45 protein-coding genes and 1 tRNA gene (2 of these 46 running past the window's edge) are annotated in these 57,671 nt (G+C 43.3%); 40 read left to right on the top strand and 6 right to left on the bottom strand.

Going from position 1 to position 57,671, the window contains the following annotated elements; all coding sequences use genetic code 11:
* The 3 genes from G590_RS18330 to G590_RS0104140 all read left to right on the top strand — a co-directional run.
* Positions 1 to 1,351, top strand: the 3' portion of a protein-coding gene (locus G590_RS18330; RefSeq protein ID WP_051142114.1) for a TIM-barrel domain-containing protein. 686 nt of this gene lie to the left of the window's left edge; only the last 1,351 of its 2,037 coding nucleotides appear in the window; its start codon lies beyond the left edge, outside the window; its stop codon occupies positions 1,349 to 1,351.
* A 14-nt stretch (positions 1,352 to 1,365) separates the two neighbouring features.
* The gene (locus G590_RS0104135) at positions 1,366 to 1,923 is read left to right on the top strand and encodes a M48 family metallopeptidase (RefSeq protein ID WP_022764408.1); all 558 of its coding nucleotides are present in this window, start codon (positions 1,366 to 1,368) and stop codon (positions 1,921 to 1,923) included.
* A 119-nt stretch (positions 1,924 to 2,042) separates the two neighbouring features.
* The gene (locus tag G590_RS0104140; RefSeq protein ID WP_022764409.1) at positions 2,043 to 4,829 is read left to right on the top strand and encodes a SpaA isopeptide-forming pilin-related protein; all 2,787 of its coding nucleotides are present in this window, start codon (positions 2,043 to 2,045) and stop codon (positions 4,827 to 4,829) included.
* Between the two features lie 56 nt (positions 4,830 to 4,885).
* On the opposite strand, the gene G590_RS0104145 is transcribed toward G590_RS0104140, so the two are convergent.
* The gene (locus G590_RS0104145; protein ID WP_022764410.1) at positions 4,886 to 5,923 is read right to left on the bottom strand and encodes a glycoside hydrolase family 5 protein; all 1,038 of its coding nucleotides are present in this window, start codon (positions 5,921 to 5,923) and stop codon (positions 4,886 to 4,888) included.
* Between the two features lie 119 nt (positions 5,924 to 6,042).
* Positions 6,043 to 6,906: an AraC family transcriptional regulator gene (locus G590_RS20415; RefSeq protein WP_022764411.1), complete on the bottom strand. Its 864-nt coding sequence runs from the start codon at positions 6,904 to 6,906 to the stop codon at positions 6,043 to 6,045.
* Positions 6,907 to 7,065: 159 nt separating this feature from the next.
* Here G590_RS20415 and G590_RS18340 point away from each other — a divergent pair, with 159 nt between their 5' ends.
* Positions 7,066 to 8,451 carry an MATE family efflux transporter gene (locus G590_RS18340; protein ID WP_242829757.1) on the top strand — a complete coding sequence of 462 codons (1,386 nt, stop codon included), beginning with the start codon at positions 7,066 to 7,068 and terminating at the stop codon, positions 8,449 to 8,451.
* Here the strand turns inward: G590_RS18340 and G590_RS0104160 are convergent.
* Complete coding sequence (locus G590_RS0104160) at positions 8,375 to 9,268, bottom strand: AraC family transcriptional regulator (protein WP_026493915.1); 894 nt, start codon at positions 9,266 to 9,268, stop codon at positions 8,375 to 8,377. The two genes, G590_RS18340 and G590_RS0104160, sit on opposite strands and share 77 nt — an antisense overlap.
* A 138-nt stretch (positions 9,269 to 9,406) precedes the next feature.
* Between G590_RS0104160 and uxuA the strand changes: the two genes are divergently transcribed.
* The 29 genes from uxuA (at position 9,407) to G590_RS0104310 (ending at position 48,901) form a co-directional block, all read left to right on the top strand.
* Positions 9,407 to 10,483, top strand: a complete 1,077-nt coding sequence (uxuA, locus tag G590_RS0104165) for a mannonate dehydratase (RefSeq protein ID WP_022764414.1) — start codon at positions 9,407 to 9,409, stop codon at positions 10,481 to 10,483.
* Positions 10,484 to 10,488: 5 nt separating this feature from the next.
* Positions 10,489 to 12,102, top strand: coding sequence for a mannitol dehydrogenase family protein (locus tag G590_RS0104170; RefSeq protein WP_026493916.1), 1,614 nt, complete (start codon positions 10,489 to 10,491; stop codon positions 12,100 to 12,102).
* 75 nt (positions 12,103 to 12,177) lie between these two features.
* The gene (locus G590_RS0104175; protein WP_022764416.1) at positions 12,178 to 12,798 is read left to right on the top strand and encodes a zinc-ribbon domain-containing protein; all 621 of its coding nucleotides are present in this window, start codon (positions 12,178 to 12,180) and stop codon (positions 12,796 to 12,798) included.
* A gap of 641 nt (positions 12,799 to 13,439) precedes the next feature.
* A complete protein-coding gene (locus G590_RS18350; RefSeq protein WP_242829758.1) occupies positions 13,440 to 14,072 on the top strand; it encodes a hypothetical protein in 633 nt (210 codons plus the stop codon).
* Positions 14,073 to 14,280: 208 nt separating this feature from the next.
* Entirely contained in the window at positions 14,281 to 15,654 is a 1,374-nt protein-coding gene (locus G590_RS18355) for an exopolysaccharide biosynthesis polyprenyl glycosylphosphotransferase (RefSeq protein ID WP_022764418.1), read from the top strand.
* Positions 15,655 to 15,787: 133 nt separating this feature from the next.
* Positions 15,788 to 16,885 (top strand): non-hydrolyzing UDP-N-acetylglucosamine 2-epimerase, encoded by a 1,098-nt coding sequence (gene wecB, locus G590_RS0104190; RefSeq protein ID WP_026493917.1) that lies wholly within the window; start codon positions 15,788 to 15,790, stop codon positions 16,883 to 16,885.
* A gap of 15 nt (positions 16,886 to 16,900) precedes the next feature.
* Positions 16,901 to 18,091 carry a glycosyltransferase family 4 protein gene (locus G590_RS0104195; RefSeq protein ID WP_022764420.1) on the top strand — a complete coding sequence of 397 codons (1,191 nt, stop codon included), beginning with the start codon at positions 16,901 to 16,903 and terminating at the stop codon, positions 18,089 to 18,091.
* On the top strand, positions 18,088 to 19,683 hold the full coding sequence (locus G590_RS0104200) for an alginate lyase family protein (RefSeq protein ID WP_022764421.1): 1,596 nt from the start codon (positions 18,088 to 18,090) through the stop codon (positions 19,681 to 19,683). Before G590_RS0104195 ends, G590_RS0104200 begins: the two co-directional genes overlap by 4 nt.
* Before the next feature lie 14 nt (positions 19,684 to 19,697).
* A complete protein-coding gene (locus G590_RS0104205; protein WP_026493918.1) occupies positions 19,698 to 20,918 on the top strand; it encodes a nucleotide sugar dehydrogenase in 1,221 nt (406 codons plus the stop codon).
* A gap of 44 nt (positions 20,919 to 20,962) precedes the next feature.
* Positions 20,963 to 21,961, top strand: a complete 999-nt coding sequence (locus tag G590_RS0104215; RefSeq protein ID WP_081640984.1) for a glycosyltransferase family 4 protein — start codon at positions 20,963 to 20,965, stop codon at positions 21,959 to 21,961.
* Between the two features lie 16 nt (positions 21,962 to 21,977).
* The gene (locus G590_RS0104220) at positions 21,978 to 23,015 is read left to right on the top strand and encodes a hypothetical protein (protein WP_155828723.1); all 1,038 of its coding nucleotides are present in this window, start codon (positions 21,978 to 21,980) and stop codon (positions 23,013 to 23,015) included.
* A gap of 104 nt (positions 23,016 to 23,119) precedes the next feature.
* Positions 23,120 to 24,502: a hypothetical protein gene (locus tag G590_RS0104225; protein WP_155828724.1), complete on the top strand. Its 1,383-nt coding sequence runs from the start codon at positions 23,120 to 23,122 to the stop codon at positions 24,500 to 24,502.
* 1 nt (position 24,503) lies between these two features.
* Positions 24,504 to 25,622: a hypothetical protein gene (locus G590_RS0104230; protein ID WP_022764427.1), complete on the top strand. Its 1,119-nt coding sequence runs from the start codon at positions 24,504 to 24,506 to the stop codon at positions 25,620 to 25,622.
* A 3-nt stretch (positions 25,623 to 25,625) separates the two neighbouring features.
* Entirely contained in the window at positions 25,626 to 27,008 is a 1,383-nt protein-coding gene (gene wzx, locus G590_RS0104235; protein WP_022764428.1) for an O-unit flippase-like protein, read from the top strand.
* The gene (ybaK, locus tag G590_RS0104240) at positions 27,005 to 27,493 is read left to right on the top strand and encodes a Cys-tRNA(Pro) deacylase (RefSeq protein WP_022764429.1); all 489 of its coding nucleotides are present in this window, start codon (positions 27,005 to 27,007) and stop codon (positions 27,491 to 27,493) included. The genes wzx and ybaK overlap by 4 nt, the downstream gene beginning before the upstream one ends.
* An 82-nt stretch (positions 27,494 to 27,575) precedes the next feature.
* Positions 27,576 to 28,322 carry a nucleoside/nucleotide kinase family protein gene (locus G590_RS0104245; RefSeq protein ID WP_022764430.1) on the top strand — a complete coding sequence of 249 codons (747 nt, stop codon included), beginning with the start codon at positions 27,576 to 27,578 and terminating at the stop codon, positions 28,320 to 28,322.
* Positions 28,323 to 28,919: 597 nt separating this feature from the next.
* Positions 28,920 to 29,342 (top strand): HIT family protein, encoded by a 423-nt coding sequence (locus tag G590_RS0104250; protein WP_022764431.1) that lies wholly within the window; start codon positions 28,920 to 28,922, stop codon positions 29,340 to 29,342.
* A gap of 6 nt (positions 29,343 to 29,348) precedes the next feature.
* A complete protein-coding gene (locus tag G590_RS0104255; protein WP_022764432.1) occupies positions 29,349 to 30,092 on the top strand; it encodes a hypothetical protein in 744 nt (247 codons plus the stop codon).
* 17 nt (positions 30,093 to 30,109) lie between these two features.
* A complete protein-coding gene (sfsA, locus tag G590_RS0104260; protein WP_022764433.1) occupies positions 30,110 to 30,760 on the top strand; it encodes a DNA/RNA nuclease SfsA in 651 nt (216 codons plus the stop codon).
* 20 nt (positions 30,761 to 30,780) lie between these two features.
* Positions 30,781 to 31,818, top strand: coding sequence for an aldo/keto reductase (locus tag G590_RS0104265; RefSeq protein ID WP_022764434.1), 1,038 nt, complete (start codon positions 30,781 to 30,783; stop codon positions 31,816 to 31,818).
* Between the two features lie 22 nt (positions 31,819 to 31,840).
* Positions 31,841 to 32,695: an SMP-30/gluconolactonase/LRE family protein gene (locus G590_RS18360; protein ID WP_022764435.1), complete on the top strand. Its 855-nt coding sequence runs from the start codon at positions 31,841 to 31,843 to the stop codon at positions 32,693 to 32,695.
* Positions 32,696 to 32,733: 38 nt separating this feature from the next.
* Entirely contained in the window at positions 32,734 to 34,050 is a 1,317-nt protein-coding gene (gene hflX / locus G590_RS0104275) for a GTPase HflX (RefSeq protein ID WP_022764436.1), read from the top strand.
* A 431-nt stretch (positions 34,051 to 34,481) separates the two neighbouring features.
* Complete coding sequence (locus tag G590_RS0104280) at positions 34,482 to 35,501, top strand: DUF6709 family protein (protein WP_022764437.1); 1,020 nt, start codon at positions 34,482 to 34,484, stop codon at positions 35,499 to 35,501.
* A complete protein-coding gene (locus G590_RS0104285; protein ID WP_022764438.1) occupies positions 35,491 to 36,435 on the top strand; it encodes a TIGR01212 family radical SAM protein in 945 nt (314 codons plus the stop codon). Before G590_RS0104280 ends, G590_RS0104285 begins: the two co-directional genes overlap by 11 nt.
* A gap of 28 nt (positions 36,436 to 36,463) precedes the next feature.
* A complete protein-coding gene (locus G590_RS0104290) occupies positions 36,464 to 37,354 on the top strand; it encodes an alpha/beta hydrolase (protein ID WP_022764439.1) in 891 nt (296 codons plus the stop codon).
* Positions 37,355 to 37,582: 228 nt separating this feature from the next.
* A complete protein-coding gene (locus tag G590_RS18365; protein ID WP_022764440.1) occupies positions 37,583 to 45,361 on the top strand; it encodes a CehA/McbA family metallohydrolase in 7,779 nt (2,592 codons plus the stop codon).
* The gene (locus G590_RS0104300) at positions 45,348 to 46,502 is read left to right on the top strand and encodes a YibE/F family protein (RefSeq protein WP_022764441.1); all 1,155 of its coding nucleotides are present in this window, start codon (positions 45,348 to 45,350) and stop codon (positions 46,500 to 46,502) included. Before G590_RS18365 ends, G590_RS0104300 begins: the two co-directional genes overlap by 14 nt.
* A 63-nt stretch (positions 46,503 to 46,565) precedes the next feature.
* Positions 46,566 to 47,465 carry a DMT family transporter gene (locus tag G590_RS0104305; protein ID WP_242829759.1) on the top strand — a complete coding sequence of 300 codons (900 nt, stop codon included), beginning with the start codon at positions 46,566 to 46,568 and terminating at the stop codon, positions 47,463 to 47,465.
* The gene (locus G590_RS0104310; protein WP_022764443.1) at positions 47,462 to 48,901 is read left to right on the top strand and encodes an MATE family efflux transporter; all 1,440 of its coding nucleotides are present in this window, start codon (positions 47,462 to 47,464) and stop codon (positions 48,899 to 48,901) included. Before G590_RS0104305 ends, G590_RS0104310 begins: the two co-directional genes overlap by 4 nt.
* On the opposite strand, the gene G590_RS0104315 is transcribed toward G590_RS0104310, so the two are convergent.
* Positions 48,898 to 49,320 (bottom strand): hypothetical protein, encoded by a 423-nt coding sequence (locus G590_RS0104315; RefSeq protein WP_022764444.1) that lies wholly within the window; start codon positions 49,318 to 49,320, stop codon positions 48,898 to 48,900. The genes G590_RS0104310 and G590_RS0104315 overlap by 4 nt on opposite strands.
* Positions 49,321 to 49,428: 108 nt before the next feature.
* Here G590_RS0104315 and G590_RS0104320 point away from each other — a divergent pair, with 108 nt between their 5' ends.
* From G590_RS0104320 to G590_RS0104340, 5 genes are read left to right on the top strand one after another with little or no spacing between them, the layout of a single operon-like run.
* Positions 49,429 to 50,295, top strand: a complete 867-nt coding sequence (locus G590_RS0104320; RefSeq protein WP_022764445.1) for a ComEC/Rec2 family competence protein — start codon at positions 49,429 to 49,431, stop codon at positions 50,293 to 50,295.
* A gap of 49 nt (positions 50,296 to 50,344) precedes the next feature.
* Positions 50,345 to 51,673 carry a replication-associated recombination protein A gene (locus tag G590_RS0104325; RefSeq protein WP_022764446.1) on the top strand — a complete coding sequence of 443 codons (1,329 nt, stop codon included), beginning with the start codon at positions 50,345 to 50,347 and terminating at the stop codon, positions 51,671 to 51,673.
* A gap of 29 nt (positions 51,674 to 51,702) precedes the next feature.
* Positions 51,703 to 53,514 carry a DUF5722 domain-containing protein gene (locus G590_RS0104330; RefSeq protein ID WP_022764447.1) on the top strand — a complete coding sequence of 604 codons (1,812 nt, stop codon included), beginning with the start codon at positions 51,703 to 51,705 and terminating at the stop codon, positions 53,512 to 53,514.
* Between the two features lie 26 nt (positions 53,515 to 53,540).
* Positions 53,541 to 54,695: an NAD(P)-dependent malic enzyme gene (locus G590_RS0104335; RefSeq protein WP_022764448.1), complete on the top strand. Its 1,155-nt coding sequence runs from the start codon at positions 53,541 to 53,543 to the stop codon at positions 54,693 to 54,695.
* A 13-nt stretch (positions 54,696 to 54,708) separates the two neighbouring features.
* The gene (locus G590_RS0104340) at positions 54,709 to 55,230 is read left to right on the top strand and encodes a DUF4364 family protein (RefSeq protein WP_022764449.1); all 522 of its coding nucleotides are present in this window, start codon (positions 54,709 to 54,711) and stop codon (positions 55,228 to 55,230) included.
* A gap of 49 nt (positions 55,231 to 55,279) precedes the next feature.
* Here the strand turns inward: G590_RS0104340 and G590_RS0104345 are convergent.
* Together G590_RS0104345 and G590_RS0104350 are read right to left on the bottom strand one after the other, a co-directional pair.
* Positions 55,280 to 55,352 (bottom strand) — tRNA-Thr (locus G590_RS0104345).
* A 69-nt stretch (positions 55,353 to 55,421) separates the two neighbouring features.
* A complete protein-coding gene (locus G590_RS0104350) occupies positions 55,422 to 56,363 on the bottom strand; it encodes an SH3 domain-containing protein (RefSeq protein ID WP_022764450.1) in 942 nt (313 codons plus the stop codon).
* Positions 56,364 to 56,517: 154 nt separating this feature from the next.
* Between G590_RS0104350 and nagB the strand changes: the two genes are divergently transcribed.
* Both nagB and G590_RS0104360 read left to right on the top strand, forming a co-directional pair.
* Entirely contained in the window at positions 56,518 to 57,321 is an 804-nt protein-coding gene (gene nagB / locus G590_RS0104355; RefSeq protein ID WP_022764451.1) for a glucosamine-6-phosphate deaminase, read from the top strand.
* A gap of 2 nt (positions 57,322 to 57,323) precedes the next feature.
* On the top strand, positions 57,324 to 57,671 hold the 5' portion of the coding sequence (locus G590_RS0104360; RefSeq protein ID WP_022764452.1) for an acyltransferase. 315 nt of this gene lie beyond the right edge of the window; only the first 348 of its 663 coding nucleotides appear in the window; the start codon lies at positions 57,324 to 57,326; its stop codon lies off the right edge, out of view.

Raw genomic sequence — 57,671 nt, forward strand, 5'->3', positions numbered from 1 at the left:
CGTCTACTATGTCTTTTACGGAAGCGTTCCTGAGATACTAAGGAGTTTTGTCCGATTGTGCGGAGGCACATTCCTTCCTCCGAAGTGGACGCTTAAATATTGCGGAAGTACAATGGCGTACACAGATGCCGATAATGCGGGCGAGCAGCTTGAGGGGTTCCTCGCGCTCTGCGAAAAATACGGTATTTCCCCCGGTGGATTTTATTTATCCAGCGGCTATACCCAGATTGGCGACAAGCGATATGTCTTTCACTGGAACACGGATAAGATCCCGTCGCCGGAGGGACTTAGCAGGAAGTTCAGAGAAAAGGGAGTAGAGTTTCTGCCCAACATTAAACCGTGCTTTTTAGATGACCACCCAATGTATGAGATGATCGCTGAGAATGGATGGTTTTTGAAAAACGGTGACGGCTCTCCGGCAAAGTTCCCTTTCTGGGGCGGAATGGGAAGTTATCTGGACTTTACCAATGAGAATGCGGCGAAGTTCTGGACGGAGTGTGTTAAAAAAGAACTGGCAGATAAGGGCTATTACAGCACTTGGAATGACAATAACGAGTACGATGTTCCTGATGAAGACGTATATGCCGATGGTTTTGGCAGGCCCATCAGAGCCAAGCTGATAAAGCCTTTGTTTTCATACCTGATGACCAGGGCAAGCCTTGAAGCTGTAACTGATATAGCGAACAAGACCGCTGTATCAAGATGCGGAATTGTGGGAACTTCAAGGATTGCATCCACCTGGACCGGGGATAACAGAACCAGCTTCGAGGATTTTAGGTTTAACCATAAGATGGCCATGACCATGAGCCTTTCCGGTATCTATAACTTTGGCCAGGACATAGGCGGATTTGCCGGCCCCAAGCCGTCTAAGGAGCTGTTCCTCAGATGGATACAGTACGGAATCTTCACACCAAGGTTTGTGCTCCACTCCTGGAACACAGACGGAACCTCAAACATGCCTTGGCTGTATGAAGACGAAGTGGAGACTGTAAAGCGCCTCTTTGACCTGAGGGAAGCCCTCATACCATATCTTTACAGGCAGATGGAGATATCTGTGGCTGAGTGCACTCCAATCATATATCCTGTCTTTTTGGAACAACTCGATTACGATCCGGAGAGCGATGTCTTTTTCTTTGGAAGAGACGTACTTGCATGCCCTGTTTTTGATGAGGGAGCTTCATCAGTCACAGTGACACTGCCGGGAGGTGAGTGGTGTCTGGTAAAAGACATCTCGGACAAGGGTGTAGTGCTTTCAGAATATGAAGGAGGTAATACCGTTGAGGTATCTTGTACCATCAGGGATATTCCCGTGTTCTTTGTAAGAAAGGGAGCACAGGTTTTTGATAAGTGATATAATACGTGGATATGACAAAAGAAATAGAACTTATAAGAAGTAAAAGAAAAACCATATGCATAGAGATAACACCGGATGCAAGGGTTGTAGTCCGGGCTCCCAAATATGCTCCACTGAGCGAAATTAACCGCCTTATCGGGGAAAAGGCGGACTGGATTGATAAGCATCTGCGCAAGATGCAGGAGAAGCAAAAAGATAGGGCAGAAGCGCCACAACCTGAGCTGACCAAGCAGGAGATCAAACTCCTTACAACAAAGGCAAAGCGCGTCATCCCTCAGAGAGTAAGATATTACGCAAAGCTTATGGGAGTAGAGTATGGAAGGGTGACCATCAGGATGCAAAAGAGCCGCTGGGGAAGCTGCTCTGCACAGGGAAATTTAAACTTTAACTGCCTCCTGATGCGTACCCCTGAAGAGATCATTGATTACGTAGTTGTGCACGAACTCTGCCATTTAAAAGAGATGAACCACTCTCCACGGTTTTGGGCTGAGGTTGAAAAGATCCTTCCCGATTACAAAGAGAGAAGAAAATGGCTTAGGGATAATGGAAACTCTATAACTTCCGGTTGATGTCCATGAAGTGAAAAGAGTGTGTATTTTCTGTGTATTCATGCGTGTTTGGTTGAAAACAAGCCTCCGATTTGTATATAATTACTGGCGTTGAAAAGTTTTGTCGGAGGGTAAACTGCATGAAATCTATGTTTAAGAGTATGGCTCTTTCATTGGCCATGCTTATCTTTTGTTTGTCTTTTTGGGGCAAATCTCAAGTCATCTACGCGGCAGAAGACAATGCCATAGTTGTTCCGGATCTTTCAAATTCGGATTTTGGTGAGGTTACGGAGATAGTCGCGCCTGATTCGATTCCTGATATCAATTCATTTTTTGAAATAGGATTTGGTTTTCACATATTTGATGCAAAGTCTTTTCCTGAGGGAGAGTTTACGTACAGGTTCCCTGACAGCCTTGATTTTTCTAAGGTTGCGGGAAGCCAGATCCCTGTATTGAGGGAAGAAGAACAGATCGGTTATGCCGTGATAGACGGTGAAAACGTCATTACCTTTAAGCTGAATCCTGAGGATTTTTTGGAGGATCCAAACGGAGTAGACGGTAACATCGCAATCACATGTAAGCTCGGCGATGATATTGCTGATGATGCAACTGAGGCGGAGATCCGTTTTAGTGATACACAGACTTTTAGAATCGTGATAGAGGAACCACAGGAAAGTGAAGAGGAACCTGTGCCTGAGCCCGAGCAGCCCATCACTCCTGAAGTAGAACCTGTGGAGGCAGATCCACCTTCATTTTCTGCAGAGCTGTCAAAAGAGTCTGTCGGTGGTGGGAACGGAGCTGTGAGAGATCCTGAAACAGGCCTTGTTAACTGGAAGATAACACTTACTGTTACAGGAGAGGGCAGCGGATATGAGCTTGTGTTAAAAGACACTATTGCGGCCTCAAATGCCGGAGGCGATGGTCTGGCCTGGCTTGGAGGCAAACAAATCGCAGCTGAGATTGTAAACGGTTCAGTTCAGGTATATTCACCGGATGGCGAAGTCTTTGGCGATGTGGCTACAACATATAGTAAGAATTCATTTACTTCAAAGCTTACAAACCTCTCAAATGGTGTATATACACTTGAGTATTCGACTAAAGATTACTATGGCTCACGTGATAATCATATATATCCTGAAGGAAGCACAATCTCTTTTAACAACACTATAAAAAGCGGGACTAAGGGAATAGACGCATCCGCTACATCAAGCTACAAGATCACAACTGAAGGGCTCCCGATGAATAAGGTGGCTTCAGCAGGCAGATATGATCCTGAGCTTAGGCTGTATGTGATCCCATGGACCATATATTTAAACAGAAATGCATATAACCAATCCATATCATCTCTTGCATCGGGTTCAGAAGTAACTGTAGCAGATACCCTTCCGGGAAACCTTCGCTACAGGGAAGGCTCTGCAGTGATAGGTGAGTCCGGCGGAGGACGCTTGTCTCAGGATCCTTTGGTAGACGGCAATACACTGACCTGGAACTTTACGTGGAATACAAACGGGTATTATGCGATTGGATATGAGACCTACATTGAGCCCGAATACTATGACAGTCTTATAAGCAATTCGAGCAGTGGTATTCTTTCTTTAAACTTTTATAATCAGGCAAGTGCAACAGTCGGAGGTTCAACAGGAAAAGCCGGCAAAACAAGCAGCGATAAAGCAAGAATCCTAGAAAAATCAGCGGCTTACAATGAAAGAACACAGCGTGTTGATTACACCATTGTTGTCAATGATAAGGCTATGATGCTTAATGACGGCAATGATCTGACTCTTACGGATGAAGTGACAAACGGAGCTTTTGTCACAGGGTCACTTAGTATAAAAGATTCAAAGACCGGAGAGGTTATTGAGCTTGGCGAAGATAAGATCATTTTCAGTGATCAGAGAACAAAGCTTACAGCAATTGTTCCCGATGGAAGAGCTCTTACAGTTAAATACTCTGTTGCTCCCGACACCCGGACAGGCACAGATATAGGAAGCGGAAAGGTTTCTGTTGAAGTTAAGAACAGTGCAAGTCTGATCGGCAAGACAAGAACAAGCGCAAGTACAGGTGGCAAATACAAGATGAATAAGGTATCTGCCAATGTATCAAGTAAGAGCGGAAGTATTACAATTACCAAGACGGATAAGGACAATTCCGAGAATAAGCTGCCGGGAGCTGAGATTGCTCTTTACAGAGTTGATACAGAAACAAACGAGGCTTCTTTAGTTGATAAAAAGACAACATCAGATCCTTTGGGCTTTGTAAAGTTCAGCAAGGACGGTAATTATAAGTCACTGATCTTTGATACGCTGTACTACTATCAGGAGGTTAAGGCTCCTGAGGGATTTGCAACAGACAGCGCAAAGCACTATTTCATCTTTGCCTCCAACAGGTATGAGAGTATAAAAGACAAGGTTACAGCTATTGTGGCCGGAGGAGAACTCAAAGTCATCGATGTAAGGAGTGAAGGCTCGGAATTTGAGACAGAGCTTCAGAACGAGAAGGTTGTTGTAAGGGTTGAGGAACCAACAGAGGAACCTCAGGAAGTCCCTCAAGAACCGGCAAAAGACCCTGAAGAAGGACCGAAAAAGAATCCTGAAAACCAGCCTGAAGTAGAGCCTGTAAAGGATCCAACTCCAAGCGACAACACACCTGGAGATACACCGGCTAATAACACACCGGATAACAGTCCCTCAGATAGCAGCAGTAGCAGTGTGAGCGTTGTAGCTCCTGCAAGGAATGTCATTACAATTTCACCAAGTGATCTTCCGGAAGTCCTGGGAGCATCCCTGGACGACCTTCCCGAGGTTCTTGGCGCAAGACGGTCAGAAACAGGTGATGACAGCAGCGCAGGCGCAGCAATTGCTATGATTGTCATAAGCCTCATGATAATCTGCCTTGCGATGAAAAACGACAATAAAACAACACGATAATAAAAATAGACTGATGCAATGTGCATCAGTCTATTTTTTACTCATATAAATTCATATCAAAGATTCTTGATCATCTCATCTCTTACACTGTCGTAGTGAGGTCCGACAATACCGAAGTCTTTCTCCTTGTATACCCAGAGGGCTCTTCCGATGCCGTATTTCTCGAAGGCATCATGGATGTCCTTGATCCAGTTGATGGTAGAAGGATTGGCAGGTGCCTGATCGATTACACCGTACTCTCCGCAGTAGAGAGGAGCGTTGTTTTTGGTTGCTGCCTCTACAGCAGGCTCGAAGAGCTCTGCGAAATACTCTGCGCCCATTTCCTTAACCTTCATCTGAAGGATAGCACCGGCCCAGTCAGGATCAAGGCTCTTGCTCTTCTCTGAATACTCGGCTGTTGTTGCAGGATATTCAACCGTGATGTCTTTTGGCATATTGTCCATCCACCAGGCTCTCTGATGTGTGAAGATCATGGGCTCATAGCAGTGGAAGTTGTAAACTACGTGATCATCCTTGGGAGGGTTGAGGAAAGGTACGCTTCTTACGTTGTTGTAGCAAACACCGCCGACTACAACGTATGTATCGGGCGCATTCTTTCTGATGGTATCGATGGCCTTGTCTGCGATGGCGTTCCACTCATCCTTGATATCAGGTGAGATAACTTCATTCAGAAGCTCAAATGCAACATCCTTCTGGCCTGCATATCTCTTGGAGATGCGATCCCACATCTGATAGAATCTCTCCTGGAGAGAAGCATCGTGGAAGAAGATTTCCTTGTCTCCGTTAACCTCAAGCGGATCAAATGTATATCCGTATGTGTTGTGCATATCAATGAGGATATTGAGACCGAACTCTCTGCACCACTTGATGCAGTTATCTACATATGTATAGCCATCCTCAAGCATTGATCCGTCTTCACCTTCAATGACAATGTAGTCGATTGGGAGACGAACGTGATCGCAGCCCCAGCTTGCGATCTTCTCGATATCCTCTCTGAGAATGAAAGTATCATAGTGTTCTTTTGTTTTCTCATCTGCCTGAGAGAGCCATCCTCCCAGGTTTACTCCCTTCTGGTAGCCTTCAAATTTTCTCATAGACGTTTTCCCCTTATCTATATTGTGTAAATTTACATTACAATTCAGTAACAAATTTAACCACATCAATCGTAGCACGAAAACGTTTAAGTTGCACGTGAATTTTTGTGAAATTTTTATTAGTTTTTGTTCTGTTTCCTAAACTGCAGAGGAGTCATGCCAAACTCTTTTTTAAAACTTGCTGTCATGTTGCCGGGGTAGGAAAATCCGCACTCCAGAGAGATATCCATGACGGACATATCGGTGGACAGCAGCAGATTCTGGACATGCTTAAGTCTTGTGATACACAGATACTCCGAAAAGGGCTTTCCAAGCTGGGCGGAAAAGAGCTTTGAAAAGTAAGTGACGGAATATCCCGAGATGGCAGCTACATCCTCAATCTTAATGGGCTTTTTATAGTTCTTTTCCACAAAGTAGACAGCCTCCATGATGGGTTCGGAAAGAGCCTTGTTGTGGAGTACAGTCTTTTCCCGGGCGCTCTGCCCTTTGTCGTTTATGAGAAGCAGAAGGGCGTAAAAGAGGTGTTTCACCTTAAGCTCTGCAACCCTTATGTCTTCAGGCTTTTCGTATTCATTAAGGCTGTCATAGGCATCAAGCAGAGTCTTTGCCAGAGAAAAGAGCTCTTTCTCGTCCTCGGGAGAATATTCCTTGGGGAACTGGGCATAGAGATTATCAAGGAACTGAGCCCCCAGCTCCTCCGTCAGCTCTTTTACATAATCCGGAGCAAACTTTATCAGGTAGTTCTCGTAGTAGTCAGCAGATCCCGGAATGGTGCGATGATAAGCGAATGGAGGCATACCGTTTATAAAACCTGCATGCAGCATGAATGTTTTGGTAGGCGTTATGACCTTTCTGTCACCATGTATGATGAACCCAAGAGAATAGTGGTCTGAAGCCACCTCCATAGATGGCATTTCAAAGCTTGATTCAAGCATTCTGTATATGATAGTGAACTGTTTGCCCTGTGGCAGGGGAAGTGCCATTTCCTGAACCTCCGTAGGTTTTCTTTACTCTTTTGTCTGATTAATCATAGCATCAAAATGACATAATTTCATTATTTTCACCTCCATAATGAAATAAATCCATAAGAAAATTATTGGATCATGAATGAAAATAGAGACATGAAAACGAAAAAGATTGATATGACAAAAGGAAGTATCATGCGAAATGTGATCCTCTTTGCGATACCTATCGTTCTGGGAAACATTCTGCAGCAGTTATATACGACGGTTGATACGCTTATAGTTGGACGTTTCTGCGGAGACAAAGCGCTGGCGGCAGTGGGCACAAGTGCCCAGCCGGTAGAGGTTTTGCTGTGCATATTTCTTGGGATCGGGACAGGAGCTTCGATTCTTGTGTCTCAGAGGATCGGTGCAGGTGACGGGAAGCGGGTAAAAGACATTGCGGCCGCCTCAACATCATTTGTGTATATGAGTGGGATTCCGATAGCAATACTGGGCTTTGTGCTGGCACCTTTTATACTTAAATTCATGGGAGTTCCCGCAGACGTGGAAGATGCAGCCCTTATGTACACAAGAGTTGTGTTCCTCGGGGCTCTTGGAAATATCGGTTATAACATGAATGCGGGAATTCTGCGAGGTCTCGGTGACAGCGTGGCATCACTATGGTTTCTGGTGGTTTCCTGTGTGACCAATATAATTCTTGATCTGACTTTGGTGGCCGGATTTTCTATGGATGTACAGGGAGCGGCTATGGCCACAAGTATATCCATGTTTGTTTCCTGGATTGTAAGTGTCTTTTACATAAAAAAGAAATTTCCTGAGCTTTCATTTAGTTTCCTCCCAAGGGCTCTGAACCTTCAGGAGATGAAGCAGATACTTGCAATAGGTGTTCCCATCGGTCTCAACAATTCGCTGTTTTCCTTCGGGCATATGGCGATGCAGACCCTTGTGAATGCGCAGGGCTATAAGTTCATGGCCGGAGCGTCGGTGGCGGGACGCATTACAGGTATAACGAATGTGGCCATTACTGCTGTATCGGCAGCAGCTTCCACGTTCTCCGGGCAGAACTTTGGCGCTGAAAACTATGACAGACTAAGGGATGGATACATAAAAATACCGGCAATCAACGGAATTGCAACTCTGGCGCTGGGCCTTGCGTTCATTTCCTTCAGAATGCCGATACTTAAGTTCTTTACACAGGATGAGACAGTGCTTATGTATGCCGGAAGGTATGTGGTGGCTGTGCTTCTGTCTCAGTGGTGTTATGCGGTTTTTAACTGCATTTCAAATATTGTCAACGGAGTCGGATATGTCAAATACACAACTCTGATAAACCTGATGATGCTATGGGCAGTCAGGATCCCATGTGCGTACATCATAAGCAGGTTCTTTGACGGGACCTATGTCATGCTGTGTTTCCCGATATCCTTTGCCTTTGGGATGATCTGCATGATAGGTTATTATGTCTTTTCCCCTGACTGGAAGAGAATTATTTCAAAAGCCGATTGGAATAAAGGTTTTGATACTCCTTTGGAGACATGCCGTACTCCTTACGGAAGGCCTTGAAAAAGCTCGAATAATCTCTGAAACCGAAGCGCTCGTAGGCTGATGTAATGCTCTCACCGCCGGTGATGGCATTTCTGCATTCTGCCAGGCGCTTTTTTATTATGTATTGATGCAGCGAGACTCCAAGAGTGTCCTTGAACAGGTGAGAAATATAGTACTTGCTGACATAGAACTCGCCTGCGATGTCATCAAGGGACAGGGACTCTTCCAGATTGCTCTCAACATAGCAGAGGATGTTCTGGAAAAGAGAGAGCTCCTCGCTTCCGGTTTCCTTGTGATCTTCATCATAGATAATACGGTTGATGGTCAATATCAGATCACAGAGACACAGATGTCGTGCAGCATCTGACCCGTAGCGATCGCTGGAGATTTCCTCAAGGAGCCTTAGAAACCTTGATTCTACCAGGTGAAACTCCGCAGGGGGAAGGTGATAGATGTACTTGTGGAAGGCCTCGGCTTTCTGGATAAGATACATGTAGTCAACGGACTCATCCATGAGGCTCTGACAGCACTGTTTGCTGATCCAGAATACAAACCTTCTGTAATTTTGAGAAGGATCGTTCATCAGAGCATGATGCATGATCCCCGGAGGTACAAGCATGAGATCTCCCGGAGCCATCTTGTGGCGTTCTACTTTGTCTTTTCCTGTAAAGATCTCCATGGTGATATCGCCTTCGATGAAGAGGTAGCACTCATAGTAGTTGTGGGCATGGGGACTCAAGGTCTGAAAATCCCTGTCGGAATAGTAAAAGACCTCGAAGTCGGAAGATACCATATACTGTCTTGAATTAAACGATGATCTGAGTTTGTTTTTCATGCCTATGATTGTACAACAACTTTTGCAAAGTTGGCAACAAGTAATTCTATTCAAAGTTTTGGCTGGGAAGTTTATGCTAGGACCATAGAAACAAACACAAAGATTCAAGTTGATTCATAGAAAAGGAGATTACAGATTATGGAAATGACACTTCGCTGGTACGGCAAGGAATTTGATACCGTTAAACTCTGGCAGATCAGACAGATTCCCGGAGTTAAGGGTGTTATCACAACTCTTTACAACAAACAGGCCGGTGAGCTTTGGACACAGGACGAGATTAAGGCTCTTAAGGCTGATGTTGCTGCTGAGGATATGAAGATTTCAGGTATCGAGTCAGTTAACGTATCAGATGCCATCAAAGCTGCCACAAAGGACAGAGATGAGCATATCGATAACTATATTAAAACTCTTGAGAACCTCGGTAAGGAAGACATCCACATGGTATGCTACAACTTCATGCCTGTCTTCGACTGGACAAGAACCGAACTTGCAAGGAAAAGAGCTGACGGCTCAACTGTACTTGCTTACACACAGGAAGCAGTAGATGCCATCAATCCTGAGAAGATGTTTGAGTCAATTTCAGGAGAGATGAACGGCACTGTAATGCCCGGCTGGGAGCCTGAGAGAATGGCTCATGTAAAAGAGCTCTTTGAGCTTTACAGCGGAATCGATGAGGACAAGCTCTTTGAGAACATCGTTTACTTCCTCAAAGCAATCATGCCTGTCTGCAACAAGTACGATATCAAGATGGCCATCCATCCCGATGATCCCGCATGGTCAGTATTCGGACTTCCCAGGATCATCAACAATGAGAAGAACATCTTAAAGCTCATGAAGGCAGTAGATGACGTACACAACGGTGTTACCTTCTGTTCAGGTTCTTACGGAACAAGCCTTGAGAACGATCTTCCTCACATGATCAGAGCTCTTGAGGGCAGAATTCATTTCGCACACGTAAGAAACCTCAAGTTCATCTCACCTACAAACTTCGAGGAGGCAGCTCACCTTTCATCAGACGGAACCTTTGATATGTATGAGATCGTCAAGGCTCTCTACGAGACAGGCTTCGACGGACCTATCCGTCCTGACCACGGAAGAATGATCTGGGGCGAGGTTGCAATGCCCGGTTACGGTCTCTACGACAGAGCCCTCGGCGCAACCTACATCAACGGACTCTGGGAAGCAGTAGAGAAATCACATGAGAGAGGGGTTTGAGAATTATGATTCTGAATAATGATTCTTTAAAAGATAGTGAGTGGAAAGAAAAAGGATATTTTGTTCCATCATACGACAGAGAAAAAATGATAGAGAAGACTGTTGCTGAGCCTAAGTGGGTACACTTTGGTGCAGGCAATATCTTCAGGGCTTTTCAGGCTAATCTTTCACAGAGGATGCTTGAGCAGGGCTTTGATGATACAGGACTTACCGTAGTTGAGGGATTTGATTATGAGATCATCGAGAAGATGTACAGACCTCATGATAATCTTTCTATCCTGGTTACTCTTAAGGCTGACGGAAATGTAGAGAAGTCAGTGATTGCAAGTATTGCTGAGTCATGCATTCTTGATTCTGCAAGAGCAGATGAGTTTGGAAGACTTAAGGAGATATTTACAGCTGATTCTCTTCAGATGGCTACATTTACTATTACAGAGAAGGGCTACAGCCTTGTAAATGCTGCCGGAGAGACACTTCCTGCGGTAAAAGAAGATTTTGAGAACGGTCCTGAGGCTCCAAAGAGCTATATCGGTAAGGTTGCAGCTCTTTTGTATGCAAGATACAAGGCAGGAGAGAAGAAGATTGCCATGGTGAGCACAGACAACTGCTCGCATAACGGAGACAAGCTCTATGCAGCCGTTAGCTCTTTTGCCAAGGAATGGGTACTTGCAGGAAAGGCAGATCCCGGATTCGAGTCCTATATTGACGATGAGGACAAGGTAAGCTTCCCCTGGTCAATGATCGACAAGATTACACCAAGACCCGATGACTCAGTTAACGAGATCCTCAAGAAAGATGGAGTAGAGGATCTTGAGCCTGTTGTAACTTCAATGAAGACATGGGTTGCTCCATTCGTTAATGCTGAGGAGAGCGAGTATCTTGTTATCGAGGACAAGTTCCCTAACGGAAGACCTGCTCTTGAGAAGGTTGGAGTTATCTTTACCGAGAAAGAGACTGTTGATAAGGTTGAGAGAATGAAGGTTTGCACATGTCTTAATCCTCTTCACACAGCCCTTGCTATCTACGGATGCGTTCTTGGATTTACCAAGATTTCAGATGAGATGAAGGATGAGAACCTCCTTAAGCTTGTTAAGGAGATCGGATATACAGAGGGACTCCCTGTTGTTACAGATCCCGGCGTTATCAGCCCCAAGGAGTTCATTGATACTGTTGTTAATGTCAGAATTCCAAACGTATTCATGCCTGATACACCACAGCGTATTGCCTGCGATACTTCACAGAAGCTCCCTATCAGATTCGGTGAGACAATCAAGGCTTATGCAGTTTCAGATACACTTGATGTCAAGAATCTTAAGCTTATACCTCTTGTTCATGCCGGATGGCTCCGCTATCTCATGGGCGTAAATGATGAGGGCGTTTCTTTTGAGCCAAGTCCTGATCCAATGCTCGAGAAGGCACAGGCTTATGTGAAAGATATAAAGCTTGGAGAGACCGACAGAAATAAGGTGAAGGCTGCTGTTCTTCCGCTTCTTAACGATGCTACCATCTTTGGAGTTGACCTTGAGAAGGTTGGACTTTCAGATATGATAATTGATTACTTCATGGAGCTTATTTCAGGCACCGGCGCAGTTAGAAAGACCCTTCAGAAATACTGCTGAAATGCTTGAATTTACTGACCTATCAATGTAAAATAGGGAAAGTATGAAAATTTAAGTTAATTGGAGGGAAAAAAGATGAAGATTTGTGCTAATTGCGGAACTCAGGTTCCTGATGATGCAGTATTTTGCAATAATTGCGGTAGTGCACTGACAGAGAGCGCACCTGCTCCTACAGCAGGCCCGGAGGCTAGCCAGCAGGCTCCTACACCTGTACCTGCTCCTGCTCCTGCACCCGGTGTACAGCCACAGCAGGGATTCCAGCCACAGCCAGGCTTCCAGCCTCAGCAGGGATTCCAGCCACAGCCCGGTATGCAGCCACAGCCCGGATTCCAGCAGTACCAGAAGTTTGATCCAAGTGATCACACAGCAGACTTTGATGCCAAGGATATCGCTGACAACAAGCTTTTTGCAGCACTTCCTTACTTCTTCTCTTGCCTTGCAGGTATTCTTGCAGGACTGTATGTGAGAGATTCAGAGTTCATCAAGTTCCATACCAAGGTTAACATTCAGTACGATATTATTTCTGTTATTATACTGCTGTTCTTTGCTATTCCGATTGTCGGATGGATTGTTGGAGCTGTTCTGCTGCTCATCGTTCTTGTTTGCAGGGTAATTTCCATTATCTATGTATTACAGGGTAAGGCCAAGGATGCACCTATTATCGGATCAATTGGATTCCTTAAGTTCGGTAAGTAATTTGTGTTATTGCTGAAATCTTAATATAGATTTACGGTGAGAATATGAGACTGCGAAGTGTTATGCTTCGCAGTCTTTTTTCTTGTGATGAGCAAACGATAAAACGCGGATAAATATGTGCATTAACACGGAATTCTTATGACTTTCTTAAGATTTGCGGTAGATATTCTTAAGATTAAAGTAAACCTATTTACAAGGCTTTTTTTAGATGATAATGTGGCTGAGGTGATTGATTAACGAAGAAAAATATTTCTGCTCCGCTCGGAGCAATCACTTTAGGATTTTGCGGCTTGGTTTCCTGGCAAGATCCGTGGCATACAGCGTGTCGAATTCGCTGTCTCTTTGCCGGGTGATATCTTTCAGACAACAAACATGTAGGAGCTGTCTTTGGGTGCGTTTGCTGCGCTTTCTGCAGTGTTCTTTTGCCTTGTCCCTTTCTGCGCTTTTTGCGGTTCCGAGGATGTGACGGAGCCGGTTGATTACAGAGTGGGACGGGTGTCTTTGGCCTCTGCATGTTTGTTGAATCTTCTTGAATCTTCATAATTATTCCCTAAATATCAGAGATATAAGGGCAAGTATCAAGGAACTGTTTGTGCTATAATACCACCATGAACGTAAATTCTTCACTCGATTTTTTAAATATGATAAAGACATCGTCTGCATCTCCGAGGACCAAGACGGTTCAGGCATCGCCTGCGCCTGTCGAACCTGATATGTCAAAAGACATGATTGCTGTCATCGATACAGAGACCAATTGGCATGATGAAGTAATGTCCCTGGGGGTGGCGCTTGCTGACGCTGAGACATACACTCTTTTAGGCAAAAGATATTACATCTTTGATCCGGAGTGCCGCGTGGGCGGGATGTTTTCCTATGTCATGCACAAGACTGACGCCAAGGCGATTACCTGCTCAAGAGATGAGGCAATGGCAGATGTGGGGCAGTTTCTGATGGATAAAGGCATCAGTAAGATCTTTGCCTATAATGCCAAATTTGACCTTGGTCATCTTCCGGAACTGCGCGGCTTTGAGTGGTTTGATATTATGAGGATCGCAGCATACCGTCAGTATAACCGGTTTATCCCGGAAACAGCTCTTTGCTGCAAGACGGGACGCCTTAAGAGCAATTACGGTGTTGAGCCGATCATGCATATGCTTATGGGAGATACAGGCTATCGCGAGACTCACAACGCAGTTAATGATGCCTGCGATGAGCTTAAGATTGTTGAACTTCTGGCTCTGCCACTTGAAACATACGAGTGCGCGAGACTTTAGTGAGAAATATTTCTAAAACTCTCTTTAGTTTCATAAATTGCTTACCGATATATCATATGAGGTGTACTTTGTTCAATGGTAGAGTTTTTATTAAATAGCACAAAATCTGCCGATAAACTGTGACAAAGTACTACATATAGCTTATAATTAAAGCAATTGATATTGAATGCGTGAAACCAGCTTCTGTCGAAATGATGAGGGGTCAGTCTTGAAGAGCAAAAGGGTTACACATACAGCCAAAGCCCTGGTAATGCTCTGGAACATCGGATTGTTTGCATTCATATGGTGTGCATACTACAATCGCAATGCTTTCCAGACCTACTACGTGCTGGGCGGTATCATTTCAATAATTATATATATCTTTATCTATAATGGATTATGCAACCTGTATAATGCTTTCAGGATTGCGTCCTCTTCTATTGCAGAGATGGTCATTTCACAGGCTATCTCCTTCAGTATTGCAGATCTGATTCTGTACGTTGAGGGAAACCTTATCAGGAACAGATATACCAGTTTTATTCCCGGACTAATAATTGTAATTCTTCAGACACTGGGTACGGCGCTTATCATAACTATATCCAAGCAAGTATTCATGTCATGCGTGCAGCCGCAAAAGACTCTTTTGCTGATAGGAAGGTGGGTTTCAAAGGATGAAGCTGACAGGTTCAAGGAAAGAATCCTCAGGAAATACAGCCATCTGTTTGATTTCAGATATGTGGAATATGAGACCATAACGCAGGCAGCCTTTGAAGAGAAGCTTTCGGAGTGCTGTGCAGTGATCATGTATGGCCTGTCGGTTGAGTATAGAAAAGCTTATATGCAGCAGTGTATAGATGAGCATAAGATCTTTTACTTCACACCGAGAATTGAGGATATCATCATTCAGGGCTGCTCTACAAGGCATCTTCTTGACACTCCTCTCATGAAGTACGATTACGTTTATGAGGATAAGAAGAAGCTGAACTCAAAGAGAGTCTTCGATATAGTATTCGGTATTGTTTTTGCAATATTCTTTGCTCCCGCAATGCTGATAATCGCCCTTGCTATCAAGATTGAGGATGGCGGACCGGTCTTTTTCAGGCAAAAGAGATGTACCAAGGATGGAGAGGTCTTCGACATCATCAAGTTCAGAAGCATGGTTGTGGATGCAGAGAAGAAGGGCATTCAGCCCACCATCAACAGAGATCCCAGGATTACAAAGGTCGGCAACATCATCCGCAGATACAGACTGGATGAGCTTCCTCAGGTATTCAACATTCTTGCCGGCGATATGACCTTTGTGGGTCCGAGACCCGAGAGAGTAGAGCACGTGGAGCTCTATACCAAGGAACTTCCGGAATTCAGATACAGAATGAAGGTAAAGGCCGGACTTACCGGCTATGCGCAGATCTTCGGCAAGTACAATACAACTGCGTTTGACAAGCTAAGGCTGGATCTTCTTTATATCGAGAACCAGTCCCTCGGCCTTGATATTCGAATCATTCTCCTTACCCTGAAAGTTATGTTCCGGGGCGAGAGCACGGAAGGCTTTGAAAAAGAAATGGTAAGACTGATGAACAAGAGAAGCGAAAAGGTAGGATAAACACATAATAAAAGAAATGTTTTTTTGATAAAGAGACTTCAAAAGAAGTCTCTTTTTTTGTGCTTTTTAGAAAATCTAAATACAAGATATGGTATAATCAAGTTAGTATACATTAATGTACGAGGTATAGTATATGACTTCAACAATGGTGTGTTTTGGCACACGACCGGAAGCAATAAAAATGTGTCCGGTTATACGAGAACTTAAAAAGCGGAATATAAAAACCACGATATGTGTGACAGGTCAGCATAGACAAATGCTTGACCAGGTACTTGATGCATTAGGAATCATACCGGACTATGACTTGGCAATCATGAAACCGGGACAGGATCTTTTTGATGTGACTATTTCAGCGCTGGAGGGGATAAAGAGCGTATTAAAAGAAGTTAATCCTGATATAGTTTTGGTACATGGGGATACGAGCACGACATTTGCTGTTTCTTTGGCGTGTTATTACCTTAAGATCCCTGTAGGACATGTTGAAGCAGGCCTACGTACCTATGACGTTTATGCACCGTTTCCGGAAGAGTTTAACAGACAGGCTACCGGAATAATTGCACAGTATCATTTCGCTCCGACTGAGATGGCAAAGAAAAACCTGATATCTGAGGGAAAGCCTCAGGAAAATATATTTGTTACAGGTAATACAGCAATTGATGCGCTAAAAATAACGGTAAAGGACGATTTTGAGAGTGAATATTTGAATTGGGCAAAAGGATGCAGACTGGTGCTTATAACTGCTCACAGAAGAGAAAACTTAGGTGAGCCTATGCATGCTATGTTCAGGGCAATTAAAAGAGTACTGAATGAGCATGAAGATGTTAAAGCAATCTATCCTGTTCACCTAAACCCTGCTGTTAGAAAAATTGTGGACGAGGAGTTGAAGGGGGTTGACAGGATGCGAATAATCGAGCCGCTGGATGTCCTTGAGTTTCATAATCTTATGGCTAAAGCATACATGGTTCTTACTGATTCCGGAGGGATTCAAGAGGAAGCACCAAGTCTTGGTAAACCGGTACTTGTTATGAGAAATGTTACGGAAAGACCAGAAGGCATAGAGGCCGGAACGCTTATGCTTGTTGGAACCGAAGAGAGTTCTATCTATGAGTCATTTTCATGCTTGCTAAGTGATGGCGATAAATATAATCAGATGGCTAATGCCAGGAATCCGTATGGAGATGGTCGTGCGGCTGAGAGAATAGTAGATGTTTTGGAAAAGTTGGTGAAATAAGGAAAAACACAACTGATGGTTGAAGGCAAAAGTTTAAAATTGTTGATACAGATGGGGGATTCATATCCTGATGAAAGTCCTTGTTCAAAACGCATGCGGACTTTTTACGATGTGTTTACGGAAAACGGTGACGAAGTTGTAGTCCTTGCTCCGTATAATAATGATGCAATTATAGACTATCCTGGAGCTGTGTATTGCAGAACAATTCCGCTTAGAAAGAAAAACTCCCTGTACAGATTTTTGAATTCATATTTATTTGGAATAACCTCTTTCCTTAAAGCGATGACTATAAAGAATGTTGATGTGGTTTTGACAACTGCACCTCCTCCGTTGATCAACAAGTGGGGAAAAAGAATTGCAAAATTTCATAAGGCAAAACTGGTCTATGACGTGAGAGATATATGGCCGGATGTAGCATGGGAAATGGGGGCTTTGGACAGGAAAAGTATTTATAGTCGGATATTTGAAGGAATCAGGGATAAAATGCTAGAGTGTTCGGACCTGATAATTGCAGTAAGTCCCGGAAAGGTAGAAAAACTAAAAAAGTATGCGCCTGATAAAACGATACTGGAAATAACAAATGGTCTGGACGAGGAATTTTTAAAAAACGATGAAGACAGGGAATTGGTAGATAAATACAAGCTTGACGATGTATTTACTGTCTGTTATATGGGAAACCTGGGCTTGGCGCAGGGACTGAAACAACTTTTGCGATTGGCATTTAAGGCGCAGGAAAACGATATGAATGTTCAATTCCTTTTATTTGGATCAGGAGCAGAGGAAAAGATACTTAAGGACTATGTAAAAGAAAAAGGTCTTAATAATGTTACGTTTCCCGGAAGAATACCGAATAAGCATATGTTTACAGTATTGAAACATTCCAAGATCAGTTTTGTCTCGCTGGTAAACGAGAATCTTAAGGATTCTGTTCCAACTAAAATGTATGAAGCAATAGGAGTAGGATGCCCCGTTCTTTTGGCTGCCAGTGGGGATTCGGCTGAGATATTGAAAAAAAGTGGATTAGGTATAGCTGTTGAACCTAATGACGATAGAGCGATATGGGAAGCTTTTAGTTACATGCATGACAATATCAATTTGTATGAGGCCAAAAAACAATATGCGATGGAATATATCCTTAGTAATTACTCAAGACAAAAGGCTGCAGGAGTGTTAGAAACCGAATTACATAGGATGATTTACGAATGAGAATACTTCGATTCATAAGCACAATTGGATTTTTAAAACCAATACAGATTATTTATCAGCTCAGATACAGAGTGTTAGGGTATAAAAGGATTGATAAAACAGATTGTTCTTGGATACTATCCAACAGAACAATCCTGTTAAGTGACTTGGATGAGAATCCGGATTATCTCAGACGGTTTAAGCCAGAAATGATTCTGGAGAATAGAATAGAACTGCTTAACAGGGAGGTGAGATGGAAACCGGGAGTATGGAATTATGAATCTGAATCTCATTTGTGGAACTTTACTCTGCATTACTTTGAGTTTGGAATCTCTTTGGCTTATATGTTTAGAGAAACCAAAGATGAATTGTATATAAAAAAGTTACTGGAGCTATACGGTGATTGGCATAACACTGCTCTGAAAGACAGTAAAGATATCTGGCATCCGTACACAGTATCTCTTAGATTAAGAAACGTTCTCATAATATATTGCATGCTGGATTCGGAATGGAGGGAACGTTGGTCATCACTGGTTCTGGAAGATATTTGTCTGCAATATAGATTTTTAAAAAAGAATCAGGAGAAAAACCTTTTAGGAAATCATTATCTTGAAAATCTGATTACATTGTACATTTGCAGCATTTTTCTGGAGGATAAAGACAGAGAACAGTACAAAAACAGGCTCTTTTCAGAGATTAAAGAGCAGATATTGCCTGATGGAATGCATTTTGAACGAAGCTTTATGTATCATAATTTGATATTGGAAGGGCTTCTTCGATGCTATGTTATTTCAGATGAGGCTGCTAAGTGTGAACTAAGTGACGTTATCAGGCGCATGACTGATTGCATAGTTGGATTCGAGACAGAAAAGAGAATACCACATTTTAATGATGCAGCTTCAAATGTGGCTAAGAGCAGAGATCAGTTGATCAATGCTGTAAAAGATACTATTTCATATACTGCGACACAAATTGAACACCTGAGTCACAGTGGGTATCATCGATTTGAATCGGATGGATTTGTTTTGCTATTTGATGCAGGCGAGATAGCTCCTAAGTATATTTCGGGCCATAGCCACTGTGACACGCTTAGCTTCGAATTGTTTTTGGGAGATACCCCTATACTTGTCAATTCCGGAACGTATGGATATCAGACAGAACATAGAGCATATTTTAGAAGCACCAGGGCTCATAATACTATTATGGCTGATGGTGTGGAACAGTCTGATGTATGGAGCGAACATCGCACAGCGCGACGGGCAACTGTAGAAAAAGTCTCGCTGACGGATAATGCTATCAGAGCTGAAATTCGTGATTTTAAAGGGAATTATCTTTCAAGAAAAATAGAGATGGGGACAACAATACTGGTAACGGATCATTCAAAGAGTGAATTTACCAGCTTTTGGCATATTCATCCGGAAGTTGAAGTGACTATGCTGAATGATTCTGCAATACTGATGCACAAAAGTAATGCTGAAATCATTCTGGAGGCTTGCGGAGGTCAATTCAAAGAAGTAAGCAAAAGCTGTTACTACTCAGAGGAAATAGGCAAGATATGCTCTAACAGGGTGTTCAAAAGCAGTGCTGAGAGAATAGAGATTAGGAGAAGATGAGAGAGGAAGGCACAATGATAAATGTAATTGGCTTGGGATATATTGGATTACCAACTGCATTGATGCTAGCATCGCATGGTGTTGAAGTTGTTGGAACTGACTACAACAAGAAGTTGGTTGAGACGTTAAATGCAGGCAAAACAACCTTTCAAGAGGAAGGGTTAGATGACTTGTTTGCGGAAGCGGTCAAATCCGGAATTAGGTTTACAACAGAATACCAGTCCACTGATACATACATTATTTCTGTTCCTACGCCTTATGATAAATTCAGTAAAAAGGTTGATACGGAATTTGTGATATCTGCCGTAAAGTCAGTACTGGAGAAGTGTCTTCCCGGATCGATCATAGTCATAGAGTCTACAATATCTCCCGGAACAATGGACAAATATATCAAAACTACCGTAGAAGAAGCTGGTTTGAAGGTGGGAGATGATGTTCATCTTGTCCATGCGCCTGAACGAATTATGTCAGGACACATGTTGAATGAGCTTTTACACAATAATAGGACAATAGGAGCATACAGCAATGTGATCGGAGAGAAGATAAAAGAGCTCTATATGAACTTCTGTGATGGTGAGATTGTTGTAACGGATATAAAAACTGCTGAGATGACGAAGGTTGTCGAGAATACATACAGAGCAGTGAATATAGCGTTTGCTAACGAGTTGGCAAAGATTTGCAGACATGATGGTATGGATGTATATGAGATTATCAGGATATGTAATATGCATCCCAGAGTAAATATCCTTCAACCTGGTCCCGGTGTTGGAGGACATTGCATATCGGTGGATCCCTGGTTTTTGGTAGGAGACTATCCTTCACTTGCAAAAGTAATAGATGAGTCTATGAGAACCAATGATGGGATGCCTGATTTTGTCCTGAACCGAATTTATGAAATCATGAAAGAAAAAGGTATGACAGATGTTTCAAGGGTGGGATTATATGGCCTTACGTACAAAGAGAATGTTGATGACATAAGGGAGAGTCCGACTCTTCAATTACTCGAAAGTCAACAAAGGCACCTTGCTACAGGACTTAAAGTATATGATCCATACATAAAAGATAATGTGGTGGAGAATCAATTACACAGCCTGGATGAGTTTTTGGATTCAATTGATATGATTGTTATCATGGTAAAACATGATGAGATTAAAGAAAACGCTAAAAAGCTAGCGGATAAAACAGTGTTGGATTGTCACAATTTTTTACAGATTCCTGGTGCTTATCATATTTAGATTAAGAATAGCAGGCTACACCTGTTGTACACGGACAGAAAACTATGACAAAGAGTTACTATATTGGGAGCTTTCCGCCACCATACGGCGGAGTTTCTATAAAGAATGCATTATTGTATGAAGCAATATCAAAAAGTGTTTCTTTAGAAAAAATCGTCTCTGAAAAAAGGATGATTTTGTATGTAAAGACATTGGGGAAGCTGTTTAGACGTGACTCAAAATATGTTATAGGTGTTTCTTCCAGATCCGGAAAATCAGGGTTGATCAGTACTTTGTTATACAGATTCAATAGGAACTCTATGAATCAGTCAATCTATTTTATGATGGGTGGAACTGAGGCTGATGAGATATCTTTTTCAAAGAAAAAATTAAAAGTCTACGAGAATTATAAGAGGGTTTATGTTGAAACTGATTCTATGAAAAGGAAACTTGTAAATGCAGGAATGACCAATGTTGAGGTGTATCCGAATTGTAGAAAAAAGGCTTCCTTCATCAATGATATTAAGAAGAGCGATGATAGACTCAAATGTGTTTTTTTATCAAGTATTCAAAAGGAAAAGGGTATTGAGATAGTTATTGATACGGCCAAGGAATTAAGTGAGGTTGAATTCTACATTTATGGAAATGTTAAAGATGATTATAGGGATGAGTTTTTTGAATGCATAAAGGGGAGTGCAAACACTCATTATATGGGGGCGTTTTCTTGGGATTCGGACATGTTGTATACGCTTTTGTCTCGATATGACATATTTCTTTTCCCGACATTGTGGTCCACAGAAGGGGTTCCCGGTGTGTTGGTAGAAGCCAAGATTTCCGGATTGGTTCCTATTGTTTCGGATATGAGTTATAACAGTGAGATTATAGAAGATGGTGTTGATGGAATAGTATTAGAGAGCAATGACTGTGGAGGAATGAAAAAAGCAATAGAACATCTGGTTGTAGACAGAGATAAATTGCAACGCATGAAGTTAAGCAGTAGAGATTCGGCTGACGCGTACTATATTGAAAACCATATTGACAGGATAATTGAAGTATTGAGATAGAAAACGTGGTATTGATATGACAGAGTTTATTGGCAACTCACAATTGTGTATGGACTTATTGGCTCCAATAACAAACGTTGAAGTGACAAAGTCATATTTTGACATTGTAGTTGAAGCGGCTAAAGGAATTGGCATTGAGTGCCAAAAAGTCAATAGAATAAAGATTAAAAGAGAGAATGGGAAAAGAATTGTTTTTGTAGCAACCATATTTGAGGCGATCAAAGCAAGGCTTGCCGGATATAATAAGGTTGTTTTGTGGGTGCAAGGGATAGCACCGGAAGAGTCGCTGGTCAGAAGATCCTCTTATCTTAGATGGCTTATACTTTCTTGCATAGAATATATTGCAGTTTTATGTTCAGACGCAGTTTTCTTTGTTTCAGAAGAGATGAAAAGGCATTATCAGCATAAGTATAATCTTAAGCCTCTCTGTTTTATCATGCCGTGTTTTAATGAAAGGATTGATAAGGCGTCATTTGATGCGCATGACTATGGTGATAACACATTTGTTTATTCCGGTGGAATATCTGATTGGCATTGTTTTACTCAGATTGTGAATATCTATGGAAATATTGAAAAGAAATATGGTGAAAACGTTAAACTCTGCGTTCTAACCAAGCAGACAGATGAAGCCGGCAAAATACTAGAAGAATGTGGAATAAAGAATTATAGCGTGAAGTATGTGAAAAAAGAAGAAATATGTCATGAAATGACAAGAGCTAAATTTGGATTCTGTATCAGGGATGATAGCAAGGTCAATAATGTTGCAACGCCAACAAAACTGTCCTCTTATGTATGCAATGGAGTTATTCCTATCTATTCGTCTGCTATTGTTGATTTTTATAGACAGAGCAAAGAAAGCAGATATTGCCTGTGTTATGATGACGCCTTGTTTTGGGACAAGCTTGATGGGTTAATAAAAGAAGACATAAGTCCGGAGAGTATATTTATTGAGTACAGTAAGGTGTTTGGGAATTATTATTCGTCGGATTATTACATAAATGGGATACAGAAATTCTTTGAGAATCTGACGAAGAATATGAGGGAGAATAATTGATAATACGATATGACAGGTATGTGACAAAAAGTATCCTGATAGTATTCCTGGTATGTGTGAATTCATTATTTATCAATAATCCTACGGCTTCAGGGATTATTGCTATGATTGAGATGATAACACTTTTTTTTGCTGCTCTCTTTTGCGATATAGATGTATTGTTTAAAATGCTGCTTGTATTTATGTCATGTGGCATTGAGAATCAATACTATGCTACAGGAGGCAGAACGTCTGAGTTCTTTAGTTTTTATAAGCTTCCAATCGGAGGGATTTATCCGTTCTTTGTAATTGTTATGATAGCATTGATTCGCTGCTATTTTAAGTATGGTATTGTTTTGCCTATAAAATCCTCACAGAATAACAGATTCTTCTTTTATACACTTAGTGTAGTCATGGCTGTTTTGGCGTTCCCTATGACGATCCTTACGATCTTTTTAAATGATAACGGTATACTATATTTGAGCGAAATGTGGAAATACAATGCCAGAGATGCATACCAGATGATTGTTATAATGGCACTTATGGTGCTTTTTTTTCATAGTTATTACAACAATAGGGAAATAGTTGGCGAAATCAAAGAACTTTTGCTGATGCTACTTTCATGTATGTGTTTAGCAGCAGTGATCCTTATTCTTATGAAAAATTATTATATAAACTGGGGAGCAGAGAAAGTTCTTTCTTGCCCGTTATTATTCTTTTTTTCGCCAGGACTTGTCTTGTTTGTGTATGAAAAAAGGGGTCTGTATTATCTGTTGGCCGGATGTCTGAGCTTGATCATTCAAATGAAATATACAGTAGGAATAGCGGGAACATGGTGGTTGTATGTAATTGGTGTTTTTGTGGTATTTCTTAAAATTATCCTTGAGACAAAATCTGATTACAGGAAATGGTTACTTAGTGTTGCATTACTTGTACTAGCAATGATAGGGCTTTGGTTTTTCATTGGAAGTGGGTATATCACAAGCGTTAATGGCCAGATATCATATAAGCTGAATACGATTATTAAGTATGCGACCGGAATCGGAAGTATTCACAGAAGTGTTTCAAGTACTAGTGCATCGATTAGTGCAAGAATAGAAGAGATTGTTAATGTGTTTTTAGAGTTTGCACACAAGCCGTATTTTGTACTCATGGGGAAAGGCTATGGGGGGACAGTAAGGAAATATTGGGGACTGTCCAATTGGAACAGATCGACTACTTCGACATTTCCACTGGTAATGATAACAAATAGAGTATATTCAGCTTTTCATATAGCTGTTGCTGAAGTGATAATAAATTATGGTTTGCTTGGGCTGATTCATTTTGCGTATCTGTTTATTCTTTTTCTGGCAAATGTAATAAAAAGAAACGGATCAATGTGGATAGTGATAGGATTCTTATGGTATGCACTGTTCTATTCGCTTTTCTATTCTTTTGATGTTGGGATTATCTTTATTTGCTGTGGATTGGTGGACACTCATAAATATAGTTTTCGGAGAGAAAAATGATATGGATGTTTTATATTGCAATTTGATAAGTAACGGCCCTGTAAGTGGGCATAAGCAGTTTGATTATAGGTGGAGTGAGATATTAGGACAACTTGCAAGAGTATCTTTGTTGTCTTATGAAAAAGGCTGGTATGAAAAGAAGGCTGATCAAATTGAGATCATTGAATGTAACTCGAAATCAAAAGCTGATAAGGACAAGTTGTTAAATCTTGGAGTCCTTAAAAAAGGATTTTTGCGAAAACTACAGATCAGGGAACATGTAGAAACGATATTTATATGTAAAAAAGTACTATCTATAGCTAAAGCTCAAAAGTATGATTACATTTTTATAGGAGGTATGGATTTTATTGTTTACCTTCTCTTCCGAAAAAGGCTGAAAAGAGTTTCTAATTTGGTGTTGATCAATCATTCTGCCACAGCTTATCAGAGAGGGATGGTGAAGCGGATTTTTTCTTTGGTTAAGGAAGATTTTATTCATGTTGTGATGGAGGGGGATGGAGTTAAGTTCTTTTCAAAAGAATATGGCATTGATTCAAGTAAAATATTTCATATACCGCATATGCTTAATTCGTATGATTGGAAATACAATGATAAGAATATTAAGTATGATTTTGTAGGTATTTCTAACAGCAATTCAGATGATGAAGTAAGGAAGATCATTGAGTGGGAGAATGAGGACAGGTTTTTTGAAAAGAATGGAATAAAGGCTATTTTCAGGTCTTCGGAAATTGATTATGAAACTAAGTTTCTCAAGGTTTTCTCGGGAAGATTAGGGCTTTCTTATGATGACTATTATTCTTATATTTGTGATTCCAGAGCTGTCATCATGCCATTCCCGGAAGAATTTGGATACAGGAGTTCCGGTACATTAATGGATTCTATGTCACAAAATAAGCCGGTATTAGGCACCAGATTTGGAACATTACTTCAATATAACAGACAATTTCCCAATATATGCAAAGTATATTCTGACAAGCAGGAGTTTAAGAGTAGTATCATAGAACTAATGGAGACAGACAGAAATAAAGATGAATTTGTTGCTTTTAAATACGAGCATTCAGACGAAGTTATACTTAAGAAAATAACTACATTGCTATGTGATACGATGAAGAGAGAGTAGTTTATGAGAGTTTCAAAAAAGGATTTGGTATGGACATACCTGGCGAAGTTCTTTTCGTTAGGCGTAAATGTCATTATATTGCCTCTTATTCTGTGGTATTTATCAGATGAAGAACTTGGGCTTTGGTATGTTTTTGCCGGGATTTCTCAGATGGTTAATCTGCTGGATTTTGGCTTTTCTGCTACAATATCAAGACATATGGCATATGCTTGGAGTGGAGCAAAAGAGATTATTCGATACGGAGTAAGCAGCAGTGATAATGAGGAAAAAAACTGGGAACTGATTTCGGAGGTCATAAAAACCAGTAAGAGTATTTATCTTCTGGTGGCGTTATTAGCGGTATTGATAATGTCGGTTGGAGGAACATTATACGTATATAGGGTTTCCGGTTGGAATCTTGAGAATAATGTTAAGTTAGCCTGGGGAATATACATATTTGCTGTGGCAATAAATATTCTTTTTGCATATTGCACTTCTCTCTTAAATGGCATTGGAGCAGTTGCAGAAAAGAATAAAGTTGCTGTGTGCTCAAAAACAGTACAGATTGTAGTAGCTTTTATTCTTCTGTCAAATGGTATAGGGCTTTTGGGATTTGTTATATCATATGCTGTTAGCGGAGTTACGCTAAGAATAGTAGGTATGCTGTATTTCTCACGAAGAGTTGATAAAAGGAATTTAGTAGCGGTAAGATTAGGCAGAGTGTATGAACAATTCAGAGTGGTTTGGGCGACAGCCTGGAAAGACGGAATTGTTACATTATCAAACTTTTTCTCTACCCAGATGGGAACGCTTATGTGTGCCTATTATATCGATCTGAAGTCAACAGGATCTTATGGGGTTCTGACACAGATTTTTATGACTATTGGAGCGATGGCATCTGCATATTATGCGGCATATCAACCGAAATACTGCAATTTGGTAGTGTCTGGTAAGGATAATGAAGTCAGAGAACTGACTTGTAAAGGTTTGTTGATTTACAAGATCTTGTTTGTGCTGCTATCACTGCTATTTATCTTTGTTGGGTTACCTGTTCTACACGTTTTGCGACCACAAATGAGTATCAATTTTTATTATGTGTTATTACTGGGCATATTCTATTACCTGTATATGCAAAATTCGACAGCATGTTCAATGATTTCATGTAATAACATTATTCCATATTATGGTAGCTATGTTATAACAGCTGTTTTGTCTGTCACTTTGTCCTATCTATTCGCTGTTAAGCTTGATTTTGGCATCTTGGGGTTGATACTGGGGCAATTGATTTCAAATCTAATCTTTAACAGTTGGTTTTGGCTACGATACTTGTTAAAGAGACTGAAAATAGCATATTCTGAGATTTACACAATTGGATGGAACGAGATTAAAAAGGTTGAAAAATTATGAAATCTATCGACAAAACTAATGTAATGCGAGTCCTAGACTCAAAAAAAATAGAATACAAGAGCCACTCCTATGAGCCCGATGCAACCATGTCGGGTGAGGAGATTGCAGCAATACTTGGGGAGGATGCGGATAAGGTCTTTAAGACACTGGTGACGCAGGCCAAGAGCGGGGCGTACTATGTTTTCGTTGTTCCGGTTAAGGCGGAGCTCGATCTTAAGAAGGCTGCTCAGGCAGCAGGTGAGAAGGCGATTGCCATGATCAAGCAAAAAGATCTTTTGCCGCTGACAGGCTATGTTCACGGCGGATGCTCACCTGTGGGCATGAAGAAGCAGTTCCCGACATTTGTGCACGAAACAGCAGAGGCGCATGACCACATATTTGTCAGTGCAGGCAAGGTGGGCTTTCAGGTTGAACTGACCCCTGCAGATCTTCAGTCTGTGGTTGGCTTTAAGTATGCGGATGTAGTGAAGGCTGACGCAGAGTAGTCTGCTAAACAGATACGATTAAGAATAAACTGTATTATGGGCTGACAAACGTCGGCCCTTTATTTGAATTACAGGAGACGACATGGAATATAATGTTAACATCAATGGTATAGATGTACATGCCAACTACAGCGAAGAAACTATAGATACCATCTTCAAGCCGCTGCTTCACAGGCTTTCAGACATGCGAAAGACCAAAAACGCAAAGCTTCTGGTTATGCTTGCTGCCCCTCCCGGCGCCGGAAAGAGCACGCTGGTAAGCTTCCTTGAATACGTGGCAAAAGACATAATTCCGGAATTCAAGGTACAGGCCATCGGGATGGACGGATTCCATCGCAGGCAGGAGTATCTTGAGTCGCACACTATGATGGTAGATGGCGCAGAGGTCAGGATGGTAGAGGTTAAGGGCTGCCCGGAGACATTTGACCTGGACAAATTAAAAGCGAGCATAGAAGGTGCTTTAGCAGGTACAAAGAAAGCATGGCCGGCCTATGACAGACATCTTCACAATCCTGTTGAAGATGCTATAAAGCTTGATGCTGACATTCTGCTTCTTGAAGGAAATTACCTTCTCCTTGATTCGCCCGGATGGGACGAGCTGTCAAATCTTGCGGACTACACCATCAAGATCACAGCTGACCCGGATATACTCAGAAGCCGCCTTATTGACCGCAAGGAGAAAAGTGGCAACAGCCGCGAGAAAGCTGAGCAGTTTGTTGATTTCAGCGACATGCGAAACGTTAGGCTCTGTCTGTATCATTCCAAGAACGCTGACTTGGAGCTTGTGCTTGATCCGAACAGTAATTATGTGCAAAAGGAAAACGCATAAACATCGGAGAGAACAATTGGATGACTCATTTGAGGGATGCTACTGTCTTGTGATTGATTTGATCAAGAGACAGTAGAAGATGTCGCATCATATCGTGTAGGGCTACTGTCTTATAAATGCTTTTTAATGCGGACAGTAGGAAATTCAGGTTTTGCCGATGCTATGGGTGAAAAATAGAAAATTTCAAGTGAAAATTTACTGTCTCCGGAAAGCTTTTGTGGCAAGACAGTAGTGCAAACTAAAATGTCTTCATCATTGCTACTGTCCTTGCACATTTTTTGTAGCAGACAGTAATGCCTACCAAATATAATGACCGTGGTTACTGTCTCTAAGCGAAATCTGCTGCAAGACAGTAGAGCTCGGTGTAAAACCATGTAATGACCAATGCCGATACAAGTGACAGAACAAATATCAAGCCATATATCCGAACAGTACCAAGAAAAATACAAGTACCAAGACAAAATCCACACATAAAACTCTTTTTACTACAGCCATAACAGAGTAAAATAATAGAACAGCATAATATTTAGCGAATACATAAAGTAAAGCACTAAATAAAACATTAACTAAAACATCAAATTACGGAGGAAAATAAAAATGGCTATAGACAACAATTGCGGATACTGCGTAGGAGGAGAGCCTCTTTCAAAGTTCGGAATCAAGATATGTGACCTTGGAGTGAGCCAGCTCATCCTGTTCAAGGAGCAGAGCCATCTTGGAAGATGCATCGTGGCCTACAAGGACCACGTAAGTGAGATCGTTGATATCTCAGATGAGGACAGAAACGCATTCTTTGCAGATGTGAACAGAGCTGCAAAGGCAATCCACAAGGCATTTAATCCTGACAAGGTCAACTACGGAGCATACGGTGACACAGGCTGCCACCTTCACATGCACCTCGTGCCCAAGTACAAAGACGGCTTTGAGTGGGGCGGAGTCTTTGAGATGAACCCACAGAAGAAGTTCCTCACAGACGCGGAGTACGACGAGCTTATTCAGAAGATAAAGGACAATCTTTGATCAGAAATGAAGAACAGGTTACAAATAAAAGTCATAGCAACAATAGCATCGGCAGCGTTTGTTGCCACACTTTCAGGCTGCAGCATGATACCGGAGGATATTCTTACCGAGCAGGTTTCGGATACTGCCCAGAGCCTTGCAAGCCGGGCAATCGAAGAGGCCGGTGACAAGGTAAAAGAGATAGCACAGGAAGCTGCCAAAGAGGCGGCTCAGCAGGCTGCGGAAAATGCACAACAGGCCTTTGAGGATGCCAAGCAACAGGTCCTGGAAGAAGCAGAGAATTATGCTGATGATCCTGACAAAGCCTTGAATGCCATAACTGCAACCACACCCGGAACGCTCACCTCTGCCGCTGACCTGAATATCGCTCCTAAGGGTGATAAAGACGGATATTACAGCTTTACTTACGATGGCAGGCAATACACGGCTATTCATAAGACGGATCATTGGAAGATAATTGATTCCTGCAACATATACAACGAAGCTGACATGCATATAATTTGCCAGGCTCTGATCGATCTGCACCAGATTCATGGCAAAGATATGGTGAGCTACCGCACGGCAGATGACATGGTCTACGAGTGGGAGGTCCACAATCTGGCTTACCTTTTGGTTGAAGATGATGATCCGATGAAAGAACGCCTTAAGGATGTGGATTTTGACCCACAGGATCAGGGATGCACGTTTGATGAGATCTATTACAATCACACCGGTAAAGAGCTTGATCTTGGCAGCATCTTCGGCGGCTGATTTCCGGGAGAACCATTATGACCTATGACAATATAGTTAAGGCCAATTTCATATCCCGCCCAAACCGCTTCATTGCTCACGTTGAGCTTGATGGCAAGAAAATCACAGTTCATGTCAAAAATACCGGAAGATGCAGAGAACTCCTGCTTCCCGGAGCTGCAGTGTATCTTGATAAGGCACAAAACCCCGAGCGCAAGACACCTTACGACCTGGTGGCCGTTGAAAATGATGGCAAGATCATAAACATCGACTCCCAGGCGCCCAACAAGGTGGTAAAAGAGTACTTGGAACGCCTTGGCGAATACGACCTGATAAAGCCCGAGCACAAATACGGCGATTCCCGAATAGACTTTTACATGGAGAAAGGCCCCGATAAATATCTCATGGAGGTAAAGGGCTGTACGCTCTTTAGAAACGGAACAGGTCTTTTTCCCGATGCACCAACCGAGCGTGGTGCGAGACATCTTCGGGAGCTTACACAGGCGCAGGAAGCAGGCTACAAGGCTGTCATAGCCTTTGTTATACAGGGTGAAGGGATTGATCGAGTTGAACCAAACGTCGAGACAGACCCTGAATTTGCCAAGGCCTTTAATGAGGCAGTAAACGCAGGAGTTCAGGTCCTGCATCTTAAATGCAAAGTTACACCGGACACCTTAAACGTAGTTTGATATCCGGAAGGAGATTTTTTATGAAGAACATTACACTGGGACGCACAGGCATAACCGTACCACAGAACGGATTTGGAGCACTTCCGATCCAAAGAATACCTCTGGAGGATGCAGTCAGGATTCTCAGAAAGGCCTACGACGGCGGGATAAGATTCTTTGATACCGCAAGAGCATATACTGACAGTGAGGAGAAGGTGGGCGCTGCTTTTGGCGACGGATATGTAAAGAGAGACGAGATAATAATTGCCACCAAGACTGCAGCCAAGACACCGGAAGAATTCTGGCAGCAGCTGGACATGTCACTTAATAACCTCAAGACTGACTACATCGACATCTACCAGTTCCACCTCATGGGACAGTGCTGGAAGCCCGGCGACGGCACAGGCATGTATGAGTGCATGTTAAGAGCCAAGGAGCAGGGCAAGATCAGACACATCGGCGGAACAGCCCACAAGATCGGCATAGCAAAAGAGTTGATAGAGTCAGGACTGTACGAGACTGTTCAATATCCTTTCAGCTACCTTGCAACGGACCAGGAGGCTGACCTCATTAAGATGTGCAATGAGAACAACGTTGGTTTCATCTGCATGAAGGGTCTCGCCGGCGGACTTATCACAAATTCAAAGGCTGCAATGGCATATATCAGCCAGTTTGACGGAGCAGTTCCCATCTGGGGTATTCAGAAGGAAAAAGAGCTTGATGAGTGGCTTTCATTTATGGACAATACTCCGGAGCTTGATGATGAGCTGAAGACCTTCATCGAGTCCGAAAGAAAAGAGCTTATGGGCGACTTCTGCAGAGGCTGCGGATACTGTATGCCATGTACCGTGGGCATCCAGATAAACCAGTGCAATCGTATGTCACTGATGCTTCGTCGCGCGCCCAGTGAGAGCTGGCTTTCCGATCACTGGCAGGCAGAGATGAACAAGATAGAGGAGTGCATAGGATGCGGAGCATGTCTTTCCAAGTGTCCGTACGAGCTTGAGATACCTACACTTCTTCGCAAGAACCTTGAGGACTATCGTGAAGTCCTGGCGGGCAATCGCCGGGTGAACTGACAGACAGGAGGGCCTCGGAACCATGAAGACATACCAAGCAGAACCTTTCGGACTTGCAAAATATCTTTTGGGTGAGTCGCCGTTCTATGATCCCAGAACTAAGTGCCGCTCCTTTGTAGACATTATCGCAGGCAAGCTCTACATAATAGAAGCCGGCGGACTGATGAAGCAGGTGGACTTTGACCAGAAGATCGGAGCAGCGGTTCCTGCTGAGAAAGCCGGTTCATATCTGGTAGCAGCAGCTGACGGACTCTATGTCTATGACGGAAAAGAGATCTCGCTGAACCGCAGTTTGAAGGACATCTATGAGACCTATCATCGTTCCAACGACGCCAAAGCTGATCCTGCAGGAAGACTGTGGTTCGGTTCCATGGCAGAAGGCGAGGGGATAGAGCCCTCGGGTGATCTTTACAGAAATGAACACGGAAGAGTTGCTCTTATGCAGCCGGACACCATAATTGCCAACGGAATGGCGTGGAGTGCCGACAGGACCAAATTCTACTTTGCCGATTCCGAGTATCACGCTGTCTTTGTTTATGACTATGATTTCGAGACAGGGAATATTACAAACCGCACTGAGCTTATCCATATTGAAGATGGTGTGCCGGACGGAATGTGCATAGACAGCGAGGACAATCTTTGGATTGCTGTCTGGGGCGGAAGGCGAATAGAAAAGAGAAGCTCAGAAACCGGTGAACTTCTTGCCATAGTAGAAGTTCCTGCTGAGCATGTGACCTCATGCTGCTTCTTCGGAGACAGCTTCGATGAACTCTTTATCACGACAAGTGGCAATGAGCTCTCAGGGGACTATGACGGGTGCCTGTTTACCTGTAAGGTAGATGAGAAGGGCCTTGCTCCGGACTACGCCATGATCTGAAATTGACATAGCTACAATATAGAAATACGAGTGAATATATGATAGAAAACATTACGCAGACACGTCCCACCAGAGCAGTTCTGGTGGGACTTAATACAGGAATAAGCTCATCCGACTTTGACAGGTCCATGGATGAGTTAAAAGAGCTGGTTAAGGCAATTGACATTGAGGCTGCTCTGACTGTTACTCAGTCTCTGCCATCGCCGGATCGCAGTACTTACATAGGAAGCGGTAAAGTGGAGGAGATCGCAGCATCTCTTGATATGTTTGACATTGACCTGGTGGTTGTGGATGGAGCTCTTTCACCCATGCAGGCCAGAAACCTTGAGAAGGCGCTGGATACAGAAGTTATCGATCGCACAGGACTGATCCTTCAGATATTTGCCAGAAGGGCCAAGACCCGTGAGGCATGTCTTCAGGTTGAATATGCGCAGCTTCAGTACATGCTTCCGAGGCTTGCACATATGAGGACATCTCTTTCCCGTCAGGGAGGCGGAAGCGGAAGACTGTCCAATAAAGGTTCAGGTGAGAAGCAGCTCGAGCTGGACAGAAGGCGCATTGAGCACCGCATGGCTGAGCTCAGAAGGGATCTTGAAGGCATCCGCAAGGAGCGCGATACCCAGAGAGGCAGACGTATGCGCTCAGGTCTTCCGGAGGTTGCGCTTGTAGGTTATACCAATGCCGGTAAATCCACTATACTAAACGGACTTATTGATCTGTACGGTGTTTCGGGAAGTGAGGACAAGCAGGTCTTTGAAAAAGACATGCTGTTTGCAACCCTGGATACATCCGTCAGAAAGATAGAACCAAAAGATCACAGACCATTTCTTTTGACTGATACCGTTGGCTTTATCAGTGATCTGCCCCATGACCTTGTAAAGGCCTTTCGCTCTACCATAGAAGAGGCTAAGTTTGCAGATCTTTTGCTGGAGGTCATTGATTTTTCCGATCCGGAATACAGGCATCATATGGAAGTTACTCAGCAGACACTTAAGGAGATAGGGGCGGGAGAGATTCCCGTTATCTATGTGTTCAATAAATCCGACATCCTGAAGGATGAGCAGATAGAGAGCGGAAGTCTTCCCATAGAGTTCCCGAGGACCGGGGCTGACCGTGTCTACATTTCAGCCAAGGACAAACACAGCCTTGATGCCCTGATAGAGGTAATCGACAAAAAGTTTGCAGAAGAAGAAACAGAGGTAACACTTCTTTTACCTTATAAGGAAGGTGCAATCCTTGGCGAACTTAACAGCAGAGGTGTTGTGAAGATGACCGAGTATCAGGAAGACGGAGTGCTTGTAAAGGCTCTTTTGACCGGAAAAGATATTTCAAGATTTGAAGCGTACATGAAATGAACTACCATCACCGACAACATCGGAAATGGTTTCTACAATACCTTGCGGCATAGTAAGGCACGTTCACAGTGCCGCTACTCCGTCGGGAAAAACCCTTCGGCATACTTGCAAATGTTTTAGATGCGCTTGTGGCGCGTGGGAACTAACACCTTGTATATTTTACGTGCCATAGGTTCTTGGTTTGTTAGATACATGGCACAACCGTATATATACAGTTTTAAAGGTTCCGATTGACTTATTTTACCACGAACAGCTGTTCGCGTAAAGGCGATTCATCCCACAACCGACTTCATCGGAAGGGGTTTTCTCGCTGAATTTTATAAAATTTAAAACTCCTTACATTTTAATTGTAATCCCAAACGATATATGGTAGATTTTATGAAGTTTGTAACTGAAGTGTTTTTAGTTTTTGTTGGTAAGGAGTTTTTGTAATGAGTAATATTAGCAACCCCAAGGTGAAAAGAGCACGCGCAGGCAAGGCAGTTTCTGCGGTAATCGGAGGAGTGCTTCTTCTTGTAGGCGTACTTAGTTTCTTTTTGGAGTGGTACATCCATAAGAACAACGTGGACAACAGGGTATATTTCGCAGACGCATACAATGAGAATATGCTAAAAGACGATATTTACGTCTGTGTCGATGTGACAAATGAGCCGTATGAGATCGGTTATTACGACAAAGAGGAGAGATACTATTATGTATCTGACGGGTATGACCTCTATATTGTAAGATGTTCCGAGAAGGAATATAACGACATTGTGTTTGGAGTAAAGTCTCAGGGCACTTATGAAATCATCGGAACAGTTACTGAACCAAACGATGAGGTTATGGACCTGGCTTTCGAGTATTATAACGAGGGCGAGGAGCCTGAAGATGTTGTTACCAGAAAAGAATTTGATGATTATTTCATGGGTTCAGCGCTTCTGATCGGTGGTCAGGCACACTCTGAAGGCGGCTTTATGATCCTCGGCATTTTTGCCGTAGGCTTTGGCTTTCTTATTTTCGGTTACGGATTATTTGCTCTTATTGGCTACAACAAGGCGTTTAACAGGATCTCAGATGTTGAGGCCCAGGTTCTTGAATCAGAGCTGGACAGCCCACAGACAGTATATATCAAGAAGTGTCATACATACCTTACACCAAGATATCTCGTCAGCATGGGACACAAATTCAATATCGTTCCCTATTCAGATATACTTTGGGCTTACAGATTTAACCAGAGCTATAACTTTATAACAGTGCTTACAAATGTTAAGCTCTTTACAAGAAATTTTGATACTCTCAGTGTTGCTGATATGTCAGGTATCGTATTCAAGAAGAATGAAGCTATAGCGCAGATTTTTGATATGATCCATCAGCACAATCCCGAGACATGCTTCGGATATACAGATCAGCTTCAGAATCACTTCAACTCTTTGGTAAGACAAGCGAATATCAACGAGAATGCCGGTTAAATTATCAACTTATTTAAAAAATACATATGGCGAGAAGATCTACAGGCTCTCCTTATCCTCGGGCTGCACCTGTCCAAACAGGGATGGCACGCTTGGATACAGGGGCTGTAGTTTCTGCTCGGAGGGCGGCTCCGGTGAATTTGCACAGGGACCTGATTTCATAAGAGATCAGGACAAAGGCATGACATCGGAGTTTTTTGACGTTGATGCTCAGATAGAAAGAGCTAAGGCTCTGATCAGGAATAAGACAGGAGCAACCAGGTTCATTGCTTATTTCCAGTCATACACCAATACCTATGGGGATGTGGGCAGGTTAAAAGAGCTCTACAAAAAAGCCATAAGTCGTGAAGACATAGTTGGCCTTTCTCTGGGAACCAGGCCTGACTGTCTTGGGCCGGAAGTTATGGATATGTTAAAAGAGCTCTCGGCTATTAAACCGGTCTGGATAGAGCTTGGACTTCAGACCATCCACGAGGATACGGCAAAGAGAGTGCGCCGGGGATATGAGCTTTCTGTATTTGAGGATGCATACAGGAGTCTTAAGCAGGCGGGGATCACGGTTATCGTTCATGTGATCTTCGGACTTCCGGGAGAGAGCACGGAAGATATGCTTGATACGATCAGATTCCTGTCGGCCCTTGATCCTGCACTTGACGGTATCAAGATCCAGAACCTGCAGATATTAAAAGGCGCTGACATGTACAAGGAATATCTGGATGATGTAAATAGCGGCACCGGAGACTTCCATATTATGTCCATGGAGGAGTATACTGATGTTGTGGCAAGGGCAATAGCTCTTTTACCGAAGGAGACAGTGGTCCACAGAATGACAGGTGACGGACCCAGAAAGCTTTTGGTGGAACCACTCTGGAGTCTTGATAAAAAGCGGGTTTTGAACATGCTGACAGCCAAGACAAAAGATCTTTTGACATAAAGAAGTATTGGGGAAGAGGGGAATTTCCATGATTATCATAAGTATTGTTTTGATCTTATCAGCTTTATTTCTTGCTTTCTGCTGGTGGATGGCAGGTTATGTCATGACCGGCAAGAAACAGACTTTGGAGGAGGCATTCGCCTGGCAGAAGGATCACTATGACACTTCTTTTTATGATCCGCTTGAGAAGACGGATTATACCGTTGAGGGTGAAGGCGGCTATACTCTGCATGTTCATTTTCTGAAAAATCCGACAGACACAACTAAATATATGCTTATCTCTCATGGCTACACAGACAACAGGAACGGAGATCTTAAGTATGTGAAGATGTATCTGGACTATGGGTTTAACTGTATCCTGTATGATCTTCGCGGACACGGAATGAATGCTCCTGCCTTTACTTCATACGGAATTCTTGAGGCAAAAGACCTTTTAAGAATGATAGAGGACAGCAGAAAGAGATACACGGATATGACTGTTCTGGGGCTTCATGGTGAATCTCTTGGCGCTGCAACAACTGCAACTGTCATGAAGTACAAACCCAATGTGGATTTTGCCGTTGCTGATTGCGGATTTTCCGATATTGAGAATGTTATCAGAGGTGCATACAGAAGTGCCCATCTTCCGTCATGGCTGTTTAATATAGCTGATTTTGGCGCACGTATAAGGTTTCATTATGCGCTAAAAGACATGAGACCTATTGATTCATTATCTGACAACACCGTACCGATACTCTTTATTCACGGCGCGGAGGACGACTTTATTCTCCCGAAGAATTCCGAAGATATGAAGAAGGCTACAGCCGGATATGCCGAGTGCTATACAATTCCGGGGGCTGGGCATGCAGAATCTGTGCTTGCAGACACTGAGGCTTACAGGAATTATGTAAAAAACTTTCTTGAAAAAGTTTTGCAGTAATTTATGAAAAAAATATAAAAAAAATATAAAAAAATTTGGTCGCGTGGTTAGTGGGGTTGGAAAACGAGTATTCGTAAACACCGCATGAATACTGGGATTAAAACCTGTTTTTGATGCACGGTTTTTTGTTGACATAACACGTGCTATATTGGTACGATTCTTCTACTCGAAATTTTATTTGGTGGGGACCGGATAAAAATGAAATTTTGTTGAAGGGAGAGATTTATTATGAAACGCGCGACCAGGGGATTTTTGTCCTTTGTAACAGCATTTCTGATTGTATTCTCTACATTCGGAAATGCTTTTTTAGTTGCAGAGGCAAGTGAACCCGAAGCTATCGAACAGATTGTAGAAGCTGCGGATAGTGCATCAACTGATGTAAGCACTGTAGATGCTGCTACAGACAATGCTTCAGCAGGAGTATCGACCGTTGTGACAGACGCAGCCGGAGAAGATGATACTTCTGAAAATGAAGATGAAAATAACGAGGAGAATGATGCTCAGAATGTGTCTGATGATGCGGCCGGTACAGCTGATACAGCTAATACAGCAAACACATCTGATGCCACAGAGACTGCATCAGATGAAACAGTAAACCTCGTTGTTAATGCCGTAGAGGAGGATGGCTATGTTACCCTTACCTGTGATGTTGAGGGTTCAACCATCTACTATTCAATCAATGAAGCCGGTGATGCCGGATATATAATATATGACGGCAAGATCAGCATCGATACAACACAGGACACTGTGATCTGGGCCTATGCAAGTTATGACTCAGATACTATGGATGCTGTTGACGGTGAAAGGGTTAAGTTTGAGTTTCCCGCAAAAGAGGATTCTGATGAAGGCATGGTAGGCCTTATGAGGAGTTCTTCAGCATCTGCTAACGTTGGAAAATTAGTTGAAGAAATTGCTGATGGTGATATGATTCTGATCGCTATTAACGGCTATACAATGGATAGATCTTTTAATGCTATCGAGCTTACAACTAATGACGATGATGAAGTTATACCTGATGAAAATGCTTTAGTGCTTACTGTTCACAGATCAGATGATGGACTGTGGTTTGAAAATGACGGTGAATATCTGGCTGCAGAGAATGGTAAGAATAATCTTTTGTGGGCACAAAAGAGCTTAGAAACTGCAAAATGGGTACTTAATGACAAGGTGATTGAAAACAGTACATCCAAGACCTCTGCTAGTAAGCCCTACTGTCTGGGAATCAAGAAAAATGACAACAGTGTATTCAAGGCATATGCAAAGGGAAGTTCATCCGGATTATTCCCGGTAAGCTTCTATTTCTTGGGCAAGGCTAGCACTGTTGCTGCTCCTACAGCATCAGTAGAGAGCGACTCCAAAGTTGAGTTCGGCGATAAGGTTGAACTTGCTTGCGTAACAGAAGGTGCAACAATCAAGTACAGCTTCGATGGAGAGAATTTCAAAGATTACGAAGAGGCGGTTGAAATCACTAAGGATGGAAATCTTTATGCTTACGCTGAACTTAATGGCGAAAAGAGTGATGTCGCTGAGTTTAAGTATGAGCTTTTCGCAGGATCCAGGATTACTGACGTTACCAGGCTTTCAGAAGATCAGAAGTTTGTGATCACTTTTGGAAGTGATAAGGCGATGTCTGTTACAGCTTCTGAGCCTGACAAAAAAGGAAATATTAAACTTGAGCCAACAGCAGTTGCAGTTGATGAAAACGGTCATCTGACTTATAGCGATGAAGCAGCTTCTTTTGCAAAGCTTTCTCTTGTAAAGGGTGAGACTGAGGGACAGTACTACATTACATCAGAGTTTCCTGTCGTTGAAGATGATAATCTGACAACTGATACACAGATCAAATACCTTACAACAGGTGCTACAGGAAACAGCCTCACATTCGAGACTGACAAGAATGATTACAGCCTTTGGACATTTGAGCCTGAAGAGGACGGTTCATTCCTTGTAAAGAATGTAAATGCTGTTTACCACGACAGTAGGAATAATATTGATAAGCCTCAGTATTTTGAGTTCTTTAATAATCTTTTTACTGCATACAGCTATCTTGCAGGAACAGACAAAAAAGATAACTATACCTTCTCAGCATACACTCTTCCTGAATTTGTTGAGGGTGAAGAAGTGGATGACGATACTGCATCCGTAGGCGAAGAGGCTAAGACACTTAAGGATGGCGACAAAGTCATCATGGTTATAAATGGTGCTGCACTTTCAGGCACTGTAAACGGAACCAAACTTGAAGGTGTCGGAATTGAAACAGCAGAAGACGGCTTAGTTACAGGCAAGGAAGGCAGTGTAGTCCTTACTGTAGAAAAGACAGATGACTATGTGGCATTTAAGTATCAGGCAGATGCTGAAGCCGGAACTTATAAATACCTGACAGCTCCTGCGGATGGAAAGCAGGGTCTTCTGTTTGCTGATGAACTCACTGATCTGTCCAAGTGGACACTGGAAGAGCAGACTTCAGGCGGATTCTATGTTAAGAACAACACAGCAGTATATACAGATAAGAATGGCAACACAAATGCTCAGTATATTGAGTACTACAAGAATCTGTTTACTGTATACTCTCTTGGTAACGGAGGAGTGAACTTCCTTACAAAGTTCTATTACGCAGGAGCTTCTGAGGACGATGAAGCAAATACAGTAGGTAAGCTCCTCACCAGAACATTCAATGATGGTGATAAGGTGGTTGCTTATCATCCTACTTCGGGCAAGGTGATGTCATCAACTGCTGAAAACGGCGGACTTAAGGGCATCGATCTTAAGCCTTCAGAAGAGGGACTTCTTGACATAAAAGATACAGATGCCGTTGTTTTGACAGTTTCTGTTGATGATGACGGAAATTATATCTTTAAGACAGAAGAAGGCAAGTTCCTTTCAATTGTTAAGGAGACTAAGCCTCAGGCAGATGGAACGACCAAGGACTATATCAATCTGGTACTTACAGATGAGGCAGTAGAAGGAAGTACATGGGTAGAGGCTGCAGCAGATGAAAACAATGCCGGAAACTTCTACTTAAAGAGCACAACCATGAAGGTTGGCACTAGCGTTCAGGCATTTGAATATTACAAAGGTGATTTCAAGGCTTTTGGATTTAAGGAGGATCCTGCTTACATCTTCAATTTCTATGCAGTAAAAGAAGGTGAGAGCACAGCAAAGCTTGAATATGACACGGATACATCACTTGCTGTAGCTCAGTGGGCAGGCAATGCTCATTATGATGAAACCGAGAATTCAGAAGAGTACATCAATGGTGATCTCTATGCTACCAACGATATGCTTGATAAGAACGCTAAGTTCACAGCAGTAGTGGGCGGAAATGCTTCAAAGCCATGGACATCAGCAAAGAGCACTACAACAGGTTCAACAAGCTTCTACATGGGTTCAACAGGAGTAATATCAGAGTCTGATTACATGGAGCTTTCATTCCCTTCAAACGGATACGGCAACATGTCCCTGGCATTAAGAATGAGGGCATCCAATACTGCAGCCGGAGCATTCCAGCTTCAGTATTCAACTGACGGAGAGAACTTCAAGAACCTTAAGAACGGTACATACTCATACAAGTATACAGCATATAAAAAGACCGGTGAAACGGATGAGAATGGCAAGGCAATCACAGAGCCATTTGAAGTCAGTGGATCCGGCGATATCACAGACGGTATTGCAAGAACATCACTCGCTCCAACCTACTATGTAACCTTTACTTTTGAAATTCCTAACGCAGCAGCCGATGCTGAGAATGTCCTGATAAGACTTGTTCCTACTGGCGGACTCAGTGCCAAGGGGGATAAGGAACCTCAAAAGGGCGGTGTTATCCGTATGGACAGCGTCAAGGTAACAGGTAATCCTGTAGTTGACTCTTCAGTAACAGCACTTGTTAAAGCTGATCCTGCATCGGGTGAGATCGGACTTAATCAGGAGATAGTTCTTTCAACAGCTACTGAGGGAGCAGAGATTTACTATTCAGTAAACGGCGATGAGTTCGTTAAATATGAAGATGGTGCGAAGATAAAGTTTACAGAGCTTCCTGCAACAATCAGCACTTATGCAGTCAAGGAAGGGCTTAAAAAGAGTATCACAGTAAACTATCAGTATACTCAGGCTCAGGTTGCAGCAGTAAAAGCTAATCCAAACGGAGGAGCTGTATTTGCAGATCAGTATGTTTCATTTAAGACTGCTACAGAGGGAGCTATAATCCTTTACAGATTCAGAACAGCTGAAGAGATTGCAAAGGATACTGAGACTACAACTAACAAACCTGCTACAGAAGATGCAGAGACAGAGCCTGCAGAGGAAGAGAAGCACGATGACTGGAAACAGTGTTCAGGTTCAATCAAGCTTGAAAATCTTCCATGTGAGATACAGGTTAAGGCAGTTCTTGCAGGATACAAGGACAGTCCTGTAACAACTCTTAAGTTCACAAAGAGACTTAATGACAAGTACAATGTTTACTTTGGTCAGATCCATGCTCATACAAATATCTCCGATGGTGCGGGATCACTTGAGGATGCACTTAAGCATGCTTCAAATGTAGATAACCTTGACTACATTGTTATCACAGACCACAGTAACTCAATCGACAATGAAAAAGAGTCAAAGATAGCCGAGAATGTAGATAAGTCTGCAAATGATGAGTGGACATATGCTCACAACCTTGTTAAGCAGTATTCAACAGACGACTTTACATGCGCATACGGTTATGAGATGACCTGGAGTAACGGACTCGGACATATCAACACCTATAACACACCGGGATTCCAGAGCCGTACACAGACAGAGTACAGTACATATGCAACAGCTCTTCAGAACTACTATGCAGCACTCAGAACTGTTCCTGATTCCATCAGCCAGTTCAATCACCCCGGAACAACCTTTGGTGATTTCAGTGACTTTGCATACTACTCAGAAGAGAACGATAATCTTATCACTATGATCGAGGTAGGTAACGGAGAAGGCACAATTGGTTCTTCAGGTTACTTCCCATCATACGAGTACTACACTCGTGCACTTGATAAGGGATGGCATGTAGCGCCTACCAATAACCAGGATAACCACAAGGGTAAGTGGGGTGATGCCAACACAGCACGTACAGTAATGCTCGCCGATACCAATGACGAGGATGCTATCTACGATGCAATGAGAAACTACCGCATCTATGCTACAGAGGATAATGACCTTTATATCTACTACACACTTGAAGGCAATATCATGGGATCCATCCTGGAAAAGGATGCAGTAGGTGATCACCTTGCAATCAAGGCTGACATCAAGGATCCTACAGATGGTTCTATCGGTAAGGTGCAGGTTATTGTAAACGGTGGAAAATCCATCGACGAGAAGACTGTAGATGAGAGTGAAGCAACAGTTGAGTTTACGGTTCCTTCACATTATTCATACTACTACCTCAAGATTACACAGAAGGATGGCAACATCGCTGTAACAGCTCCTGTATGGGTAGGCAGTGTTGAGGCTTGCGGTATCAACAGCACATATACAAATACAGTACTTCCTGTAGCTGGTGAGCCTATTGATGTTAATGTTGATTTCTACAACAACGAGTCAAAAGATCTTGTTATCAACGATATTGAGATCCAGCTCAGCGATGTTGACGGCAAGAAGACTCCTGTAGCAAAAGTTACCGGTGAGGAAGCTGAGATAACATCAGTAACTCCTAACAGCACCGCAACATATAAGACAGAATTTGTATATAACCAGGCCGGTAAGGTGACCTATGAAGTTACAGTAAATGCAACACTGGGTGGTGTGGAGAAAACTTACACAGATAAACTTACTGTAGATTACACAGTACCTGAGATGGTTGCAGATGTTATTATCGACGGTACTCATTACAATGACTATGTAACCGGCTACTATGGCGGAAACATGTCAGCATTTATCTCAATCTGTGCTTCGAAAAACATCAGAGCTAAGGTTGCAACTACAGAGATAACACCTGAGACACTTGAAAACTGCGCACTTCTTGTTCTCTCAGCACCTGCCAAGAAGGGCGGAACAGCAAATGCCGGAAACTATAGCGTATCACACTACAGTGATGAGTTCATTGCTATGGTCAAGGATTATGTGGCAAACGGCGGATCTGTGATAGTATGCGGACTTGCTGATTATTCGGACACTGCAGACGGACAGACTGCTACAGAGCAGAATAGGCTTCTTGAAGCCATCGGATCAACAATCCGTATGGGATCTGATGAAGTATGTGATGATACTAACAATGGCGGCCAGGTATACAGAATGTATCCTGAAACCTACAATGTAGAAGAGGCTGCAGGATTGTTTGCAGGTCTTCGTGATGGTCAGAAGTACAGCCAGTACTCAGGATGTTCTGTAGATATTTCCAACGCCGGTGCAACTGATTTTGTTGATGCTGCAAAGTGGCTTGTTAAGGGCTATGATACAACATATTCCGTTGACTGCAAGGATGCATCCGGTAATGCACAGGGAGGAGCTTTACCTAACGGTGTTAAGGGTATCAAGAATGACAACGAAGGTAATGTAACATTCCTTGCAACCCAGCACACCAAGGCTGGCGGAGATATCTACGTTGCCGGTGGAGTATTCATTTCAGACTTTGAGGTAAAGGCAGAGATTGATAACGCAGATTCTCTTCCTTTCACTAACTACACAATAATAAACAACATCCTTGGTGGTTATACTGTAGAACTTCCTGTATCAACAATCGCACAGGCCCGTGCAGGTGAGATGAATCAGGTATTTGCAGTTGAAGGTTATGTGACCAGCGGAACATCAAATCCTGATACAACCTTCTTTGATACGATCTACATCCAGGATGAGACAGCAGGTATTGATATCTTCCCGTATGCTACAGCAGGCCTTGAGATTGGTACCAAGGTACGTATCACAGGTTTTGTTGCACAGTATCAGGGAGATATGGAGCTTAAGGTTCTTTCAGCCAAGATTCTTGATGATGAGCCTTATGTATGGGAACCTAAGGTAGTAGATACCAGGACAGCTATGGATTATGCCGCACTCGGAGGATCACTTCTTAAGACCTCCGGTAAGGTAACAAGAGTCGCAGAAGGAGCTGACGGAAATATCGAAGAGTTCTGGCTTGCAGATGACGCAGGAGTAGAGGCAGCAATCTTCATCGACGGTTATATCAAGTCCGGTACAACAGGAGATGAAGGCAAGGCAGCACTTAATGACTTCGTTAAGGTTGGCGCTGAAGTTTCAGCAATCGGTGTTCTCTATATGCATCCTGAAGGAGACAGCGATGTTTCCGTACCGGTATTCAGAGTACGCAACTGCGATGATATAGTGCTTATTCACGAAGCAGCAGAGCCGGAGCCCGGATCAGGTTCATCAGGTTCAGGAAGTGAGACAGGTTCTGAAAGTGGCCAGGGCTCAGAAAGCGGATCAGGATCAGGCACAGGATCTGAGTCAGGTACAGGATCAGAATCAGGCACAGGAATCGAGCCCGGATCAGGAAGCGGCTCAGGTAGTGAGACAGGTTCCGAAAGCGGTTCAGGTTCATCCGATAATGGCGGAAACAGTGGATCAGGATCATCAGATGACTCTGCGCCTCAGTCACCTATACAGAGAGTGCTCGGAGCTATCAAACAGACTGTTGAATCCGTGGTAAATACTGTTACTGACGGAGTCAAGAATCTGGTTAACAGGATATTCGGAAGAAGCAACAAGAATAAAACAACCACAACAACTACAACAGGTACATCCGAAGGTGAAGTTGTAGGAAGTGTTACGGATATTACTGAAGATCAGACTGCTCTTGCAGAGACACCTGAACAGCAAAGTGGTGACCAGCCTGCTATTACAGAGCAGACAGGCGACAATAAAACTGATACAATTGTTGAGGAGGCGACAGCTACATCGGATAAGCCTGAATCAAAGGCAAGAAAAGCAGCCAAGGCAGCAGCAACCACAGTAGTGGTTACTTCGGGACTTGGCCTCGCAGCAATCGGAATCAGAAAGCTGTTGTTACTGTTACATGTCATTAAATAATTTTGATAAAAAGAGAATAGTTAAAAACATCTTCGTGATCATAGCTTTTTCATTGGTACTTATTCTGGCCCTTGTCCTTGCAAACAAGGACAGGCCGGAATATACCACAACAAGGGAAACCGGTGTTGAGTATGAAACAGCCAAAGTCCTGGCGATAACCGAGAATAACTCGGAAATCGACCGGGACACCGAAGGTGTCCTCAGAGGGAGCGCTGAACTGAAGGTGGAGATACTCACCGGCAGGTACAAAGGAGACATCTGCTTTGTTACCAACTATTTCAGCGCTCTTTATAATGTTGATGTAAAGCCCGGAGATACTGTATGTGTCCGCATAGATACAACAGGAGACAGAGTTTATAACTGTAATATCTATAACTACAACAGAGTACCGCTTATAATATGTCTTCTGGTGCTGTTTTTCCTGAGCCTGGCAATTATAGGAGGATTTCAGGGAATCAAGGCTTTTGCAGGTCTTGCCTACACTGTGCTCTGTATCTTCGGTATACTTCTGCCCCTGACACTTAAGGGAGTGCAGCCGATACCGCTGACTTGTGGGATTATCTTTTTTACGAGTGCTGTATGTTTCTATCTCATAGGTGGATTCAGTAAAAAGACAGTGGCTGCTGCACTTGGATGCTTTGGCGGAGTTATGATCGCAGCACTCCTGGCGCAGGTATCTGCAAACATTGGAGGAATTTCAACGTTTCAGATGGATGAGGCGGAAGCACTGCTTCTTTTAAAGAGTACGACTGCTATTAAGCTCAGAGGTCTTTTTACCAGCGGAATACTTATTGCAGCCATGGGCGCTGTAATGGATATAGCAATGTCTATTGCATCGGCTCTCGAGGAAGTTCATAATATTAATCCTGAGAGGGATGCAAGACAGCTGTTTACATCGGGACTTAATATTGGCCGTGATGCCATGGGAACCATGGCTAATACGCTGGTTTTAGCATATGTGGGAAGCGCACTGAATATGTGTGTTCTGATCTATTCCTACGGCGTTGGACTAAGACAGCTTTTATGTACGGACTTTGTGGCGATTGAGATCATCAGAGCAATTGCCGGAAGCGTGGGAATCATTTGTGCTGTTCCCTGCGTATCTATAATCGCGGCCCTTCTCTACACAAGAAAAAAGTAAGGGCGGTGTATTGTACTGAATTCAAAGAGTAAAACAAATTTATGGACATATATGCCGGTGGTGGTGCTTTCCGCAGTTTTTTGCTGTGTTCTGTGGGGAAGTGCTTCACCGGCTATTAAAATTGCCTATGACCTTTTTGGGATAGAAGCCTCAGACACGGCCTCAAGACTTATGCTCTCCGGAACAAGGTTTGTACTGGCCGGGATTATGGTCATTATCTTCGGATCTGCCATCAGCAGGAAAATGCTTATTCCGAAAAAGACATCCTGGAAGTATATAGTGATTCTGTCTCTGTTCCAGACCATAGGTCAGTACTATTTTTTCTTTATGTCTCTGGCCAATACTTCCGGAGTCAGAGGCTCTATCATCAATGCATCCGGTAATTTCCTGGCACCTCTTATTGCCATGTTTATTCTAAAGCTTGAAGCGCCTGCGCTTAAAAAGCTCGTGGGCTGTGGCGTGGGATTTACAGGCATAATTTTGTTCTTTGGCGGAATATCTTCCCTGACTGAAGGAGGAGTAACCTTTGCCGGAGAGGGGGCTATGCTCTGTGCAGCTATGTTTTACGCCATTTCCGGGTGCTGCATCAAGATCTTTTCCAAATATGAAAACCCGGTTATCCTAAGCGGATACCAGTTTGCTATCGGCGGTCTTGCTTTGTTCGCAGTGGGACTTTTAATGGGCGGAAGCCTTGTATTTGGCAGCATGGGATGTTATCTTAATCTAATATACATGGGATTCATTTCGGCCGGTGCATATACTCTTTGGGGAATACTTCTTAAGTACAACCCGGTCAGCAGAGTGTCTGTGCTGGGCTTTATCAATCCTATCATGGGAGTTCTTCTGTCAGCTCTTTTCCTGGGAGAGGGAAAAGAGGCGCTCTCTGCAGGAAGCATACTCTCTCTGATACTTGTGTCCCTGGGAATTTTCCTGGTAAACTACCAATTTGAGAAGAAAATATGACGACATTTGAAACCGGAAACAGAGAAGAAGCAATAAGATATAAGTTCACTTTGAAGGAGTGCTTTTTTGGCGACGCTGCATTCTACAGAAGAGTAGCAATGGTGGTGCTCCCCATGATCATCCAGAATACCCTCAGCAATATTGTGGGACTTTTGGACAATGTCATGGTAGGACGCCTTGGACCGCTGCAGATTCCGTCTGTGGCTGTTGTCAATCAGCTCCTTTTTGTCTTTTACCTGTGCATATGGGGGTCACTGGCCGGCGCAGGTATATTCAGCACGCAGTTTTTTGGCAAGGGAGATATGGACGGAGTGCGCTATGCCATAAGGTTCAAGCTCCTGACAGCCATTACCATATTTACGGTTGCCATCGCAATCCTGTACTTTAACGGGCCTGCGCTGATCCTTGATTATATTGCAAAAGACACTACGGATGCAGCCAGGGCTGAGACTTTAGGCTATGCTCTTTCATATCTGCACATCATGCTGATAGGCCTTGTGCCTTTCAGTCTGACTCAGGTTTATGCCAGCGCCATGAGAGAGTCCGGAAGAACTACACTTCCTATGATCGCCAGCATGATAGCGATGGTTGTGAATTTCGTGTTCAATGTGCTTTTGATATTCGGCTATCTGGGATTTCCGAGACTGGAAGTAAGAGGTGCTGCCGTAGCAACGGTTATTTCGAGATTTGTGGAGTTTGCCATAGTAGTTATCGGTGCCCACAGAAGAGGCTCGGCTTATGGATTCTTTAAGGGGCTCTACAGTAATTTCAGGATTCCCGTAAGCCTGATCTGGCCTATCCTGTCCAGAACACTTCCGCTTTTTTTGAATGAGTTTTTGTGGTCTTTTGCACAGGCAAGACTTCTGCAGGCATACTCTGTAAGAGGACTTGAAGTTGTCTCTGCAATGACCATAAGCAGTACTATTTCTCAGATATTCAACGAGGTCTTTTTATCAATAGGAAATTCTTCGGGAATCATAGTTGGACAGGAACTCGGTGCCGACAGACTTGTTTCGGCCAGAAGAAGTGCCTGGAGAATGGCTGCGCTCAGCTTTATGAGCACTATTGTAATGGGATCGCTTCTTGCGATGGCTGCGCCGTTTATTCCTCAGGTGTATAACACTACTCCCGAGACTAAAGCGCTGGCCACCAAATTTATACTTGTTTTGGCATGTTGTATGCCTATTCATTCGTATGCAAATGTGTCTTACTTTACACTGCGTTCGGGCGGCAAGACACTTATCACCTTTATATTCGACAGCTGCTTTGCTTGGCTTGTTTCTGTGCCTGCATCCTTTATCCTCAGCAGATACACAGCACTTCCGGCTCTTACTATATTCATCATCGTAAACAGCCTGGAGTTCATCAAGTGCATCATAGGTTTCTGTCTGGTAAAGAGCGGCATCTGGGTCAGAAATATAGTAAAGGCCGATTAAGGAGTTACGTACTTTGACATGATGTCTTCGAGCTCTTTGAGTTCCTCCTCGGAGAGATTCTCCTGGGCATATTCCATGAGACCTGAGGCGTCTTCGCTGTTAACATAGGACTGAACTTCTGAAACAGTGTCAAGAGAAACGTTGTTTGCGATGATCTCTGTAACAGTATCCTTGTCTTCTTCTGACATGGAGTCGAAGATCTCCTTTGTCTTACCTGAAGACTTCTCGGCGTAAGTGTCAATTGCCTCGCTGACGATGGCTTTCTTAATGGGATTGGCGGATTTCTTCTCCTCGTTTGACTGTGTCTGCTGCTGAGTCGCCTTCACATCCTTCATGATTGAATTCTTACCGACGAGGAATACTACTCCGATCAGTAATACTACAAAAAGTGTTATAAAAAAAGCTTTAGCTGCTTTCATTTTGATTTCCTTTCATAATGTCTTAATGTTAGATTTAGGTAGTACCTGTACAATGATGACATATCATATAGTAATGCCTATAAAAGCTAATGTCAAAGGAGATATGCCATGAGGATCAGAAGAATAACAGGGCTTGTGATGGCTCTTTTGCTGCTGGTTGGATGCGGCAGAAATTCAGAAAATATAAATCCGGATAATACAAATACAGAGAATGTAAGTACAGCTTCAGCCGACGCATCAGTTACAATAACATGCATTTCGGGAGATGCGTCAGATGCCTTTGTCCTTATCGGTGAAAACCATGTGACTGTAATAGATACCGGCCTTGAAGAGAACGCTCAGGAACTGGTGGACTTTCTTAAAGAGCAGGGTGTTACCAAGGTAGACAATCTCATCATTACACATTTTGACAAGGACCATGTGGGTGGAGCGGACCATGTTATAAACAGTTTTGATATTGGCACTGTCTACACGACGTATAAGTCAAAAGACTCGGATGACATCGCAAGTTACCTGGCTGCTCTAAACTCAAAGGGCCTTTCAGAGACCATAGTCAGCACAGAAACATCCTTTGAAGCAGACGGAGTAAGCTACGATATCTATCCGCCTCAGAGCACTGCCTATGAGAATGATGATAGCAACAACTCATCGCTTGTAATTATGGTAAGTGTCGGCGAGAGTAACATGCTGTTTGCGGGAGATGCGGAGAAACTGCGCATAAACGAACTCCTTGCACTGGACGACATTCAGGCTGAGATCCTCAAGGTCCCGCATCATGGCCGATATGAGAAGAACACTGAGGCACTTATACAGAAGGTTTCCCCGGAGTACGCCATCATCACATCAAGTGTCGCAGAACCTGAAGATCCGGAAGTTACCCAGATTCTTGAAAACTATGGTGTGACCACATATCTTAACCGTGAAGGGAACATCACAATAACAATGTCCGACGGTGACATTTCCATAACACAGTAAGGAAATAAGTATGGCAAAATCTGAGCAAAAATAGTAGAATTGTAGTGTTATGGACTTGTTTCAATATATGCGCGAAAACAATATGGAAAAAGAATCTCCGCTTGCCGCAAGGATGCGCCCCAGGACCCTTGATGAGGTTGTAGGGCAGCAGCACATCATTGCAAAAGACAAGCTTCTTTATCGTGCAATTTCAGCAGACAAACTCAGTTCAATAATATTCTATGGACCGCCCGGAACGGGTAAGACTACTCTGGCCAAGGTTATTGCCAATTCTACCAAGGCAGAGTTTACCCAGATAAACGCCACGGTTGCAGGCAAGAAGGACATGGAAGATGTCATAAGCAAGGCCAAGGACAACCAGGGTATGTATGGGAAGAAGACCATTCTTTTCATAGACGAGATCCATAGATTTAACAAGTCGCAACAGGATTACCTGCTTCCGTTTGTGGAGGACGGAACTGTTGTGCTTATTGGTGCTACCACTGAGAACCCTTATTTTGAAGTTAACGGGGCTCTTATTTCAAGATCCATAATTTTCGAGCTCAGACCTCTTACAAGTGATGATATCAAGGTGCTGCTGAACAGGGCAGTGACGGATACCGAGAGAGGAATGGGTTCATATAAGGCGGTCCTTGAGCCGGATGCTGCAGATTTTCTTGCGGATATTGCAGACGGTGATGCAAGACATGCCTTAAATGCCATAGAACTGGGCATTCTTACCACTCAGAGAAGTGAGGACGGACTTATACATATCACTACGGAAGTGGCAAGAGAGTGTATTCAGAAGAAAGTGGCCAGATATGACAAGGACGGAGATAACCATTACGATACCATCTCTGCATTTATCAAGAGTATGAGAGGGTCTGATCCGGATGCGGCAGTTTATTATCTTGCCAGAATGCTGAACGCCGGAGAGGATCCCAAGTTTATAGCAAGACGTATTATGATCTGTGCTTCTGAGGATGTCGGTAATGCTGATCCCCAGGCACTTCAGGTGGCTGTAGCAGCTTCTCTTGCAGTAGAGAGAGTGGGAATGCCGGAGGGACGCATCCCGCTTGCACAGGCAGTTACATATGTCGCAACAGCTCCCAAGAGCAATGCTGCCTATCTTTCAATAGATGAGGCGATGCAGACGGTAAGGGAAACAGGCAATCTTCCGATACCGCCGCATCTTCAGGATGCACATTACAAGTCGGCATCCAAATTGGGCCACGGCATAGGCTACAAGTATGCCCATGATTATCCCGATCACTACGTGGAACAGCAGTACAAACCATACGAACTCAACGGCAAGGAGTTTTACAGCCCTACAGGCAATGGTTATGAGCAAAAAATTAGAGATCACATGAAGAGATTGAAGAACAGGGATAACAAGTAACCGAGATTTGTGAGGAATGTTTTGTTTTAATGGAGATCAAGAAAAGAAGACGAAGAACGGGCAAAAAGGCCCGAAGAAATAGAATAATCGTGATACTGTCAGGCGTGCTGGCGGTTTTTGCAATTGTACTCGTGGGAGCCATGATGGGATGGCTCCTTATTGGCGACAGGAGTAAGACTCCGGAGGAAGAGGCTATAGAACAGGAGATACTGTTTGAAGCTTCTCTGGAGGAAGAGGAAGAAAAGAACGACGAGTATATCAATGAATCAACAATAGATTCTATTGTAAAAGGGGGCCATACAGTTTCGGAAGCACTTATGCAAAGACCCGCAACAGTTGAGATGACGCCCGAGAATACAGCTGAGTTCGCAATGATAGAGAACTGCAGCATTAATAAATCCGGCAAGGTTGAAGTGATTGTTACATCTGACGGAATTCCCAAGAGTGACGACAAATACTACTATCTCTTTGAAGAAGCTGTCTATGATGACGGAATCGTTGAGGGAAGCGAGCCGATTGCCAAGGTTTATAAGAGCGACGACACGTCTTTTGCCGTAGACCTCAACAAGGGTGCGGCCAATTCAAGGCTCTTTTCCAAGTTTCAGGTCGCTGTCAAAATGGATGACAAGTATGTTTCCATCAGTCACGCCAAGTACATAACCAATCCCGGCGCTTGTGCGGGCTACAGCTACGGTGGTATGCAGCACAGATCAATCAAGGGACTTCTTCCGGATCCTCTGAGGATCGGAGAACTGGCTGATCTGGGATGCCAGTATGCCACATATAATATTCCGCTCAATCATATCCTGGTCACATCGGGTGGAATACCTTATACCTACGGCGGCGTTACCTATCACTTCAACGCCCAGATCATGAACGACTATGATCACCTTTTTACGCGCCTTAATTCCATGGGAATTGATGTGGCTGCCATTATTCTCAATAATGCCAGCACGGCGGCATATCCGGAGATCACTCATCCCAGTGCGAGAAGCGGATCCACAGCGCCTTACTACATGTTCAATGCCACCAACGAGAGCGGAGTCAAAGCTCTTGCAGCTATCGGAAGCTTCCTGGCAAACAGATATTCAGGCTCAGGACATGGCAATGTCAGCATGTGGATAATTGCGAACGAAGTCAACGCCAGAAAAGAATACAACTACATGACTCATACCGACGTAAACACCTACACTGTGGCATTTACCAGAGCTTTCAGGGTATTCTACAACGCCATCAAGAGTCAGAACAGCGCAGCCAAGGTATATATACCTATTGACCAGCGCTGGACCTATAATACAGAGAAGACCGGAGACTATGATGCCAAGGATGTCCTTGATATATTCGCAGCATCTTTATCCGAGTACGGCAACATCGACTGGGGACTGGCAGCTCATCCATACTCCTTCCCCAACGGAAACACTGCATTCTGGAAGTCTTCCAAGTATGTCAATCACTCAGATACTACTCCATGTATAACCATGGACAACATAGAAGTTCTTACCAATTATATGAAGAGGCCGGAGATGCTTGATACATCAGGCAATGTGAGATCGATCATCCTCAGTGAGATTGGCTATTCATCAACTTCGGGTCAGGATCTTCAGGCAGCAGCCTTTGCTTACGCCTATGTCAAGATGGAAAAGAACGGCTACATCGATGCACTCATGCTCTCAAGACAGACCGATGCCGGCGACGAGATCGCAGCTCTTGGCCTTGCCCTTGGACTTCAGACAACAGGCGGCGGTAAGAAACATATATGGAATGTCTTTAAATATATTGATACAGATAAACGCAATGAGGTCATCTCTTTTGCCTATGATATAGTAGGCACGACCTTCTAGTAAGATTTTGAAAGGGGAGCATTATTATGACAAACGCAGAAAAAGCACTTAAACTCCACGAGGAGTGGCAGGGCAAACTTGAGACAACATCGAAGTCCAAAGTTAATTCCAAGGAGGATCTGGCACTTGCTTATACTCCGGGAGTTGCAGAACCCTGTAAGCTGATAGCACAGGACAAAGAGCTGGCTTACAAATATACGATCAAGTCCAATACTATAGCTGTTGTATCAGATGGAAGCGCGGTTCTTGGCCTTGGAAACATCGGACCATACGCAGCAATGCCTGTTATGGAAGGAAAAGCTGTCCTGTTCAAGGAATTCGGAGGAGTAAATGCCGTTCCGATCTGCCTTGATACGCAGGATACAGAGGAGATCATTAAAGCAGTTAAATATCTGGCTCCCGGCTTTGGTGGAATCAACCTTGAGGATATTTCGGCTCCAAGATGCTTTGAGATTGAAGAGAGATTAAAAGAGATGCTGGATATCCCGGTATTTCATGATGATCAGCACGGAACAGCCATCATTGTACTTGCCGGCATAATAAACGGCCTTAAAGTGGTCGGCAAGAAAAAGGAAGACTGCAAGGTTATCGTAAACGGTGCAGGAAGTGCCGGTATCGCCATCACCAAGCTCCTTCTTCGTTACGGATTCAAGAATGTTACAATGTGCGATAAGGTTGGAATCCTTCACAAGCAGTCCGAGAATCTTAACTGGATGCAGAAGAAGATGATGGATGTGACCAATCCCGATCAGATCAAGGGTTCTCTTGCAGATGCTCTGGTAGGAGCAGACATTTTCGTCGGTGTATCTGCACCCGGCATCGTAACAAAAGAAATGGCTCAGAAGATGAACAAGGATGCTATCATGTTCGCTATGGCAAACCCTGTACCTGAGATCATGCCTGATCTTGCAAAAGAGGCCGGTGTGCGCGTCATCGGTACCGGAAGAAGCGACTTCCCCAACCAGGTAAATAACGTCCTTGTATTCCCCGGAATCTTCAAGGGAGCACTGGAGGCGAGAGCGCGACAAATCACAGAGGAGATGAAGCTTGCAGCAGCAACAGCCATCGCAGGACTTGTGCCTGACGAGGAGCTTAACGATGAGAATATTCTTCCTGCTGCTTTTGATCCAAGGGTAGCTGATGTGGTCAGCGCAGCAGTAAAGGCACATGTAGTAGATTGATTGGAGTTTTAAATTGAGTTCGCAGTATTTAACGCTTTATAAGATGATAGTTCTGTACATGCTAAAGAGGTGTGACGATACTCTCAGCAAGTCCCAGATATACGATTTTATTCTGGAAAAAGAGTATACGACCTTCCTTACGTTGCAGGAGGTATTCAGTGAACTGGCGGCATCTGACCTTATCACAGAAAAGACCATGGCCAACAGGACATATCTTGAGATAACGGATGAGGGGGCGCAGACCTTAGAGTTTTTTGGAAACAGGATAAACCCGGCGATTAAGCAGCAGATAGATGAGTACCTTCGTGACAACAGCATGAAGCTCAGAAACGAAAAGTCTATTCTCGGGGATTATCAGAAGACCGGTGAAAATGAATACACAGTACAGCTCCTTGCAAGAGAGAACGGCCAGGATATTCTGGATATCAAGGTTCCTGTTCCCACAGAGGAGATTGCACAACATATGATCGACAACTGGCAGGAGAAGAATACGGAGATTTATCAGTATCTTTTTTCCAAATTGATGGAAGAATAAAAAGAAAAGCTCTCGGTTCCAAACGGAACTGAGAGCTTTTAATTTATCGAGCTGCTGACGAGAATCGAACTCGTGACCTCCGCACTACCAATGCGACGCACTACCGACTGTGCTACAACAGCTTGCTTGCCTTTCGGCAATCGCAAAGACTATTATAACGGGATGCGAAGCGGATGTCAATCAATAAATAATTATGCTTGTGAGATCACAGACATGTAATAGGAGTAGAGACTCCTGTAGGTATCGTTGTTGTAATGCAGACCGTCAGAGGTTGAGAAACCTGCCTGGCTAAGGTATGTATAGCCGTCGATCCACTGTACTCTCGGATCGAGCTCTGACTGAAGTCTTGCGTTAAAGCTTTCTATCTGGGCATTTGATACGCTGCTGCAGTTGCCGACGGGTGTTACAGCTGCGTAGTAAACAGTTATTCCTGCCTCGGTCCAGGCATCTATGTTGCTGTTCACAAGATTTATATACTTGCTTGCATTAGCGAGGTCATTGACACCAAAATTGATGATCATGGTGGTTCCCGGTCCTGCGTAGGATGGGATCTCTGAGAGCGCGGTGTTCTTAAACCAGCTGTAGCCCTCACCTATCTTGGCAATGTATGCCTTATCGGAAGATCCGACAGCCATCTGCATCTGAACAGTTCTTGAATCACCGACAAATACCAGTGGTGTGCCCGGAAGCTCTGTAACCATGTAATCGCCGATGATAAATGCAGTAGTATCACCGTAGGAAACTTCATACCATCCATTATCGGTCTCGCCGGTTACCTGAGTTTCGCTGCCCCATTTGAGCTTGCCGATCTTATCATAATCGGTTCCTGCTCCGTTGCGGACATTGACCGTATCGCTGGTGTACATGGTGACTGGTGCTTCATACTCGGTTACAGTAAATACCGTTCTCTCAAGTGTGGCACCTGCCTCCTCTGATGTAACCTGTATTGTCTCGGTAGAGAGATCTTCGCTGCTTGCAAGGACCTCCTCAGCCGCGCTGTCTATCGAGCTTGCAACAGCCGACACGATTTCATCACCGGAGATGTCTGCAGGATAAGCTTCTACTCTGGCTCTGTCGGCATATGCTGCGAGACAGCCGATAACTGAAAATGCACCGGCAAATGCTGAAAGCAATATTAAGTTTCTTATATTAATACGTTTGTTCTTCATCGCTTAAAAATTTTACATTAGGCTTAAAAATATGTCAAATTTATGTAATTTGACTAACAGAATGTGAAAAAGTATAATTGCTCTATATGCACATAAAACCTAGGAAAGGAATAATATTATGAGAGTAGTAATTCAGGACAATTACGAAAAGATGTGCGTTTGGGCGGCAAATTACATTAAGATGCGTGTTGGGGAACACAATAACGGACCGGAGAAGGACAGACCTTTTGTTCTTGGACTTCCTACAGGATCCAGCCCAATCGGGGTTTACAAGGAACTGGTAAGAATGAATAAGGCAGGAGAAATCTCTTTTGCCAACGTTGTAACTTTCAATATGGATGAGTACTTAGGGCTTCCTCGTGAACATGACCAGTCCTATTGGTATTTCATGCATGATAACTTCTTTGACCATCTGGTTGACATGAAGCCTGAGAATATCAACATTCTCAACGGCATGACTGATGATCCGGTCAAAGAGTGTGAGAACTACGAGAAAAAGATCGCTTCTTACGGCGGTATTGACCTGTTTATGGGCGGTATAGGCGTTGACGGTCACATCGCATTTAATGAGCCTTTTACAAGCCTTGCTTCACGTACGGGAGTAAGGGATCTTACAACAGATACAAGAATTGTTAACTCAAGATTCTTTGGAAATGACCCTGAGGCAGTTCCTGCACAGGCGCTGTCAGTAGGTGTCGGAACAGTTACAGATTCCAAAGAAGTACTTATTCTTATAAACGGACATAATAAAGCAAGAGCGCTGGCAGCAACCGTTGAGGGTGCTGTGAGCTCAAAATGGACCTGCAGTGCGCTTCAGATGCACAACGGAGCTATCATTGCCTGCGATGAAGCAGCTTGTGGTGAGCTTACTGTAGATACATATAAGTATTTCCTCGATATAGAGAAGAAAGAGAGGCTGTAATCATGTACACTATTACAGATCTGTATGACCTCGATCATACACTTGCAGCAGATTATCTGCGTCAGTTTACTTATCCCTGGGAAGCTTTAAAGGGAATCAAGGATTTCATCCTTGAACTTGGGCCAAAGCTTGGGGACGAGTATACAGAAGTTAAGGAGAACGTGTGGGTTCACAAGAGCGCAACCGTATTTGAGAGCGCATATCTTGGAAGCCCATGCATCATCGGACCAAATACTGAGGTCAGACACGGAGCCTTCATCAGAGGATCAGCCCTTGTTGGTGCTGACTGCGTTGTTGGAAACAGCGTTGAGCTCAAGAATGTAATCCTCTTTGATCACGTTCAGACTCCT

The organism is Butyrivibrio sp. XPD2006, from assembly GCF_000420865.1.
Classification (GTDB): domain Bacteria; phylum Bacillota; class Clostridia; order Lachnospirales; family Lachnospiraceae; genus Butyrivibrio.

Excerpts from the sequence above, each read along its gene's own strand:
- wzx (WP_022764428.1), top strand. The coding sequence starts at position 25,626 with ATGAGAGTTTCAAAAAAGGATTTGGTATGGACATACCTGGCGAAGTTC.
- ybaK (WP_022764429.1), top strand. The coding sequence starts at position 27,005 with ATGAAATCTATCGACAAAACTAATGTAATGCGAGTCCTAGACTCAAAA.
- G590_RS0104230 (WP_022764427.1), top strand. The coding sequence starts at position 24,504 with ATGGATGTTTTATATTGCAATTTGATAAGTAACGGCCCTGTAAGTGGG.
- G590_RS0104330 (WP_022764447.1), top strand. The coding sequence starts at position 51,703 with ATGGAGATCAAGAAAAGAAGACGAAGAACGGGCAAAAAGGCCCGAAGA.
- G590_RS0104255 (WP_022764432.1), top strand. The coding sequence starts at position 29,349 with ATGAAGAACAGGTTACAAATAAAAGTCATAGCAACAATAGCATCGGCA.
- G590_RS0104320 (WP_022764445.1), top strand. The coding sequence starts at position 49,429 with ATGAGGATCAGAAGAATAACAGGGCTTGTGATGGCTCTTTTGCTGCTG.
- G590_RS0104200 (WP_022764421.1), top strand. The coding sequence starts at position 18,088 with ATGAGAATACTTCGATTCATAAGCACAATTGGATTTTTAAAACCAATA.
- G590_RS18365 (WP_022764440.1), top strand. The coding sequence starts at position 37,583 with ATGAAACGCGCGACCAGGGGATTTTTGTCCTTTGTAACAGCATTTCTG.
- uxuA (WP_022764414.1), top strand. The coding sequence starts at position 9,407 with ATGGAAATGACACTTCGCTGGTACGGCAAGGAATTTGATACCGTTAAA.
- G590_RS0104140 (WP_022764409.1), top strand. The coding sequence starts at position 2,043 with ATGAAATCTATGTTTAAGAGTATGGCTCTTTCATTGGCCATGCTTATC.
- G590_RS0104285 (WP_022764438.1), top strand. The coding sequence starts at position 35,491 with ATGCCGGTTAAATTATCAACTTATTTAAAAAATACATATGGCGAGAAG.
- G590_RS0104175 (WP_022764416.1), top strand. The coding sequence starts at position 12,178 with ATGAAGATTTGTGCTAATTGCGGAACTCAGGTTCCTGATGATGCAGTA.
- G590_RS0104160 (WP_026493915.1), bottom strand. The coding sequence starts at position 9,268 with ATGAAAAACAAACTCAGATCATCGTTTAATTCAAGACAGTATATGGTA.
- G590_RS0104250 (WP_022764431.1), top strand. The coding sequence starts at position 28,920 with ATGGCTATAGACAACAATTGCGGATACTGCGTAGGAGGAGAGCCTCTT.
- sfsA (WP_022764433.1), top strand. The coding sequence starts at position 30,110 with ATGACCTATGACAATATAGTTAAGGCCAATTTCATATCCCGCCCAAAC.
- G590_RS0104215 (WP_081640984.1), top strand. The coding sequence starts at position 20,963 with ATGACAAAGAGTTACTATATTGGGAGCTTTCCGCCACCATACGGCGGA.
- G590_RS0104170 (WP_026493916.1), top strand. The coding sequence starts at position 10,489 with ATGATTCTGAATAATGATTCTTTAAAAGATAGTGAGTGGAAAGAAAAA.
- G590_RS0104265 (WP_022764434.1), top strand. The coding sequence starts at position 30,781 with ATGAAGAACATTACACTGGGACGCACAGGCATAACCGTACCACAGAAC.
- G590_RS0104335 (WP_022764448.1), top strand. The coding sequence starts at position 53,541 with ATGACAAACGCAGAAAAAGCACTTAAACTCCACGAGGAGTGGCAGGGC.
- G590_RS18360 (WP_022764435.1), top strand. The coding sequence starts at position 31,841 with ATGAAGACATACCAAGCAGAACCTTTCGGACTTGCAAAATATCTTTTG.
- nagB (WP_022764451.1), top strand. The coding sequence starts at position 56,518 with ATGAGAGTAGTAATTCAGGACAATTACGAAAAGATGTGCGTTTGGGCG.
- G590_RS0104205 (WP_026493918.1), top strand. The coding sequence starts at position 19,698 with ATGATAAATGTAATTGGCTTGGGATATATTGGATTACCAACTGCATTG.
- G590_RS0104300 (WP_022764441.1), top strand. The coding sequence starts at position 45,348 with ATGTCATTAAATAATTTTGATAAAAAGAGAATAGTTAAAAACATCTTC.
- G590_RS0104290 (WP_022764439.1), top strand. The coding sequence starts at position 36,464 with ATGATTATCATAAGTATTGTTTTGATCTTATCAGCTTTATTTCTTGCT.
- G590_RS0104315 (WP_022764444.1), bottom strand. The coding sequence starts at position 49,320 with ATGAAAGCAGCTAAAGCTTTTTTTATAACACTTTTTGTAGTATTACTG.
- G590_RS0104135 (WP_022764408.1), top strand. The coding sequence starts at position 1,366 with ATGACAAAAGAAATAGAACTTATAAGAAGTAAAAGAAAAACCATATGC.
- G590_RS0104280 (WP_022764437.1), top strand. The coding sequence starts at position 34,482 with ATGAGTAATATTAGCAACCCCAAGGTGAAAAGAGCACGCGCAGGCAAG.
- wecB (WP_026493917.1), top strand. The coding sequence starts at position 15,788 with ATGACTTCAACAATGGTGTGTTTTGGCACACGACCGGAAGCAATAAAA.
- G590_RS18340 (WP_242829757.1), top strand. The coding sequence starts at position 7,066 with ATGACAAAAGGAAGTATCATGCGAAATGTGATCCTCTTTGCGATACCT.
- G590_RS0104325 (WP_022764446.1), top strand. The coding sequence starts at position 50,345 with ATGGACTTGTTTCAATATATGCGCGAAAACAATATGGAAAAAGAATCT.
- G590_RS0104245 (WP_022764430.1), top strand. The coding sequence starts at position 27,576 with ATGGAATATAATGTTAACATCAATGGTATAGATGTACATGCCAACTAC.
- G590_RS0104145 (WP_022764410.1), bottom strand. The coding sequence starts at position 5,923 with ATGAGAAAATTTGAAGGCTACCAGAAGGGAGTAAACCTGGGAGGATGG.
- G590_RS0104225 (WP_155828724.1), top strand. The coding sequence starts at position 23,120 with ATGATTGAGATGATAACACTTTTTTTTGCTGCTCTCTTTTGCGATATA.
- G590_RS0104310 (WP_022764443.1), top strand. The coding sequence starts at position 47,462 with ATGACGACATTTGAAACCGGAAACAGAGAAGAAGCAATAAGATATAAG.
- G590_RS20415 (WP_022764411.1), bottom strand. The coding sequence starts at position 6,906 with ATGGCACTTCCCCTGCCACAGGGCAAACAGTTCACTATCATATACAGA.
- hflX (WP_022764436.1), top strand. The coding sequence starts at position 32,734 with ATGATAGAAAACATTACGCAGACACGTCCCACCAGAGCAGTTCTGGTG.
- G590_RS18350 (WP_242829758.1), top strand. The coding sequence starts at position 13,440 with ATGATAAAGACATCGTCTGCATCTCCGAGGACCAAGACGGTTCAGGCA.
- G590_RS0104195 (WP_022764420.1), top strand. The coding sequence starts at position 16,901 with ATGGTTGAAGGCAAAAGTTTAAAATTGTTGATACAGATGGGGGATTCA.
- G590_RS0104220 (WP_155828723.1), top strand. The coding sequence starts at position 21,978 with ATGACAGAGTTTATTGGCAACTCACAATTGTGTATGGACTTATTGGCT.